At 62.7% G+C, this 57671-nt stretch carries 48 protein-coding genes, 3 pseudogenes and 1 riboswitch (2 of these 52 cut by a window edge); of the genes and pseudogenes, 24 read left to right on the top strand and 27 right to left on the bottom strand.

Annotation, left to right across the window (positions count from 1 at the left end; translation table 11 throughout):
- Both mfd and FJW03_RS07900 read right to left on the bottom strand, forming a co-directional pair.
- Positions 1 to 1995 carry the 5' portion of a transcription-repair coupling factor gene (mfd, locus tag FJW03_RS07905; protein ID WP_140759964.1) on the bottom strand. 1503 nt of this gene lie to the left of the window's left edge, so only the first 1995 of its 3498 coding nucleotides appear in the window; its start codon is at positions 1993 to 1995; its stop codon lies off the left edge, out of view.
- A gap of 71 nt (positions 1996 to 2066) precedes the next feature.
- The gene (locus FJW03_RS07900) at positions 2067 to 2354 is read right to left on the bottom strand and encodes a succinate dehydrogenase assembly factor 2 (protein WP_140759962.1); all 288 of its coding nucleotides are present in this window, start codon (positions 2352 to 2354) and stop codon (positions 2067 to 2069) included.
- 92 nt (positions 2355 to 2446) lie between these two features.
- On the opposite strand from FJW03_RS07900, the gene recG reads away from it, so the two are divergent.
- A complete protein-coding gene (recG, locus tag FJW03_RS07895) occupies positions 2447 to 4555 on the top strand; it encodes an ATP-dependent DNA helicase RecG (protein ID WP_140759960.1) in 2109 nt (702 codons plus the stop codon).
- On the opposite strand, the gene FJW03_RS07890 is transcribed toward recG, so the two are convergent.
- Entirely contained in the window at positions 4507 to 5259 is a 753-nt protein-coding gene (locus FJW03_RS07890; protein ID WP_140759958.1) for a DUF502 domain-containing protein, read from the bottom strand. The two genes, recG and FJW03_RS07890, sit on opposite strands and share 49 nt — an antisense overlap.
- A gap of 280 nt (positions 5260 to 5539) precedes the next feature.
- Between FJW03_RS07890 and FJW03_RS07885 the strand changes: the two are divergent.
- Positions 5540 to 5822 (top strand): annotated as a pseudogene (locus FJW03_RS07885) (GIY-YIG nuclease family protein).
- Positions 5823 to 5934: 112 nt separating this feature from the next.
- Here FJW03_RS07885 and glmS read toward each other — a convergent pair.
- Positions 5935 to 7759: pseudogene (glmS, locus tag FJW03_RS07880) on the bottom strand (glutamine--fructose-6-phosphate transaminase (isomerizing)).
- Positions 7760 to 8012: 253 nt separating this feature from the next.
- Here glmS and FJW03_RS07875 point away from each other — a divergent pair.
- Entirely contained in the window at positions 8013 to 8408 is a 396-nt protein-coding gene (locus tag FJW03_RS07875; RefSeq protein WP_140610094.1) for an MAPEG family protein, read from the top strand.
- Positions 8409 to 8417: 9 nt separating this feature from the next.
- Here the strand turns inward: FJW03_RS07875 and glmU are convergent, their stop codons facing one another.
- Positions 8418 to 9785 carry a bifunctional UDP-N-acetylglucosamine diphosphorylase/glucosamine-1-phosphate N-acetyltransferase GlmU gene (gene glmU / locus FJW03_RS07870; RefSeq protein ID WP_140610095.1) on the bottom strand — a complete coding sequence of 456 codons (1368 nt, stop codon included), beginning with the start codon at positions 9783 to 9785 and terminating at the stop codon, positions 8418 to 8420.
- 133 nt (positions 9786 to 9918) lie between these two features.
- Positions 9919 to 10665 (bottom strand): cytochrome c biogenesis CcdA family protein, encoded by a 747-nt coding sequence (locus tag FJW03_RS07865; RefSeq protein WP_140767022.1) that lies wholly within the window; start codon positions 10663 to 10665, stop codon positions 9919 to 9921.
- Positions 10666 to 10872: 207 nt separating this feature from the next.
- Here FJW03_RS07865 and FJW03_RS07860 point away from each other — a divergent pair, with 207 nt between their 5' ends.
- From FJW03_RS07860 to rpmG, 8 genes are all read left to right on the top strand, one after another.
- Positions 10873 to 11250: a hypothetical protein gene (locus FJW03_RS07860; protein ID WP_140610097.1), complete on the top strand. Its 378-nt coding sequence runs from the start codon at positions 10873 to 10875 to the stop codon at positions 11248 to 11250.
- Between the two features lie 368 nt (positions 11251 to 11618).
- The gene (topA, locus tag FJW03_RS07855) at positions 11619 to 14249 is read left to right on the top strand and encodes a type I DNA topoisomerase (RefSeq protein ID WP_140767023.1); all 2631 of its coding nucleotides are present in this window, start codon (positions 11619 to 11621) and stop codon (positions 14247 to 14249) included.
- Between the two features lie 6 nt (positions 14250 to 14255).
- On the top strand, positions 14256 to 16562 hold the full coding sequence (gene rnr, locus FJW03_RS07850; protein WP_140767024.1) for a ribonuclease R: 2307 nt from the start codon (positions 14256 to 14258) through the stop codon (positions 16560 to 16562).
- Complete coding sequence (locus FJW03_RS07845; protein ID WP_181168935.1) at positions 16562 to 16996, top strand: DUF983 domain-containing protein; 435 nt, start codon at positions 16562 to 16564, stop codon at positions 16994 to 16996. Before rnr ends, FJW03_RS07845 begins: the two co-directional genes overlap by 1 nt.
- 73 nt (positions 16997 to 17069) lie before the next feature.
- Positions 17070 to 17810, top strand: a complete 741-nt coding sequence (locus tag FJW03_RS07840) for an NUDIX hydrolase (RefSeq protein WP_140767025.1) — start codon at positions 17070 to 17072, stop codon at positions 17808 to 17810.
- Between the two features lie 23 nt (positions 17811 to 17833).
- On the top strand, positions 17834 to 19012 hold the full coding sequence (locus tag FJW03_RS07835) for an MFS transporter (protein ID WP_140610102.1): 1179 nt from the start codon (positions 17834 to 17836) through the stop codon (positions 19010 to 19012).
- Between the two features lie 113 nt (positions 19013 to 19125).
- The gene (locus FJW03_RS07830) at positions 19126 to 19584 is read left to right on the top strand and encodes a hypothetical protein (RefSeq protein WP_140610103.1); all 459 of its coding nucleotides are present in this window, start codon (positions 19126 to 19128) and stop codon (positions 19582 to 19584) included.
- Positions 19585 to 19739: 155 nt separating this feature from the next.
- Positions 19740 to 19907 carry a 50S ribosomal protein L33 gene (rpmG, locus tag FJW03_RS07825; RefSeq protein ID WP_006201775.1) on the top strand — a complete coding sequence of 56 codons (168 nt, stop codon included), beginning with the start codon at positions 19740 to 19742 and terminating at the stop codon, positions 19905 to 19907.
- A 72-nt stretch (positions 19908 to 19979) separates the two neighbouring features.
- Here rpmG and FJW03_RS07820 read toward each other — a convergent pair whose 3' ends face one another.
- The 8 genes from FJW03_RS07820 to FJW03_RS07785 all read right to left on the bottom strand — a co-directional run bounded on the left by FJW03_RS07820 (position 19980) and on the right by FJW03_RS07785 (position 28517).
- Positions 19980 to 21047, bottom strand: coding sequence for an ABC transporter ATP-binding protein (locus tag FJW03_RS07820; RefSeq protein WP_140610104.1), 1068 nt, complete (start codon positions 21045 to 21047; stop codon positions 19980 to 19982).
- Between the two features lie 4 nt (positions 21048 to 21051).
- Positions 21052 to 21900, bottom strand: coding sequence for a carbohydrate ABC transporter permease (locus FJW03_RS07815; protein WP_140697033.1), 849 nt, complete (start codon positions 21898 to 21900; stop codon positions 21052 to 21054).
- Entirely contained in the window at positions 21900 to 22823 is a 924-nt protein-coding gene (locus FJW03_RS07810; protein WP_140697030.1) for a carbohydrate ABC transporter permease, read from the bottom strand. The genes FJW03_RS07815 and FJW03_RS07810 overlap by 1 nt, the downstream gene beginning before the upstream one ends.
- 178 nt (positions 22824 to 23001) lie before the next feature.
- Complete coding sequence (locus tag FJW03_RS07805) at positions 23002 to 24279, bottom strand: ABC transporter substrate-binding protein (RefSeq protein WP_140697028.1); 1278 nt, start codon at positions 24277 to 24279, stop codon at positions 23002 to 23004.
- Between the two features lie 29 nt (positions 24280 to 24308).
- Positions 24309 to 25496: a PLP-dependent transferase gene (locus tag FJW03_RS07800; RefSeq protein WP_140767026.1), complete on the bottom strand. Its 1188-nt coding sequence runs from the start codon at positions 25494 to 25496 to the stop codon at positions 24309 to 24311.
- Positions 25493 to 26227, bottom strand: a complete 735-nt coding sequence (locus FJW03_RS07795) for a FadR/GntR family transcriptional regulator (protein ID WP_140767027.1) — start codon at positions 26225 to 26227, stop codon at positions 25493 to 25495. The genes FJW03_RS07800 and FJW03_RS07795 overlap by 4 nt, the downstream gene beginning before the upstream one ends.
- A gap of 511 nt (positions 26228 to 26738) precedes the next feature.
- On the bottom strand, positions 26739 to 28112 hold the full coding sequence (locus FJW03_RS07790) for a PleD family two-component system response regulator (protein WP_140610110.1): 1374 nt from the start codon (positions 28110 to 28112) through the stop codon (positions 26739 to 26741).
- 33 nt (positions 28113 to 28145) lie between these two features.
- Positions 28146 to 28517, bottom strand: coding sequence for a response regulator (locus FJW03_RS07785; protein WP_006334976.1), 372 nt, complete (start codon positions 28515 to 28517; stop codon positions 28146 to 28148).
- A gap of 244 nt (positions 28518 to 28761) precedes the next feature.
- On the opposite strand from FJW03_RS07785, the gene FJW03_RS07780 reads away from it, so the two are divergent.
- Together FJW03_RS07780 and FJW03_RS07775 are read left to right on the top strand one after the other, a co-directional pair.
- Entirely contained in the window at positions 28762 to 29061 is a 300-nt protein-coding gene (locus FJW03_RS07780; RefSeq protein WP_140767028.1) for a DUF3572 domain-containing protein, read from the top strand.
- Positions 29058 to 29711, top strand: coding sequence for a hypothetical protein (locus FJW03_RS07775; protein WP_140767029.1), 654 nt, complete (start codon positions 29058 to 29060; stop codon positions 29709 to 29711). Before FJW03_RS07780 ends, FJW03_RS07775 begins: the two co-directional genes overlap by 4 nt.
- Positions 29712 to 29760: 49 nt before the next feature.
- On the opposite strand, the gene FJW03_RS07770 is transcribed toward FJW03_RS07775, so the two are convergent.
- Positions 29761 to 31320 (bottom strand): hypothetical protein, encoded by a 1560-nt coding sequence (locus tag FJW03_RS07770; RefSeq protein ID WP_140767034.1) that lies wholly within the window; start codon positions 31318 to 31320, stop codon positions 29761 to 29763.
- 93 nt (positions 31321 to 31413) lie between these two features.
- Entirely contained in the window at positions 31414 to 31995 is a 582-nt protein-coding gene (locus FJW03_RS07765; protein ID WP_140610113.1) for a GNAT family N-acetyltransferase, read from the bottom strand.
- A gap of 65 nt (positions 31996 to 32060) precedes the next feature.
- On the opposite strand from FJW03_RS07765, the gene FJW03_RS07760 reads away from it, so the two are divergent.
- The gene (locus tag FJW03_RS07760; protein WP_140767030.1) at positions 32061 to 33389 is read left to right on the top strand and encodes a DNA polymerase IV; all 1329 of its coding nucleotides are present in this window, start codon (positions 32061 to 32063) and stop codon (positions 33387 to 33389) included.
- A gap of 59 nt (positions 33390 to 33448) precedes the next feature.
- On the opposite strand, the gene FJW03_RS07755 is transcribed toward FJW03_RS07760, so the two are convergent.
- A complete protein-coding gene (locus tag FJW03_RS07755; RefSeq protein ID WP_140610115.1) occupies positions 33449 to 33955 on the bottom strand; it encodes a hypothetical protein in 507 nt (168 codons plus the stop codon).
- A gap of 178 nt (positions 33956 to 34133) precedes the next feature.
- On the opposite strand from FJW03_RS07755, the gene FJW03_RS07750 reads away from it, so the two are divergent.
- Entirely contained in the window at positions 34134 to 35015 is an 882-nt protein-coding gene (locus FJW03_RS07750) for a DMT family transporter (RefSeq protein WP_140767031.1), read from the top strand.
- A gap of 96 nt (positions 35016 to 35111) precedes the next feature.
- Here FJW03_RS07750 and dnaE read toward each other — a convergent pair whose 3' ends face one another.
- Positions 35112 to 38582: a DNA polymerase III subunit alpha gene (gene dnaE / locus FJW03_RS07745; RefSeq protein WP_181173361.1), complete on the bottom strand. Its 3471-nt coding sequence runs from the start codon at positions 38580 to 38582 to the stop codon at positions 35112 to 35114.
- A 184-nt stretch (positions 38583 to 38766) separates the two neighbouring features.
- Positions 38767 to 40779: an acetyl/propionyl/methylcrotonyl-CoA carboxylase subunit alpha gene (locus FJW03_RS07740; protein WP_140767033.1), complete on the bottom strand. Its 2013-nt coding sequence runs from the start codon at positions 40777 to 40779 to the stop codon at positions 38767 to 38769.
- Positions 40780 to 40975: 196 nt separating this feature from the next.
- Here FJW03_RS07740 and FJW03_RS07735 point away from each other — a divergent pair, with 196 nt between their 5' ends.
- The 6 genes from FJW03_RS07735 (at position 40976) to FJW03_RS07710 (ending at position 45842) form a co-directional block, all read left to right on the top strand.
- Positions 40976 to 42103 carry an S-(hydroxymethyl)glutathione dehydrogenase/class III alcohol dehydrogenase gene (locus tag FJW03_RS07735; RefSeq protein WP_140693774.1) on the top strand — a complete coding sequence of 376 codons (1128 nt, stop codon included), beginning with the start codon at positions 40976 to 40978 and terminating at the stop codon, positions 42101 to 42103.
- Between the two features lie 65 nt (positions 42104 to 42168).
- The gene (gene gfa, locus FJW03_RS07730) at positions 42169 to 42738 is read left to right on the top strand and encodes an S-(hydroxymethyl)glutathione synthase (RefSeq protein WP_140767499.1); all 570 of its coding nucleotides are present in this window, start codon (positions 42169 to 42171) and stop codon (positions 42736 to 42738) included.
- A gap of 60 nt (positions 42739 to 42798) precedes the next feature.
- Positions 42799 to 43263: a YaiI/YqxD family protein gene (locus FJW03_RS07725; RefSeq protein ID WP_140767500.1), complete on the top strand. Its 465-nt coding sequence runs from the start codon at positions 42799 to 42801 to the stop codon at positions 43261 to 43263.
- Positions 43264 to 43394: 131 nt separating this feature from the next.
- Positions 43395 to 44075 carry a DUF1345 domain-containing protein gene (locus tag FJW03_RS07720; RefSeq protein WP_140767501.1) on the top strand — a complete coding sequence of 227 codons (681 nt, stop codon included), beginning with the start codon at positions 43395 to 43397 and terminating at the stop codon, positions 44073 to 44075.
- Between the two features lie 92 nt (positions 44076 to 44167).
- Complete coding sequence (locus FJW03_RS07715) at positions 44168 to 45049, top strand: cytochrome b/b6 domain-containing protein (RefSeq protein WP_140767502.1); 882 nt, start codon at positions 44168 to 44170, stop codon at positions 45047 to 45049.
- Position 45050: 1 nt separating this feature from the next.
- Positions 45051 to 45842 (top strand): molybdopterin-binding protein, encoded by a 792-nt coding sequence (locus tag FJW03_RS07710; RefSeq protein ID WP_140767503.1) that lies wholly within the window; start codon positions 45051 to 45053, stop codon positions 45840 to 45842.
- A 137-nt stretch (positions 45843 to 45979) separates the two neighbouring features.
- Here FJW03_RS07710 and FJW03_RS07705 read toward each other — a convergent pair whose 3' ends face one another.
- Positions 45980 to 47077: an IS630 family transposase gene (locus FJW03_RS07705; protein WP_140767530.1), complete on the bottom strand. Its 1098-nt coding sequence runs from the start codon at positions 47075 to 47077 to the stop codon at positions 45980 to 45982.
- A 67-nt stretch (positions 47078 to 47144) separates the two neighbouring features.
- Positions 47145 to 48053, bottom strand: a pseudogene (locus FJW03_RS07700) (hypothetical protein); the annotation flags it as partial.
- A 300-nt stretch (positions 48054 to 48353) separates the two neighbouring features.
- Positions 48354 to 48440: riboswitch (glycine riboswitch) on the top strand.
- A 149-nt stretch (positions 48441 to 48589) separates the two neighbouring features.
- Between FJW03_RS07700 and gcvT the strand changes: the two are divergent.
- Genes gcvT through gcvP form a run of 3 tightly spaced genes read left to right on the top strand, consistent with a single transcriptional unit; the run spans position 48590 to position 52890 of the window.
- A complete protein-coding gene (gcvT, locus tag FJW03_RS07695) occupies positions 48590 to 49690 on the top strand; it encodes a glycine cleavage system aminomethyltransferase GcvT (protein WP_140761885.1) in 1101 nt (366 codons plus the stop codon).
- 4 nt (positions 49691 to 49694) lie between these two features.
- Positions 49695 to 50063 (top strand): glycine cleavage system protein GcvH, encoded by a 369-nt coding sequence (gcvH, locus tag FJW03_RS07690; protein ID WP_140761888.1) that lies wholly within the window; start codon positions 49695 to 49697, stop codon positions 50061 to 50063.
- A 16-nt stretch (positions 50064 to 50079) separates the two neighbouring features.
- A complete protein-coding gene (gene gcvP, locus FJW03_RS07685) occupies positions 50080 to 52890 on the top strand; it encodes an aminomethyl-transferring glycine dehydrogenase (RefSeq protein ID WP_140761891.1) in 2811 nt (936 codons plus the stop codon).
- A 56-nt stretch (positions 52891 to 52946) separates the two neighbouring features.
- On the opposite strand, the gene FJW03_RS07680 is transcribed toward gcvP, so the two are convergent.
- From FJW03_RS07680 to FJW03_RS07655, 6 genes are all read right to left on the bottom strand, one after another.
- Positions 52947 to 53420, bottom strand: a complete 474-nt coding sequence (locus tag FJW03_RS07680; RefSeq protein ID WP_140696974.1) for a tetratricopeptide repeat protein — start codon at positions 53418 to 53420, stop codon at positions 52947 to 52949.
- Between the two features lie 85 nt (positions 53421 to 53505).
- Complete coding sequence (locus tag FJW03_RS07675; RefSeq protein WP_226890613.1) at positions 53506 to 53895, bottom strand: hypothetical protein; 390 nt, start codon at positions 53893 to 53895, stop codon at positions 53506 to 53508.
- A 66-nt stretch (positions 53896 to 53961) separates the two neighbouring features.
- The gene (locus tag FJW03_RS07670; protein WP_140761894.1) at positions 53962 to 54930 is read right to left on the bottom strand and encodes a type II secretion system F family protein; all 969 of its coding nucleotides are present in this window, start codon (positions 54928 to 54930) and stop codon (positions 53962 to 53964) included.
- 1 nt (position 54931) lies between these two features.
- A complete protein-coding gene (locus FJW03_RS07665; RefSeq protein ID WP_140610132.1) occupies positions 54932 to 55897 on the bottom strand; it encodes a type II secretion system F family protein in 966 nt (321 codons plus the stop codon).
- 4 nt (positions 55898 to 55901) lie between these two features.
- A complete protein-coding gene (locus FJW03_RS07660) occupies positions 55902 to 57323 on the bottom strand; it encodes a CpaF family protein (RefSeq protein WP_140610133.1) in 1422 nt (473 codons plus the stop codon).
- A protein-coding gene (locus FJW03_RS07655; RefSeq protein WP_140610134.1) for an AAA family ATPase crosses the window boundary here: on the bottom strand, positions 57320 to 57671 show its 3' end. The gene runs 863 nt beyond the window's last position; only the last 352 of its 1215 coding nucleotides appear in the window; the start codon falls outside the window, past its right edge; its stop codon occupies positions 57320 to 57322. Before FJW03_RS07655 ends, FJW03_RS07660 begins: the two co-directional genes overlap by 4 nt.

The raw sequence follows: 57671 nt of genomic DNA, 5'->3' as shown, positions 1-57671 counted from the left end.
CATCGCCGCGATGAAGGCGGCACGAAGCGCCACTTCGGTCTTGCCGAAGCCGACGTCGCCGCAGATCAGCCGGTCCATCGGCTTGCCGGCGCCAAGGTCATCCCGCACCGAATCGATCGCTGTCTGCTGGTCGTCGGTCTCCTCGTAGGGGAACCGGGCGGCGAATTCATCATAGAGGCCTTCGGCCGGCACCAGCGGCGGTGCGGCGCGCATCTGCCGCTCCGCGGCGATGCGGATCAGCTGTCCGGCCATGTCGAGCAGGCGCCGCTTCAGCTTTGCCTTGCGCGACTGCCAGGCGCCGCCGCCAAGCTTGTCCAGCGTCGCTTCGGCCGAATCCGAACCGTAGCGCGAGAGGAGCTCGATATTCTCGACCGGCAGAAACAGCCGGTCGTCGCCGGCATAATGGATCTCGAGACAGTCGTGCGGCGCGCCGACCGCCTCGATGGTGCGCAGGCCGATGAAACGGCCAATGCCATGGTCGGCATGGACGACGATATCGCCGGCCGATAGAGCCGAAGCTTCGGCAATGAAGTCGGACGCGCGCTTCTTGCGCTTCGAGCGCCGGATCAGCCGGTCGCCGAGAATGTCCTGTTCGGCGACGACGACCAGCTTTCCGGTCTCGAAGCCGGATTCCAATGGCAGAACGGCCAATGCCGCCTGCCCCGGCTCAAGCTGTTCGGCCTCCGCCAGCGTGTCGACCTGTTTGAGATTGCCGAGATGATGCTCGGCCAGGATTTGCCCAAGCCGGTCGAGCGAACCTTCGGTCCAGCCGGCGATGACGACACGGCGGCGCGCCGCGCGTTCGTCGGCGATATGCCTGACGACAACATCGAAGACATTGACGTTCGGATCGGCGCGTTCCTCGACGAAGCTGCGGCCATGGCGTGAGCCGGCGTGATAGACTTTCTTGGCGCCGGCATCGGGCGCGTCGAAGGGCGTGAAATCGATCGCTTCGCGCGGTCCTAGCGAGGCGATCAGGTTTTCCGGCGAGAGGTAAAGCAGATCCGGCGCCACCGGCTTGTAAGGCACGGCATCCTTTAGCGCGCTGTCGGCCTGCTTCCTGCGCGCCTCGTAATGGTCGAGGATCAGCGTGTGGCGTTCGGCAAGCGCCTCATGAGCGAGATGGTCGAAAACGACGGGTGTGTCCGGCAGATAATCGAATACCGTCTCCAGCCGCTCATAGAAGAACGGCAGCCAATGCTCCATGCCGGCGAAGCGCCGGCCTTCGCTGACCGCGGCGTAGAGGCCGTCGTCACGCGACGGCGCGCCGAATGCTTCGATGTAGGCGCGGCGGAAGCGGCTGATGGTTTCGGGCGTCAGCGCCACTTCGCTCATCGCCTGCAGCGCCATCGACTTGCGCTGGCCGGTTGTGCGCTGGGTGGCGGCATCGAAGACGCGAATCGATTCCAGCGTATCGCCGAAGAAATCGAGCCTCAGCGCCTCGGTCCAGCCGGGTGCGAACAGGTCGAGAATGCCGCCGCGCACCGCGAATTCGCCAATGCCGCGCACCGTCGGCACGCGTTCGAAGCCTGACGTTTCCAGTCGCGCGATCAGCACGTTCATGTCTATCTGGTTGCCCGGCTTGGCATGGAAGGTCTGCGCCTCGACGAGATCGGCCGGCGGCACACGCTGCAGAAGCGCATTGGCGGTGGTGAGGATGACGGCACGGTGCGGCTTCTTCGCCAACGCGATCATGGCTGTCAGCGCGTCGAGGCGCTTGGCGGCGGCATCCGAACCCGGCGACACCCGGTCATAGGGCAGGCAATCCCACGCCGGCAGCTCCAGTACCGGCAGGCGGGGTGCGGCGAAGGACAGCGCTTCGATGATCGCCGGCAGGCGCTGGCCGTCCCGCGCCACGAACAGCACCGGCTTGTCGGGTGCGATTTCGAGGGCTGTCTGCACCAGGGCAAAGGCTTCATAGCCGTCGGCGACGCCGTCGACGATGAACTGGCCGGCGCGGCCCTTCGGCAGGCCAATGGTGGGAATGAGGCTCATCAAATCACGGTCTTGGTTGTCGCAATTCCGGCCGGAAAACCGCTTCGCACTTTTCCTGGAATTGCTTGTGTTCAGAAAGTCATGGTCCGGCGGGACGCCAGGATTTTTCGCAGGACAGCACAATCGATGTCCGCCGGAACCGGGCGTTCGCCGGTGACCAGCGGCAGGAATTCGGCGTCGGGAATGTCGAGGAGCCTCTCATATTGGTCGATTTCCTCGCCGGTCAAGGAATCGATCTCGGCGTCGGCGAACGTGCCGAGGATCAGGTCCATCTCGCGCAGGCCGCGATGCCAGGAACGGAACAAGAGTTTGCGGCGGTGGGCATCCAGCCCCTCGCTTGATCGTTTTGTTCCGGTCATTGTGCCGCATCCTCGCTTGCTGCGGCGCATATAGCGTGGATAGAAGGTGCTGTCAGCCTTGCGCTGCGGCCGTCGCAACATAAGCTGACATCATGCGCCCATCCATCCTCGATCCGCTGTTTGTCCCGATCACTTCGCTTGCCGGCGTCGGGCCGAAGGTCGGCACGCTGATCGAGAAGGTGGTGCCCGCCGATCTCGGCGATCGCGCCGCGCGCGCCGGCGATCTTCTGTTCGTGCTGCCGCACACCGTCATCGACCGCCGCAACCGGCCCGGCATCGCACTTGCCGCCGAAGGTGCGATCGTCACGCTCGAGGTGCGCATCGATCGCCATCAGCCACCGCCACGCGGCAACAGGTCGGTGCCCTACCGGGTCTACGCCCACGACGACACCGGCGAAATCGGTCTGACCTTTTTCCATGCCCATGCCTCCTATCTCGAAAAAGCAATGCCCGTGGGCGAGCATGTCGTTGTCTCCGGCCGCATGGAATGGTTCAACGGCCGCCCGACCATGGTCCACCCCGACCACATCGCGCTGGCCAGCGAAGCGGAAAACCTGCCGCTCGTCGAACCGGTCTATCCGCTCACCGCCGGCCTCTCGGGCAAGGTGCTGCGCCGCGCGATCGGCCAGGCGCTGGCACGCGTGCCCGATTTGCCAGAGTGGCAGGATGGCGCTTTCATGCGCCGGCACACTTTTCCCGCCTTTGCCGACGCGCTTTCGCGCATCCACAACCCGGCCGATCCGATCGACGTCTCGGTTGAGGGCGCGGCCTGGCGACGCCTCGCCTATGACGAATTTCTGGCAGGCCAGGTCTCGGTGGCGCTGGTCCGGGCAAAGGTCCGCCGGCTGTCCGGCCGTCCTTTGGTGGGTGACGGCAGCATCGTTGAGGAACTGCGCGCCGCTCTTCCCTATTCGCTGACATCAAGCCAGGAATTCGCGCTCGCCGAGATCAATGCCGACCTTGCCGACCCCGAACGCATGCTGCGGCTGCTCCAAGGCGATGTCGGCTCCGGCAAGACGGTTGTCGCACTACTGGCCATGGCGCGCGCCGTCGAGGCCGGCGGCCAGGCGGCACTGATGGCGCCGACCGAAATCCTGGCGCGCCAGCATCTGGCCACGATCGCGCCGCTCGCCGCCAGGGTCGGGCTGCGCATCGCCATCCTGACCGGCCGTGAGAAGGGCCGCGAGCGCACCGACACGCTGGCCGGCCTGGCAAGCGGCGAGATCGACGTCGTCGTCGGCACCCATGCGCTGTTCCAGGAGACCGTCACCTTCCATGATCTTGTGCTGGCCGTCATCGATGAGCAGCATCGCTTCGGCGTCCATCAGCGGCTTGCCATCACTGCCAAGGGCGACGCGCCCGACATGCTGGTGATGACCGCAACGCCCATTCCACGCACGTTGGTGCTGACCGCCTTCGGCGACATGGACGTGTCGAAATTGACGGAGAAACCTGCCGGCCGCCAACCAATCCGCACCGTCACCTTGCCGTTGGAGCGGCTCGACGAACTGGTTGGCCGTATGGTCGACGCTGTCGCCGGTGGCCAGAAAATCTACTGGATCTGCCCATTGGTCGAGGAATCCGAAGAGATCAAGCTGATGTCGGCCGAGGACCGTTTCGCCTCGCTGAAACCGCTGTTCGGCGACCGGATCGGCCTCGTCCACGGCCGCATGAAGGGCAGCGAGAAAGACGAGGCGATGCGTGCCTTCAAGCAGGGCGAGACGCGCATCCTGATCGCCACCACGGTCATCGAGGTCGGCGTCGACGTGCCCGACGCCACCGTGATGGTCATCGAGCATGCCGAACGCTTCGGCCTTGCCCAGTTGCACCAGCTGCGCGGCCGCGTCGGGCGTGGCGACAAACCCTCGTCTTGCGTGCTGCTCTACAAGGATCCGCTTGGCGAGACCGCAAAACGCAGGCTGTCGGTGATGCGTGAGACCGAAGACGGTTTCCTGATTGCCGAGGAAGACCTGAAATTGCGCGGCGAAGGCGAATTGCTGGGCACCCGCCAGTCCGGCACGCCGGGTTTCCAGGTGGCGCGGATCGAGGCGCATGCCGATCTGCTCGAGGCCGCTCGCGACGACGCAAGGCTGATCCTGTCCCGCGACCCGGAGTTGCAATCCGAGCGCGGCGAAGCGCTACGCCTGTTGCTCTATTTGTTCGGCCGCGACGAGGCCGTGCGGCTTCTGCGCGCCGGGTGAGCTCCTAGCGGCGGGTTGGCCACGGTTCCGTTGATTGGCTCGCCATTCAGCGTCACCACTTTGGTTTTCACTTCCGGCGCCACCAGTCCAGCCGACACGATCAATTTTGCGCCGTCCTCGATCGTCATGTCGAGCAGCACAATGTCGGACTTCGGCACATACATGAGAAAGCCGGTCGTCGGATTGGGCGTGCAGGGCATGAACACGGCGATCAGAGGGTCGCCCTCCTGGTCAAGCTTCTCATTGATCTCTGTCTCCTTTTCGCTGGCGACAAACACCAGCGACCAAACGCCCTTGCGCGGATATTCGACCAGCCCAACCTGGCGGAACATGTCGCCCTTGTTCGACAGCACGGTCTCGAATATCTGCTTCAGCGACCCGTAGATGCCGCGCACCAGCGGCATGCGGCCAAGCAGGCGCTCGCCGAAACCGACAATGGCGCGACCGACAATGTTGGCGGCGAAGAAGCCGATCAGCGTGATCAGGATCAGCGCCACGATCAGCCCGAACCCGGGCACCGGGAATGGCAGGTAGGTATCGGGGCTATACCGTGCCGGGATATAGGGTTTTACCCAGGAATCGACCCAGCCGATGAACGACCAGGCGATATAGGCGGTGATCGCCAAGGGCGCGCAGACGATGAAACCCGTGAGGAAATAGTTCCTCAGCCGGGTCATGCCGGAGGTCTTCGGAGCATCGGACATGGTTCACCGGAGGCGCGGGTTGCAACGCAACATTAGTGAACCGGAAGCCGGTTTGGAACTGCGAAGTTTTTAAAGAGGGCTTGTTATGCCGCAGCCCCGAGTGGTTCGGGCGGAAGCCGCTTCCATCCTCGATTAGCCGAAACATCCTTCCCTTCGTCATCCACGGGCGAAGCAGTCGCGGAGCGACTGCGCAGACCCGAGGATCCATTCCGTGACGTCCGCCGAAGAATGCAAAACCTCAAGATTGTCGCCGGGTCGTCTGGCCGCTATCCCTTCGCTCATTACGGGCTATGTCTACATGACTGCAAGCAGGAAGCGCGGCACCATCTACATTGGTGTCACAAACGATCTCGGGCGCCGGATGCCAGAGCACAAATCCGGTGAAGGCTCGCGCTTTACCGGGCGCTACGGCGTGCAGCGGCTGGTCTGGTACGAGGAATACTTCGACATTCGCGATGCAATTCAGCGCGAGAAGTCGCTGAAACGCTGGCCGCCAATGAAAGATCGAACTGATCGAAAAGGCCAATTCAGAGTGGTTCGAGCTTTTCCGTAGAATCGGATAGTAGCGCTCGGTTTTGCACCGTTTAGATCCGCCACAAAGGTCACGGAATGGATCCTCGGGTCTGCGCAGTCGCTTCGCGCCTGCTCCGCCCGAGGATGACGAAAGGATGAAACCTACTCCACCGTCACCGACTTCGCCAGGTTGCGCGGCTGGTCGACATCGGTGCCCATGAACACGGCGGTGAAGTAGGCCAGCATCTGGATCGGCAGCGCGTAGATGATCGGCGAGATGATTTCGGGCACGTCCGGCAGCACGATCGTCTCCATCGTGGTCACGCTCGCCTGCGCCGCTCCCCTGGCGTCGGTGATCAGGATGATCTTGCCGCCGCGCGCCGCCACCTCCTGCATGTTCGACACCGTCTTTTCGAAGATGCGGTCATGCGGGGCAATGACGATGACCGGCATGTTCTCGTCGATCAGCGCGATCGGCCCCGTGCTTCAGTTCGCCGGCCGCATAGCCTTCGGCGTGGATGTAGGAGATTTCCTTGAGCTTCAGCGCCCCTTCCATGGCCAGCGGGAAATTGGTGTCGCGGCCGAGATAGAGCACATCGGAATAGCGTGACAGGTCCCGCGCGATGCGTTCGATCTGCGCCTCGAGCTTGAGCACCTGGTTGGCATAGCGCGGTGCTTCCGAAAGCGCCCGCACCAGGGTCTTTTCCTCATCCGTCGAGATCGCGCCGCGCGCCACGCCGGCGCGCACCGCAAGCGAGGCCAGCACCGACAGCTGGCAGGTGAAGGCCTTGGTCGAGGCGACGCCGATCTCGGGACCGGCAAGTGTGGGCAGCACGACGTCGGATTCGCGCGCCATGGTCGATTCGCGCACATTGACCACGGCGCCGATCTTCATGCCGGCCTTGCGGCAGTAGCGCAGCGAGGCCAGCGTGTCGGCGGTCTCGCCCGACTGCGAGATGAAGAAGGCGGCATCGTTGCCCGACAGCGGCATCTCGCGATAGCGGAACTCCGAGGCGACATCGATGTCGACCGGCAGCCGCGCATAGCGTTCGAACCAGTATTTGCCGATCAGGCCGGCGAGATAGGCGGTGCCGCAGGCCGAGATCGCCAGCCGGCCGATCTTGGCGAAATCGAACGGCAGGTCGAGCGGCTTCGAGACGCCGGAGACGAAATCGACATAGTGGGCCAGCGTATGCGAGATCACCTCGGGCTGTTCATGGATTTCCTTCTCCATGAAATGGCGGCGGTTGCCCTTGTCGACCATGAAGCTGGTCGACAGCGATTGCTGGCGCTTGCGGTCGACCTTTTTGCCGCCGATGTCGAAGATGGCGACGCCGTCGCGGCGCACCACCGCCCAGTCGCCGTCCTCAAGATAGGTGATCGAATTGGTGAACGGGGCGAGCGCGATGGCGTCGGAGCCCAAAAACATCTCGCCATCGCCATGGCCGACGGCGAGCGGCGGCCCGTTGCGGGCGCCGACGATCAGGTTGTCGTCGCCCCTGAACATGATGGCCAGCGCAAAGGCGCCCTCCAGCCGCTTCAGCGCCTGGTGCGCGGCCTCGACCGGCTGCAGCCCCCTGGCCATCTCGCGCGCCACCAGATGGGCGACGACCTCGGTGTCGGTCTGCGAGGCGAAGGAATAGCCGTCGCGCGTCAGCTCGTCGCGCAGTTCGGCGAAATTCTCGATGATGCCGTTGTGGACGATGGCCACGCCTTCGGAGAAATGCGGATGCGCGTTGGTCTCGTTGGGCACGCCATGCGTTGCCCAGCGCGTGTGGCCGATGCCGATGGTGCCGTCGAGCGGCTCGTCCCTGAGTCGGCGCTCGAGATTGACCAGCTTGCCCTCGGCGCGCCGGCGGGCAAGCTTGCCACGCTCGACGGTGGCGATGCCGGCCGAATCATAGCCGCGATATTCCAGACGCTTCAGCGCAGCGACGATGAGCGGCGCAACCTGTGAGTGGCCGACGATCCCAACGATACCGCACATGCAGACAGTCCCCGATTGCCCGTGGAAAACCAGCGCTATTTACGGATGGCCGGCCTGCCGCGAAAATCACATTGCATTTCGCCCCGTGTAACGGAACGCTTCTGCACGCATGCACCATGACAGACCGCTCTTGCAAGCGGTTACCGCTATTGTTCAGGTTTTCGCGATGTTCCTGCGGCCAGCATCGTTTTGCGCGATATTGCTGGCGACCGGCCATGCTCCGTATAGAATTCGTCCGTAAGGAGGATGCACCATGGAACGCTATTACCCGGTGGCAGCGGTCACCCTGCTTTGCGGCCTCATGATATTCGGTATGGCCTTGACGGTCGCCCGCACCCATTCCACGACCGGAATACTCGCCCCGGTCATGACGGGCGACCCGCGGCTCGAACGGGCGATCCGGGCGCACTGCAACACGATCGAATGGCTGCCGATCTTCCTCCCGGCCATGTGGCTGTTCGCCATCTACTGGAGCCCTGCCTGGGCCGCCGGCCTCGGGCTCGTCTGGCTGATCGGACGCATCGCCTATTTCGTCGGATACCTTTCCGCGCCGTTGAAACGGTATCCTGGATTCTTCATCCAGTCACTGACGGCCTTCGTGCTGCTTCTCGGCGCGCTTGGGCGAGTTATCTATTTATGGCTTGCGTAAAAGCATTGCCTATTCCGCAGCCTTCTTCTTCGCGGCCGCTGCCGAAGCAAAGCGCTCGCGCAATTCCTTGCCCTTGCCGGGGATCGTCTTCTGGCGAGCCCGTCCGAAGGCCAGCGCATCGTCCGGCACATTTTCGGTGATGACGCTGCCCGAGGCGATATAGCCGCCCTTGCCGATCGTAACGGGCGCCACCAGCGACGAGTTCGAGCCGATGAAGGTGCCCTCGCCGATGTCTGTGAAGAATTTCGAATAACCATCATAGTTGCAGGTGATGGTGCCGGCGCCGATATTGGCCGCCGCGCCCACCCGCGCATCGCCGATATAGGTCAAATGGTTGACCTTGGCGCCTTCCTCGATGATGGCCTGCTTGACCTCGCAGAAATTGCCGACCTTTGCCTTTTGCCTGAGATCGGCACCCGGCCGCAGCCGTGCGAACGGCCCAACATCGCAATTGGCAGCAATAGTGGCACCTTCGATGTGGCTGAAGGCGTGGATCTTGGCGCCACCGGCGATTTTCACCCCCGGGCCGAACCAGACATTGGGTTCGACGATCGTGTCGGCGCCGATCTCGGTGTCATACGAGAAATATACCGTTTCAGGCGCGATCAATGTCACGCCCGACAGCATGGCTTGCTCCCGCCGGCGCTGCTGCCAGATACCTTCGGCCTGCGCCAGTTCGGCACGGTTGTTGATGCCGAGCGCATTCTCGAAGCTGGCTTCGGTGGCGACCACATCGAGACCTTGGGCGCCGGCGATCTCGACGATGTCGGTGAGGTAATACTCGCCCTTGGCATTTTGATTGCCGACCGCATCGAGCAGTTTCAGCGCATGCTTGCCTGCAATCGCCATCATGCCGGCATTGCAGAAGGTGATCTTCTTCTCCGCCTCGGAGCAGTCCTTTTCCTCACGGATAGCGATCAGCTTGCCGCCTTTTTCGACCAGCCTGCCATAGCCGTTTGGAACGGGCGGACGGAAGCCGATCACCACGACGGCCGCGCCTTCGGCGAGTTTCAGCCGCGCCAGCGTCAGCGCTTCCGCATCGATAAGCGGCGTGTCGCCGAACATGACCAGAATGTCGTCATGACCCCTTGATATCGCTTCACGTGCGGCAAGAACGGCATGCGCCGTACCCAGGCGCTCCTCTTGCACGAAGGTCTCTGCCTTCGGTGAGAATTTCGCCACCACCTTGCGCATCTCTTCCGCGCGATGCCCGATGACGATCGCTTCGCTGCTGGCGCCGGCGGCTTCGGCCGCCTTCACCACGTGAGCCACCATCGGCAGTCCTGCGATCGGGTGCAGCACCTTCGGCAGCGCGCTCTTCATGCGCGTGCCTTCGCCGGCGGCGAGAATGACGGACAGGCAGGATCTCTGGCTCATGGACGGACAACCATATGAAATGCGTTGGGAATCAAGACAGGATAGCAGCGGGGCCATGCTGCACCAATGCGGTTAAATTCAGGTGAGATGGTGGAGCAGCTGACTCTTAATCAGCAGGTCCATCGGCGGTGGGCTATCCAAGCCGCCCCAGCACCGGGAAATTCTCCAGCAGCCAGTAGGATACCGTCTGCACCCCGCCGGTGAGAAAGAACACGCCGGCGACGACCAGCAGCGCGCCGATTGCTTTCTCGACACGGCCGAGATGGACACGGAACTTGCCGAGGAAGCGCATGAAAGCCCCAGAAAATAGCGCCGCGATCAGGAACGGTATGCCGAGCCCGAGCGAATAAGCAGCGAGCAGCAGCGCGCCCTCGCCCACTGTTTCGCGGCCGCCGGCCAGCGTCAGGATCGGCCCCAATACCGGACCGATGCACGGCGTCCAGCCGAAGGCGAAGGCCAGACCCATTACATAGGCGGCGACGGCACTGGCCGGCTTGCCCTGCGACTGGAAGCGCGCCTCGCGCGACAGGAGCGGGATGCGCAGGATGCCCAGGAAATTCAGGCCCATCAGGATAATCAGCACACCGGCGCCCATCGCAAGCGGCTCCTGCCAGACGCGCAGCAGCCGGCCGATGGTCGAGGCGCCCGCGCCGAGCGCCACGAACACGGTCGAGAAACCGAGCACGAAGGCGATCGAGGAGTAGAGCAGCGCGCCGCGCGCGCCTTCCCTTGCCGTCACACCGGCATTGCCGCGGAAATCCTCGACCGAAACGCCGGCCATGTAGCAGAGATAGGGCGGCACCAACGGCAGCACGCAAGGCGACAGGAACGAGATGGCGCCCGCCCCGACCGCGCTGACATAGCCGATGTCCAATGCCATTCCAAAAGCTCCGACTGTTCTGGCGACGATATAGCGGCACACGGGTTTGTTCGCCAATCACCATCCTGTGGCCAATCACCATGCTGTGGCCAACCACCATGCTGTGGCAAGTCATCGCGGGCGGGGAAGAAAGCAGCCGCGCAGGGCGTTGACATAACGAGGCCGCGATTTTCCGCGAGTCTCCAGATATCAGCCAGGGAGATTTCCATGAAAACGATGACCGCAGGGCTGGCCGCGCTACTGCTCAGCACCGTAGCATCCTTCGCCGCCGAGGCGTGGAAGGAAGCGGAGGCCGGTGGCACCAAGATATACACCAACGCGATGGGCATGACGCTCTACACCTATGACAAGGACGGGAAAGGCAAGAGCAACTGCTACGACAAATGCGCCGCCAACTGGCCGCCGCTGAAGGCCGAAGCCGGAGCCAAGGCCAGCGACGGATGGACTGTTATCGACCGCACCGACGGCACAAAGATGTGGGCCTATGACGGCAAGCCGGTCTACACCTTCGTCAAGGACAAGAAGGCCGGTGACATGAGCGGTGACGGTGTCGCCGACGTCTGGCACGTCGTCAAGGCCGACTGAGCCTCAACACCCGTTCCCGCGTGTCGGCGGGACAGAGGTTGGTCGCCGCCCCCTCCATGCAGCGGCGGCCAGCTTCCTTTCGTGCACCGGCACATGTGGTAGAGGGGCGGCACGCCAGGCGATTTTTCTCGACTCGTCGGAAGAGCATCCGGTCATTTTCGCCGGCTTGCGGCCATCACCTCCCCTGACCGAAATTCTGTTATTTTCTCCATACACTCTATGAGTGTATTCGCTGCGGACAGTCCGGCAATTTAGACGCCTCCCCTTGACCGGATGCAAAAGCGCGGCCATGTGAGCGACAAACAGAAACGAGATTTCGTCGCGCGCAGCGGAATTCTTCTGGCGCATCACAGCAGATAAGAGACCTCATGGACGTCGTCGTCGTCGAATCGCCGGCCAAGGCGAAGACAATCAACAAATATCTCGGCAGGAACTACAAAGTCCTCGCCTCGTTCGGCCATGTCCGCGATTTGCCGGCCAAGGACGGCTCGGTGCGTCCGGATGAAGATTTCGCCATGTCCTGGGCGGTCGATACCGCATCTGGCAAGCGGCTCGCCGATATCGCCAAGGCGGTCAAGGATGCCGATGGCCTGATCCTCGCCACCGACCCGGATCGCGAAGGTGAGGCCATTTCCTGGCATGTGCTGGAAGTGCTGAAGCAGAAGCGAGCGCTGAAGGACAAGCCGGTCAGCCGCGTCGTCTTCAACGCCATCACCAAATCGTCGGTGCTGGAGGCGATGGCCAATCCACGCCAGATCGATGCGCCGCTGGTCGACGCCTATCTCGCCCGCCGGGCGCTGGACTATCTCGTCGGCTTCACGTTGTCGCCGGTGCTGTGGCGCAAATTGCCGGGTGCCCGCTCCGCCGGCCGCGTCCAGTCGGTGGCGCTGCGCCTGGTCTGCGACCGCGAATCCGAGATCGAGCGCTTCATCCGCGAGGAATACTGGCAGATCGCAGCCATTCTCGGCACGCCGCGCAACGACACTTTCGAAGCACGCCTGACCGCCTTCGAGCGCAAGAAACTCCAAAAACTCGACATTTCCAACAAGGCGCAGGCCGACGACATCAAGGCAATGCTCGAAGGCGCCGCCTTCAAGGCGCTGTCCGTCGAAGCCAAGCCGACCAAGCGCAACCCCGGCCCGCCATTCACAACCTCGACGCTGCAGCAGGCCGCCTCGTCGGGCCTCGGTTTCTCGGCCACCCGCACAATGCAGGTGGCGCAGCGGCTTTATGAGGGCATGGACATCGGCGGCGAGACCGCCGGCCTGATCACCTATATGCGAACCGACGGCGTGCAGATGGCGCCGGAGGCGATCTCCGCCGCGCGCGATGCGATCGCCAAGGAGTTCGGCCCAAAATACCTGCCGGAAAAGCCACGTTTTTACACCGCTAAGGCCAAGAATGCCCAGGAGGCGCACGAGGCGATCCGACCGACCGATTTCATGCGCACCCCCGCATCGGTCAGGCAGTATCTCGATGCCGACCAGGCGCGGCTCTATGAACTGATCTGGAAGCGCGCCATCGCCAGCCAGATGCAGCCGGCCGAGATCGAGCGCACGACTGTCGAGATCGAAGCCGTAAACGGCGCCCGCACCGCCGAGCTTCGCGCCGTGGGTTCGGTCGTCCGTTTCGACGGTTTCATCGCCGCCTACACCGACCAAAAGGACGACGACGCGGAAGACGAGGAAAACCGCCGCTTGCCCGAGATCCGTGCCGGCGAGCAGCTCACCCGCCAGGCAATCAACGCCACCCAGCACACGACAGAGCCACCGCCGCGCTACTCCGAGGCCTCGCTGATCAAGAAGCTGGAGGAACTCGGCATCGGCCGGCCGTCGACCTATACGGCGATTCTGAAGACGCTCGAGGACCGCGACTATGTCGCCATCGACAAGCGCCGGCTGGTGCCGCAGGCCAAGGGCCGCCTGCTCTCGGCGTTCCTCGAAAGCTTCTTCGAGCGCTACGTCGAGTACGACTTCACCGCATCACTGGAGGAAAAGCTCGACGAGATTTCGGACGGCAAGCTCGCCTGGAAGGACGTGCTGCGCGATTTCTGGAAGGATTTTTCCGGCGCCGTCGCCGACATCAAGGAACTGCGCGTCACCGACGTGCTGGATGCGCTGAACGAGGAACTGGCACCGCTGGTTTTTCCCGCCCGCGAGGACGGTTCGAACCCGCGCATCTGCCCGAAATGCGGCACCGGCAATCTGTCGCTGAAGCTTGGCAAGTTCGGCGCCTTCGTCGGCTGCTCGAACTATCCCGAATGCTCCTTCACCCGCCAGCTCGGCGACGCCGCCAACCCGAATGGCGAGAATGGCGGTGGCGAGGACGGCACCAGGCTGCTCGGCAAGGACCCCTACACTGCGGAGGAAATCACGCTGCGCTCTGGCCGCTTCGGCCCCTATATCCAGCGCGGCGAGGGCAAGGACGCCAAGCGCTCGAGCCTGCCCAAGGGCTGGACGCCGGACTCCATCGATCATGAGAAGGCGCTGGCATTGTTGTCGCTGCCACGCGACGTCGGAAAGCATCCCGAGAGCGGCAGGATGATCTCGGCCGGGCTCGGCCGTTACGGCCCCTTCGTGCTGCATGATGGCACTTACGCCAATCTCGATAGCATCGAGGATGTGTTCTCGATCGGCCTCAACCGGGCCGTCACCGTGATTGCCGAGAAGCAGTCGAAGGCCAAGGGCGGCCGCAACGGTGGTACTCCGGCATCGCTGAAGGAGCTCGGTGACCATCCGGACGGAGGCGGCAAGATCGTCGTGCGAGACGGCAAGTACGGACCTTACGTGAATTTTGGCAAGGTCAATGCCACGCTGCCCAAGGGCAAGGATCCGCAATCGGTGACCATGGAAGATGCGCTGGCTCTGATTGCCGAGAAGGAAGCCAAGGGCGGCGGCGGCGGCAGGAAACCGGCCCGCAAGACAGCGGCGGCAGCGGCCAAGGCCCCGGCGGCCAAGAAAACAGCGGCCAAGAAGCCGGCCGCGAAAAAAAAAGGGTAGGACGGCGTGGCGCGCAGGATCACCGGAAGAAGCCACGGCGACCCGCGCACCGCCGACACCAGGGCCAAGGTCAAGGACGATTACCGGCCTTCGCGCGACGAAATCCTGCGTTACATCGCCGAAAACCCAGACCGGGCGGGAAAACGCGACATCGCCAAGGCGTTCGCGCTGCGCGGTGACGACCGCATCTGGCTGAAGGACCTGCTGCGCGACCTTCAGGATGAGGGTATCCTCAGCAAGGAGCGCAAGCGGCTGGCCCGCGTCGGCGCCCTGCCCCATGTCGCCGTGCTCGACATATTTGGCCGTGATGGCGACGGCGTCTTGCTGGCGCACCCGGCCGAGTCCGTCGGCCCGGGCGAGCCGCCCGTGGTCTCGATTCGGGTGTCGCGCGGCGGCAGCGGGCCGGCGCCGGGCATCGGTGACCGCGTGCTGGCCAAGACGTTCCCGACCGATGATCCGTCGGGTCCCGCCTATACCGGCCGGGTGATGAAGATCTTCGAGAAGCGCAACGATGCCGTTCTCGGTGTCTTCCGGGTGCTTCAGGACGGCACCTTTCGCATCGAGCCGGTGGAACGGCGCCAGCCGGAGCTGGTCGTCGACAAGGAATTCCAGAACGGGGCCAGGAACGGCGACCTGGTCGAGGTCGAACCCGCCCGAGCCTCTCGCTATGGGCTGCCGAGGGCCAAGGTACTCAACGTGCTGGGCTCGCTGACCAGTGAAAAGGCGGTCTCGATGATTGCCATCCACGCCCACGACATTCCGCACATTTTCCCGGCCGACGTCATTGCTGAAGCCGAAACCGTCAAACCGGCGACGATGGCCAACCGCGAGGACTGGCGCGACCTGCCGCTCGTCACCATCGATCCGGCCGACGCCAAGGACCATGACGACGCGGTATTCGCCACACCTGATAGTGATGAGAAGAACCCTGGCGGCGTGGTCATTACGGTCGCCATCGCCGACGTCGCCGCCTATATCCGGTACGGCACGGCGCTCGACCGCGAGGCGCTGAAGCGCGGCAATTCGGTTTATTTTCCGGACCGCGTCGTGCCGATGCTGCCCGAGCGCATCTCCAACGACCTCTGCTCGCTGCGCGAGGGGCAGGACCGGCCGGCGCTGGCGGTGCGCATGACCTTCTCCGCCGATGGTCACAAGATCAGGCACTCGTTCCACCGCATCATGATGAAGTCGGCGGCGAAGCTCGCCTACCCGCAGGCGCAGGCGGCAATCGACGGTGTGCCGGACGACAAGACCGGGCCGATCCTCGACACGGTGCTGAAGCCGCTGTGGGATGCCTACGCGATCCTCAAGCGCGGGCGCGAAGGCCGCCAGCCGCTCGAACTCGACCTGCCGGAACGCAAAATCCTGCTGAAAGACGATGGCACGGTCGACCGCGTCATCGTGCCGGAACGGCTCGATGCCCACAAGCTGATCGAAGAATTCATGATCCAGGCCAATGTCGCCGCCGCCGAAACGCTGGAGGCGAAGAAACAGGCGCTGGTCTATCGCATCCATGACGCGCCCTCGCTCGCCAAGCAGGAATCGCTGCGCGAGTTCCTGCAGACGCTTGGCCTGTCGCTGGCGCGCGGCGCGCAGATGCGGCCCAGCCAATTCAACGGCATTCTGGAACGCGTACGCGGCGCCGACAATGAAGGCCTGGTCAACGAGGTGGTGCTGCGCTCGCAGAGCCAGGCCGAGTATTCGCCGAAGAACATCGGCCATTTCGGCCTCAATTTGAGGCGCTACGCGCATTTCACCTCGCCGATCCGCCGCTACGCCGATCTGATCGTGCATCGCGGACTTATCACCGCACTCGGCCTCGGTCCGGGAGGGTTGACCCAGGACGAAGCGGCGCGGCTCGAAGATGTCGCGGTGCTGATCTCCGGGACCGAACGCCGCGCGATGGCTGCCGAGCGCGACACGGTCGACCGGCTGATCGCCGCTTATCTTGCCGAACGCATTGACGACCGGTTCGATGCCCGCATCTCCGGCGTCACCAAATCAGGACTATTTGTCCAATTGCCGCAGTATGGCGCCGATGGTTTCATCCCCGTGTCAACTCTGAGCGGCGATTACTATATATTCGACGAAACTGCCCGCTCCCTGTTTGGAGAACGCTCCGGCAAAGGCTACCAACTGGCGGATCGCGTCGAGGTTCGGCTCGTCCAGGTGGCTCCGATGGCCGGCGCGATGCGTTTCGAAATGTTGACCGACCCGAAGCCCCTGCCAGGCTCGAAACGGTCATTTCACAAGGCTAAAGGCCGCGCCCGTGCGTCGCAATCGCGACCGGGTTCACGCGGCAGGAGACGATGATGGAACAACAGGTTTTCGGCGGCGAACATCACTCGGGCCGCGTGGCCCGCCCGTTGTGGACGGCGATGAAGCGCGGTCTGCTGGGCCGCTGCCCGAACTGCGGCGAAGGCAAGCTGTTTCGCGGCTTCACCAAGACCGTGGAGACCTGCAGCGTGTGCGGCGAGGAGATCCACCACCATCGCGCCGATGACCTGCCGGCCTATCTGGTCATCGTCATCGTCGGCCACATCGTTCTCGGCGCCTTCATGGGCGTCGAAGCGACCTCGACCTTGTCTACCTGGCAGCACATCGCGATTTGGGTGCCCTTGACCATCTTGCTGTCGGTTGCACTGCTGCAGCCTGTCAAAGGTGCCGTCATCGGACTGCAATGGGCGTTCTATATGCATGGATTTGGTGGCGAAAAGGATGTGATCGAGCCGCATCCGGGAGCCTGAGGTACTGGCTGGCGCAACATGCCGATCATCAAGGCCACTTTCGCATGCAAGAAGTTTCCGCTAGGTCCTGCGCATGGATGGTATGACCAAGGCGGAAGTCGACAGGATCGAGCGGAGCATGATCGCTCATAGCGATCGGCCGATACGCCCGCGCGATGCGGCGACCCTGATCCTGCTCGACCGCAAGGGCGATGAAGTTCTGGTGCTGATGGGTCGCCGGCATGCCGGCCACGCCTTCATGCCTGGAAAATTCGTCTTCCCAGGGGGCCGCACCGACCCTGCCGACAGTCGCATCGCTGTCGCCGCGGCATTACACCCGGAACAGGAAACAAAGCTTACCGCCGGCCCAGGTCGCACCAGCGCCGCACGAGCCCGCGCCATCGCCCTGTCGGCGATCCGTGAGACCTACGAGGAAGCCGGGCTTCTGATCGGCCGCAAAGGTGCCTTTGCCACCGCCAGGCGCGATTGGCAGGGTTTTGCCGAACATGGCGTGCAGCCGTCCCTGGACATGCTGCGCTTCATCGCCCGGGCCATCACTCCGCCCAACCGGGTGCGCCGCTTCGATACACGCTTCTTCAGCGCCTGGCGCGGCGATGTCGCCGTCGAACTGCCCGGTGGCGGCCCGACGAACGAACTCGAGGAACTGGTCTGGCTACCGCTTGCCAAGGCTCGCGAAGCCGACATACCCGACATCACCCGAACGATCCTGGACGAGTTGGACAGGCGTCTGGCCCATGATCCGCAGCTGCGTCCGGGCAGCCCCGTCCCTTTCTACCGGCTGATCCGCAATCGCTTCACCCGCGAAATTCTGTAAAACATCGAGTACTCAGATATCCCATGACGGTCGATACCCAACCAAAGGGCGACGAACGCGTACACTGGCTGCCGATGATCGCGGCGATCTCGTCGATCAGCGTCGTCGGCATCGCCATCGGCCTGGGCATGCCCCTGCTCAGCGTCATCCTGGAAACACGCGGCCATTCGGCCTCCATGATCGGCCTCAACACGGCCGTCGCCGGCCTGGCCTCGATCGCCGGAGCGCCATTGGCCACACCGCTCGCCATGCGCTTCGGTGTCGCCTGGACCATGATTGGCATGATTGCCGCCGGCGCGCTTGCCTTCATCGGCTTTCATTTCGCACCCGATTTCTGGATGTGGTTCCCGCTGCGCGTCGTGCTGCACATCGCACTGACCGTGCTGTTCATCCTGTCGGAATTCTGGATCAGCACGTCGGCGCCTCCCTATCGGCGCGGCCTTGTCCTTGGCATTTACGCCACTGTCCTGTCGCTCGGTTTTGCAGCCGGTCCGTGGCTGTTCGCCCATCTCGGCAGCTCCGGCTTCAAGCCATTCGGCGTCATCATCGCCTTGGTGACGCTGGCCGCGATACCGGTGCTGGCGGCGCGCAACGAAAGCCCCACCATTGTCGCCGACGGCGAAACCAGCAACTTCCTGCGCTACATCTGGCTGGTTCCGACCGCGACCTTCGCCGTGCTGGTGTTCGGCGCGGTGGAGACCGGCGGCTTCGCGCTGTTTCCAGTCTACGGCAACCGCATCGGCTACTCCGAGGCCGACGCGGCACTTCTCCTGACCATGATCGGTCTCGGCAACGTTCTGTTGCAGATACCGATCGGCATGATCAGCGACAGGGTGAGCGATCGCCGCTATCTGCTGCTCGCCTGCGCCATTGTAGGGTTGGCCGGCACGGTGTTCATGCCCTTCTTCGCCGCGAACTGGCACTTCATGGCAGCGCTGCTTTTCGTCTGGGGCGGTGTCGTCGCGGCCATGTACACGATCGGCCTCGCCCATCTCGGTTCGCAGCTTTCTGGCCACGAACTGGCGTCGGCCAATGCCGCTTTCGTGCTGTGCTACGGCGTCGGCATGGTGCTTGGCCCGCAGGCGATCGGGATCGGCATGGACAGTTTCGGACCTTCCGGCTTCGGCTGGTCGCTCGGCCTGTTCTTCGCCGCCTACATCGTCCTGGTCTGCTTCAGGCTTGTGCGCAAGATTCTCCTCTAGCGCGACAAAAGCCCTTTGTCTCCGCCGTGCGGCGGCAGGCTGCTGACAGAACCATGTCAGCAGCCAGGCGTTAAAAGAAGTGTTCCCAAACATCGGAAGTTGAGGACACTCCCATGATCGACAGCGGCTTTGAAACCACATCCCTTCGAATGACGCTTCTGCTGCTTGTGACCTTCCAGGCCCCAGCCGCGGATGTCGACCGTATCATGGACGCGGTGGTCGCGATCGCCCCGCTGGCCATGGGCAAGTATGACCGCAACGCCTATCAATCGGCGTACGGCGTCGAGCGCTACAGGCCATTGGAAGGTGCGGCCGCCGGCGCCGAAGCCGAATTGCGCCGCCGCCCGGGCACGGTCGAGGTTTCATTCGAACTGCCTGATGACCAGGCGTTGGCCAGCCGCGTCGTCGAGGCGATTTTCCAGGCGCATTCCTACCAGGAGCCGGTGATCCGCCTGCAGCCGATCCTTGCCAGCCGCTCCAAGGGGTTGGACGACCGCGCCAATCCGAATCGCTGGTGGAACACGACCGGGGACTGGAAGAAGGTTGCCACGCCCGAGGCGGTAACCGTGTAATTTGTGCATACCGGGCAGATCGAACGGGCCACATCGGGGTCGGCCGGGCTTGACTTTCCGGGTACGTTCTTTATGTGTCGCGCCAAGTTTCCCGCGTCCGGGTGTTTTCCCCGTGCTCCAGCGGCCAAAACTCCACGAACAAACGGACTGATACCATGGCCAAAGCCGCAAACATCAAGATCAAGCTTCTGTCGACCGCCGACACCGGTTTCTTCTACGTGACCAGCAAGAACAGCCGTACCAAGACCGACAAGCTGTCGTTCCGCAAGTACGACCCGGTCGCCAAGAAGCACGTCGAATTCAAGGAAACCAAGATCAAGTAATCTGGGTTTCTGTGGAATGCAAAACGCCGCCCATTGGGCGGCGTTTTTTGTTTGGTCGGCGGACTGAGTCCCCTACCCGATGCGATCGCCGCTTTTCGGGTCGAACAGATGCAGCGACGCCGGATCGGCCGCGAGCCGCACAGTATCGCCGGGCTTTACCCCGGCACGGCCCATGGCGAAGACGCAAAGCTGCTGGCCGGCCAGTTTGACGTAGAACTGCGTCGACAGACCGAGCGGCTCCACCACCCCCACCTCGCCTTGCAGAGCACCGTCAGCGGCCAGCCGGATATGCTCGGGCCGCAGGCCGACGGTGATTGTATCACCCTCCTTGAGCGGCAGGCCGTCCAGCAGTTTCAGCGACTGGCCATCGGCCAGCTCCGCTTCCAATCCATCGCCCTTGCGAATCGTCGCCGGCAGGAAATTCATGCCGGGCGAGCCGATGAAGCCGGCAACGAACATGTTGGCTGGACGGTCATAGAGATCGAGCGGCGCGCCGACCTGCTGGATCAGCCCGTCATGCATGACGACGATGCGGTCGGCCATGGTCATCGCCTCGATCTGGTCGTGCGTGACGTAGACCGAGGTGGTTTTCAGCTGCTGGTGCAGCGCCTTGATCTCGGCGCGCATGTGAACGCGCAGCTTGGCATCGAGGTTCGACAGCGGCTCGTCGAACAGAAAAACCTTGGGATCGCGCACGATGGCCCGGCCCATGGCGACACGCTGGCGCTGGCCGCCCGACAACTGCCTGGGCAGGCGTTGCAGGAAACTGTCCAGGCCGAGCCGCTTGGCCGCGCCATCGACACGGGCATCGATCGCCGGCTTCTCGGCTTTCCTCAGCATGAGGCTGAAGCCCATGTTCTTCGACACATCCATATGCGGGTAGAGCGCATAGGACTGGAACACCATGGCGATGTCGCGATCCTTGGGCGCCACGTCGTTGACCAGCCGCTCGCCGATGCGGATCTCGCCGCCCGAGGCTTCCTCAAGCCCGGCTATCATGCGCAAAAGCGTGGACTTTCCGCAGCCCGACGGACCGACCAGGACGACGAATTCGCCATCGGCGATTTCAAGATCGACCGCGTGCAGGACACGAACGGCACCATAGTCCTTGCGGACCTTTTCGAGCGTAACAGAAGCCATCGATCTATCCTTTGACGGCGCCGGCGGTCAGGCCGGTGACGAGATAGCGTTGCAGGAAGGCGAAGAAGATGCAGACCGGGATCAGCGCCAGGATGGACGCCGCCATCATCTGCCCCCAGTCGACGGCGAACTTGCCGATGAACGTAAGCAGGCCAACGGCGAAGGTCTTCTGGTCGTCGCTGGAAATCAGCATCAGCGCGAACAGAAGCTCGCTCCAGGCGGCGGTGAAGACAAAGCCCAGCGTGGCGCCCATGCCGGGCAGCGTCAGCGGCACGATCACGCGGCGCATGGCTTGAGCCCGCGTGCAGCCGTCGATCATCGCGGCCTCCTCCAGATCCTTCGGGATGCCGTCGAAGAAGGACTGCATCAGGAAGGTGGCGAAGGCGGTGTTGAAGGCCGTGTAGATGATGATCAGCCCGGTCAGGCTGTTGATCAGGCCGATCTGGCCCATGACGCGGTAGATCGGTGGAATGACCATCACCAGCGGAAAGGTCTGGGTTAAAAGCAACATGAGAGCCAGTGCCGCCTTGCCGCGAAAGGTGAAGCGCGACATGGCGTAGCCGGCGAGCGTTGCGATTACTGTCACCAATGCCGCCGTCGAGACCGAGACGATGACGCTGTTGAGGAAGTAGCGTGGGAAATCGGTGGCTTCGAGCACGGTTGCAAAATTCTGCAGCGTCGTTTGCGACGGCCAGAAGGTAATGCCTTCGGAATAGAGAAGTCTTTCCGGCGTCACCGAGATCTTCAGCGTCCAGTAGATGGGGAACAGCGCGAAGATCACGTAGGCCGCGATTGCCGCGTAGAGGCCGATGCCGCCGAAGAAGCGTTGCGAGGGTGAGCGTCCTGCGATCATCAGACGTGCCTCACCAGGGAGCGGCGGATGGCGATCAGCGCGATCGCATAGGCGATGAGCAGGACGAGCAGCAGAACGGCGACCGCCGAGGCATAACCCTTGTCCAGCGACTTGAAGGCGCTGACATAGATGTAGACCGGCACCGTATTGGTCGATCCGGCCGGTCCGCCCTCCGTCATGACAAAGATCAGGTCGGCGAATGTGGCGATCCAGATGGTGCGCAGCATCACTGTGATGGCGATGGTCGGCGCCAAGAACGGCAGCGTCACCTTGGTGAAGCGCTGCCACGGCGAAGCGCCGTCGATGGCCGCAGCCTCATGCAGTTCGGATGGAATGGACTTCAGCGCGGCCAGAAGCGTGATGGCGAAGAAGGGAATGCCGAACCAGACATTGGCGACGATCGGCCCCCACATGGCTGTCGAGGGATCGGATAAAACGTTGGTCGGCTCGGCCTTCAGCCCCAACGCGAACAGCCAATGCGGCAGCGGACCGATGATCGGGTTGAACAGCCACGCCCAGGTCAGGCCCGAAAGGAAGGACGGCACGGCCCAAGGGAGAAACACCAGCGCCTGCACCACCTTGCGGCCCCAGAACGGTTTGTCGAGCAGCAGCGCCAGGCCAAGGCCGAGGAAGAACTGAAAGAACAGGCTGGCGACCGTCCACCACAGCGTGTTGACCAAAGCCTGTCCAAGCACCTGGTCCGACAGCATCGCCTGATACTGCCCGAGCCCGACATATTCCGACTTGAAGGCCGAGAACTTGCGGAAGGAATAGCTGATGCCGATGACCAGCGGCACAAGCAGCACCACGACCAGCAGGATGATCGCCGGGCTGAGATAGAGCCAGGGCTCGATCGTCGCGTAGGAGAGCCGCTTCTTTCGCGGCCGGCCGGCGGATCGTATTTCGGACACGGCATAGGTCATTGGCGCTCGCAGTGGAAGATTGGTGCCGACGTGCAACAGCTTCCTTCTCCCCGTTCACGGGGAGAAGATGCCGGCAGGCAGATGGGGGCTGCGCGAACTTTGCAGGCTCTGGCGCTGCCCCTCATCCGTCACTTCGTGACACCTTCTCCCCGTGTCACGGGGAGAAGGAAGAAGGGCGTCACTTCTTGTTCTTCGCCAGCCAGTCCTGCTGTTCCTTGGTCAGGAAGGCTGCCCACTGGTCGGCGACTTCCTTAGCCGTCTTCTGGCCAAGCAAGACTTCCTGGAAGTTCTTGATCGCCACCTGGTCGACGAAATTGCCGAGGTTTTCCAGATGCGTCGGCGGCGTCACCATCTCATATTTGGAGCTGTCGCTCAGTTCCGTGAACCAGCCCTTGAACTGCTCGGTCTTGAAATGAGCGTCCTGGTCGGCGCCATTGTGGATCGGGATGACGCCGACTTCCTTGGCCCATTCCAGATTGTCCTTTGGCGACAGCAGGGTCGCCATCAGCTTCCAGGCATCGTCCTTGTGCTGCGAGTTGGCGAACATCGCCCAGCCGGCGTAGCCGAGCGTCGGATAGGATTTGCCGCTTGGTCCGACCGGCAGCGGCGCCACGGCGAAGTCGTCGGCGCTCATCTTGTCGGCGATGCCGAGCAGCGCGTCCGGATCCTGGTTGAGCATGGCGCAGGTGCCGGAATAGAAGCCGGTGACGGTTTCGTTGAAACCCCAGCTTACCGCATCCTTCGGCGCCAGGCCCTGCTTGTACATGTCGGCCAGCATCTGCAGGCCCTTGACCGACCCTTCTTCGTTGATGGTCGAGGTGCCGTCCTCGTTGAAATAGCCGCCCTTCCCGGCCGCAATGTTCATGAACATGTGCATGCCGTTGAAGGCACCCGGCCCGCCGCGAAGGCAGTAGCCGTACTTGCCCGGGATGGCGGAGATTTTCTTGGAGTCGGCGACGAACTCGTCGAGCGTGGCCGGCGGGCCGTCAAGGCCGGCTTCCTTGAACAGCTTCTTGTTCCAGAACAGCGCGTTCACATAGTAGCCGTAAGGGATCATGAATTGGGTGTTGTTGACGGTCGAGCCGAACTGTTTGGCGCGGTCGCCGAGCGTCTTGGCGTCATCCCACTTGGCCATGTAGGGCCCAAGATCCTCGAGCTGGGCATTGTTGGCATAGAGGCCCATCCAGCGTTCCGGCATCTCGACCACGTCGGGCGTGTCACCGGCCTGCACCATGGTCAGAAACTTTTCGAATGCCTGTCCCCAGGGCAGCGAGATCAGCTCGACCTTGACGCCGGGATTGGCAGCCTCGAATTCGGCGATCTGCTTCTTCAGGAATTCGGTGCGCGGCGGGCTGGTGATGACTTCGACCATCTTGAGGGTCGAATCGGCCAACGCGCCTCCGGCGGAAATCGCCAGCCCCGCAACGGTGGCAAGCATGACGGTCAGTTTTTTCATGTTCAAGACTCCCATTTTGAACCCGCTTGTTATTTTCTGGCTTTTTCGAAGGCTTGGGCGATATCGGCCCAGAGGTCCTCGACACTTTCCAATCCGACATTGAAGCGGATGGTTCGGGGGCTGACGCCGAAGCGCGCCATCGAATTCAGTCCTGGCGTCTGCTCCAGCGACGCCTTGGCCGGCACGACCAGGCTCTCATGACCGCCCCAACTGACGCCGATGCGGAAAAAGTTCAGCGCATCGACGAAGACGGGGATGTCGATATCGTCCGTCACCTCGAAAGAGAACAGGCCGGCATAGCCGGCCAGCGTCGCCTTGCCTGGATGGTTCGAATAGGCGGGATGGTTGACCCGCTCGACATTGCCATGCGCCTTCAGCCGCTCGGCGATTGTGAGGCCGCTCTTCATATGATGCGGCAAACGCAGCGGCAGCGTCCGCAATCCGCGCAGCAATAGCCACGCCTCGAACGGCGACAGCTTGCCGCCGAGATACGAGTACGTCTGCTCGTTGATATGCTTGATGTGAGCGGCGGAACCCGCCACGACGCCGGCGACGGTGTCGCTATGGCCGCCGAGATATTTCGAGGCCGAATGCAGCACGAGATCGACGCCATGCGAGATCGGCTTCTGGAACACCGGCGTCGCCCAGGAATTGTCGATCGTGGTGACGATGCCCTGCTCCCTGGCCAGCCGGGTCAGGTGCGGCAGGTCCTGCAGCTCGAACATCATCGAGGTCGGGCTTTCCAGATAGAGCAGCTTGGCGCCGGGAAGAGCCGCCGCGACCGCATCCGGATCGGAGCCGTCGACATAGTCGACCTTGATGTTGAGCCTCGGCAGGAGCCGCTCGAACAGGCGGTAGGCATCGCCATAGCAATTGCGCACCGCAACGATGCGCTCGCCCGCTCCGACGAAGGCAAGCACGGTGGCGCTGATCGCAGCCATGCCGCTGGAAAAGCCGCGCGCGGCCTCGGCGCCCTCGAGCGCGGCCACGCGCGTCTCGAACTCCATCACCGTCGGATTGTCGCCGCGCGAATAGATCGGCTGCTTTCGTTTGCCGGCAAAAGTGTCGGCCATTTCGGCATAATTGGCGAAGGTGAACAACGACGTCTGATAGATCGGCGGCACCACCGCGCCGCCCGGAAACGGTTCGTCATGCGCCAGAAGCGTCGCCGCCTCGGTAAGATAATCGTGATCGAAACCGGTCGGATGCTCATTCATGTCTGGCTCGGAAATTTGAGTTTGGCCGCACCGCGTTTGAGATCGTCCTCAACGGTGGCGATCAGCTTGAGCGCCTCGGCGCGGGCGCCTTGCGGATCGCGCGCGGCGATGCACTCGTAGATGGTGCGGTGGTAGGGAAAGCTGGCATGACCAAAATCGCGCACGCCGAGCGGATGCTCCCAGAAACTGTGGAACAGTTCGTGCATGGCGGCGATGATCTGTTCGAACAGCGGATTGCCCGAAACCCGGTAGATCGCCTGATGGAATTCCCAGTCCTCTTCCGACGACATGCCGTCACGGCTGCGAAACGCCTGCTCCATGATGTCGAGCCTGCGTTCGATCTCGGCTATGTCGGCCGGGCTCGCCCGCTCGGCGCAGAGTGCCGCCGCTTCCGCTTCCAGCGCGCGCCGGATTTCCAGCGTCCTCATCAGGCTGGTGAAGTCGTTGCCGCCCGCCAGCGTCAACGGCAAATGCAGCATGTCGGGTGATACGGCCGCCTTGAGATAGGTGCCGCTGCCTTGCCGGCGCTCGACCAGGCCAAGCCCCTCCCACCGCGTCAGCGCCTCGCGCACCGTGTTGCGGCTGACCTTCAGCCGCTCGGCCAGAATACGCTCTGTCGGCAGCCGCTCGCCGGGCTGCAGGGCTTCTGCGCGAACAAACCCCACCAAAGCCTTCAGCACGGCGTCGTCGCGCGCCGTCGTCTGGATAGGTGGCAGGCTGTTCTGGTCCACACATCCTCCAAGTGGTCCAATGGTCCAACCAATTTCTGCACAGAAAAAACCCCCTGTCAATCGCCTGTCAGGAGGCTGTCGAACGTCTGCGAGAGGCACGGTCGGCGAGTGGCAAACAGCCTCATCGGATGAAGCGTCATAGTTCAGGAAGGGTTGGTCAGATTTTCCGCGCATGAAAAAAGCCCCTGATATTGGGGCTTGGTACAGAGTCTTGAGTCCGTTTTGAAACAAAGGGGGCCGGTCGGCGTTTGGCAGCGGTACGAGGAGGCCACTATGTGCCAGCGCCGGCCGGCCGACCCCACGGACCCAGGAGATGCGGCGGACCTGAGCATCATGGGGTATTCGAGAGATCGAGCTGGCTATCTACCCTCGTGCCGGCTTCGTCTTGACCAGCACACTTGCGCAAGAGCTTATGAAAATCAACACTTTCTTAACCAAGGCTCGCGAATCGCTTGGATTAAGGTAAACGGGTAACCCTGTCGGGAGCGCATGGATAATCGAGCATGGGCCGTTACGCCGCCTTGGCGACAACACGGTTGCGGCCGCCACTCTTGGCTTCATAGAGCGCGAGATCGGCGCGCTTCATCAGAGCCGCCACCGTATCTACGCCCTTCAGTACCGACGACACGCCAACACTGACGGTGACCTCGATGGTTTTGCCGTCGGCGCCGATGGCGAATGGTTTTTGAGCGATTTCGGCGCGGATGCGTTCGGCCACCTTCTCGGCCACCGCGCCGTCGGTGTCCGGCATGACCACCACGAACTCCTCGCCGCCAAACCGGCAGGCGAGGTCGATGCCGCGGACGTTCTTGCGCAGCCGCCGCGCGAATTCCCGCAGCACCTCGTCGCCGCCATCGTGGCCGTGCGCGTCATTGATCGACTTGAAGCGGTCGAGATCGGTGATCATCACCGACAGCGGCCGGCGCCGCGCCACGGCGCGGTCGAACAGCGTCTGCAGATGGCTGTCGAGATAGCGGCGGTTATGCAGCCCGGTCAGGCCGTCCGTCACCGCCATCTCGATGGTCTGGGTGACGCTGGCGCGCAATTGATCGTTGTAGCGCTTGCGGCGCACCTGGGTGCGCAGCCGTGCCGTCAGTTCCTGCTGGTCGATCGGCCGCATCAGATAGTCGTTGATGCCGAGTTCTAGGCCGCGGATGATGCGCTCCTCCTCGCCCTCCTCCGCCAGCAGAATGATCGGCACGAAACGGGTTCGGTCGAGCGAGCGCAACTGCGAGCAGAGCCTGAGCGGATCGAAATCGGCGAAGGCCGTCGAGATCATCACGCATTCGTAGGGTGTCTCGGCGGCCTGGAAGAAACCGGCGTGCGGATCGGCGGTGACGTCAAGGTCCGCACGGTCGCGCAGCATCTTCTCGATGCGCTCGACCGACGATTTGCGCTCGTCGATCAAAAGCACTTTTGGCGTCGCGTCCTCGGATGCGAAATTGCGGCTGAGCAACTCTTCGATGCCGATGTTGCGGGTCGTCGAAGCGCGCAGCCTGAGCTCGTCGGTCAGAGACTTCAACCTGACCAGGCTCTTGACCCGCGTCATCAGCTGCAGGTCGTTGACGGGCTTGGTCAGGAAGTCGTCAGCGCCGGCTTCCAGCCCGCGCACGCGGTCGGACACCTGGTCGAGCGCGGTGATCATCACCACCGGGATGTGCGACGTCGCCGGATCGCTTTTCAGTCTTCGGCAGACCTCGAACCCATCCATGTCGGGCATCATGACGTCCAGCAACACCACGTCGACCTTGCCGTTCTCGCAGGTCTCGATCGCATCGGGCCCGTTGGTGGCGGTCAGCACCTCGAAATATTCGGCCAGCAGCCGGACCTCCAGCAGCCTCACATTGGCAGGGATGTCGTCGACGACGAGGATCCGCGCGGTCATTTCACAAGGCTCCGGCTCGGCTGGAAAGGCATGTCAGGCATCGCCCAGATAGGATTTGATGGTTTCGATGAAACGCGGCACGGAGATCGGCTTCGAGATGTAAGCCTCGCAGCCACCCTGGCGGATGCGCTCCTCATCGCCTTTCATCGCGAAGGCAGTCACCGCGATGACCGGGATGACGTGCAGATCGTCGTCTTCCTTCAGCCATTTGGTCACCTCCAGACCCGACACTTCGGGCAACTGGATGTCCATCAGGATGAGATCCGGCCGATGCTGGCGGGCAAGGTCGAGCGCCTCCAGACCATTGCGAGTACGCACCGTCTCGTAGCCGCTTGCTTCGATGAGGTCCCGAAAGAGCTTCATATTGAGCTCATTGTCCTCGACGATCATGACCTTCTTCGGCATCGACATCCCGTCCCGGTCGCCCTCCGCTCGAAGGCAGCCGTCATGCGTTCTTCCTTGAGCGCACCAAACCCTGCTTCACCATACGGCAATTTGATTGACGAAACGGAAACCTATGGCTGCAAAGCAGCGCGATTTCCACCCGTCTTCCCGCGCGTCGAAAAGGCGCGCCGCGTTCTAAAAGCTTGCCGCAAACAATTCTTGCCATTACTGCGGAAGAGACTCATTCCGCATACCGAAGGTAGTGATGGCAAACGCGACGTCAATGCGCGAAGAGGCGGAAACGCTTGCCGTGAAGGCGCTGGGCTTCGTTGCCTCCGATCCGGAGCTGTTGCCGCGTTTTCTGGCGATCACCGGAATAGAGGCGCATTCAATCCGAAAGGCCGCCGGCGAGCCGGGATTCCTGGCTGGCGTCCTGCAGTTCATTCTCGCCCACGAGCCGACCCTGATGCGCTTTGCCGAGGAAACCGGCACGCCGCCGGCAGCCGTGGGCAAGGCGTTGCGCGCCTTGCCGCTCGGCGACGACAACCATGAGCGTTCCATATGAGCGATGATCCAGAGACCGCGCGCCAGATCGAGGAACTGGCGGCCGACGACCGGCCGCTGCTGGTGCTCGACGTCGACGACGTCGTGCTCGAATTCATCCGCCCCTTTCCGCATTTCCTCAAGGCGCGCGGCTATGGCCTGACACTGGCGTCCTTCCGGCTGACCGGCAATATCGCCGAAACGGCCAGCGGCCGCCTGATCGAACAGCCGGAAGTCACGGCCCTTCTGGGCGATTTCTTCGATGCGCAAGCCGATTGGCAGAGCATCACCGACGGTGCCGTGGAAGCTTTGGCAAGACTTGGCGACAACGCCGAGATCGTCATGCTGACGGCCATGCCGCACAAGCATCGTGCCGTGCGCCGGGCCCATCTCGATGCCCTGGGGCTAAACTACCCGCTGCTGACCACTGAAATGGCCAAGGGACCAGCGGTGGCGAGGCTGCGCGGCAGCAGCCGCAGGCCGGTGGTTTTCGTCGACGATCAGCCGCACAATCTGGCGTCGGTGCGGGAATCGGTCGCCGACGCAAATCTCTTCCACCTGATGGCCGACAATTCGCTGCGTGCGTTCCTGCCGCCAGTCCTGGGCGATGTCATTGTCGTCCAGGACTGGCGCGAAGCCGGGCCGAAGATCGCGGGCGCGCTGGGGTTCTAAGGCAAATCGCCCAAAAGTGACTTTGGTTTCGGGATCGAGGGTTGAACCCTCAAGGGTTCAGTTTCGCCCCTGATCCGCCATTGTCGTTACCGCCATTATCGCTACCGCCATTATCGTCGCCGTTGCCATCATCCGCGCCGTTACCGTCATTGACGCTATCGTCCACTGCGGGATCGGCAGGCTTCAGCACAACACCGTTGACAGCGACCGAGCCGTCAGCCTTGGTGTTGATAACCCACTCCAACTTGCCATCCGGCAGCGTTTTGGCAAAACCCTTCGCCATGAGAGCGACAGGCACGTACTGCCCGATCTCCGGCTGCGCCTTTGCGGCCTCCTGCAGATGCGCCATGATCTTGTCGAAGCCGGCGACATCGACAGTGAGACTCGCGTCGGGTTTCTGGCCGAAGCTTGTCATCTCGCCTTCCAGCGCGATCTCCATGTCTTTGTTCTTGACGGTGCTGTGATCGATAACGACCTTCGGCGTCTTGGCCAGGAAGTCGGCCTTGAGCTGGTCGCCGAATTCCGTCGACAACGGCGGTTTGTGATTGAGATCAAAGGCTTCGATAGCCTTCTTTGCCATGCTGTCGAGATCGATATTCGCGCCGCCGAAATTCAGGTCGATATCGGTGGGCAGCAGCGCCACGCTCCAGCTTGGCAAAAGCTGCTGCGGCACGGTCAGCCCTGAAGCCTTGATGCCATAGCTGATCTTGCCGTTCTGGGAGACGCCGTCGGTACCGAAAGCGGCGCTGAGTTGGGTCGCCCCGAAAGTGCCGATCGGGCTGTCGACCGCGAAATCCTTGAAGCTATACGTGCCATCGATGCGCTCCCATACCGGAAGCGCGGCGAGCAGAAGCGACTTGAGTTGCGCCTGGTTTGCCTTCAGCGTCTTCTCGTCTTCATTGGCCACGGCAAATGCCAGGAGATCGAGCAGCGGCTTGGTCTGCACGCCCTTGCCGCTGGCTTCCACCGACAATTCCGGCGACTTTATCGTGACCGGAAAATTCAGCCCGCTCTTGGGATCATTGTATTTTATCGCTTCGACGAAGCTCGAAATTTTTTGCGACGTCGTGAAATCGACGCCGCCATTGGCCGCCTTGGTCGCGGACAGGGTCGCGGTGCCCGCGCCGGCGCTCATATCGATCTGCTGCTTGGCGTCCTTCGATGCCATCGTCATGCTCGCGATCGAGCTGGCGCCGCTGGTAAAGGCGGCCAGTTTCGGATCATAGACGCCGCTGCCCTTGCCGTCCTTGATCGAAAACTGTGTGCTTTGCAGCCCCTCGGGCCCGTTGAACTCGAAAGATGCGCTTTGCGAAAAATCCATCGAGACATCCCAGGACCCGTCACTGCGCGGCTTGACCAGCAGGGCGTAAGGCGCAAAGTCGAATTTCATCAGCTTCTGGTCGGGAAATGTCCCGGCCAGAGCCTTGAAATCAAAAACGATCTTGTAGGCGTTGCCTTCGACCGAAACCTTCAGGATGCCTTTGTCGAGCGCCTGTTTACCAACATAGCGGGACAGGTCATCGGACAATTGCTTCGCGCCTTGGCTGTCGACGGTCTGGCCGAAAGCGGGCGCGCTGAGCAGGAGCGCGGTAAGGGCAACTGGCAACATACGGGTCACGGCAACTCTCCGTTTGGTCGAAAGGCAAAAATCTGTTCGTACTTCTGGTAGGGAAATACAATCACAACTGCAAGACAGCGATATTCAGGCGCCCAACACCAGTCGCATCAATGGCCGGCCAGCTTTGCGCTCGACGAGCCTCTCGAATCCGGCCTTTTCGAACACGCGCGACGAGCCGACGAACAGCCCGATCGAGCGCGAATCGCGGGACAGGTCGATCGGGCAGGCCTCGACAAGGCGTGCCCCGCTTCTGCGGGCGAAATCGACACCGCCTTCGACGAGCTGGTGGGTGATGCCCCGTCCTCGCGCCTTGGCGCGAATGAAAAAGCAGGAGATCGCCCAAACGGCTGGATCGGAAGCATCGGCGGGATCGATCGGTGCCGAGCCCCTGCCCTTGTTGTTCCATTCGGGCACGTCGGCGCGCGGTCCGATCTGCATCCAGCCCACCGCCTTACCATCCTCGAAGGCCAGCAGGCCGGGCGGCGGGCCGGCCTCGATGCGCGCCTTTATGTGGTCCTTGTTGCGTTCGCGGCTGCTCTCGCGCCGCGCCGCCGGCGCCAGCCGGAAATGCGTGCACCAGCAGCCGTAACAGGCGCCCTGCTTGCCGAAAAGGTCCTCGAATTCAGGCCAGAGCTCTGGCGTCAGCGGTACTATGATCGTGCTCATACGTTCTCCCCAGGCCAAGCTTGTCGCTGGCCCTGCACTGTCGTACCATTGCTTCTGTTCTCTTTATGTTCGCAGCAATGGCGGCCCCTGTCAACAATCCTGATCACGGTTTTTGTCGTGACTGCCTGACGTTTCAGCGCAGCGAAACGCGCCGCTGCGAGGGCTGCGGCAGCCCCCGTCTTGCCCGCCATCCGGAGCTCTATCGGCTGCATCTGGCCCATATCGACTGCGATGCCTTCTACGCGGCGATCGAAAAGCGGGACAACCCGGCGCTCAAGGATAAGCCGCTGATCATAGGCGGCGGCAAGCGCGGGGTGGTCTCCACCGCATGCTACATTGCCCGCATCCGGGGCGTGCGCTCCGCCATGCCGATGTTCAAGGCGCTCGAGGCCTGCCCCGAGGCCGTCGTGATCCCGCCCAACATGGAAAAATATGTGCGTGTCGGCCGCGAAGTGCGCGCCATGATGCAGGCGCTGACGCCATTGGTCGAGCCGCTGTCGATCGACGAGGCATTTCTCGACCTCGCCGGCACCGAGCGGTTGCACGGTCTGCCGCCGGCGGTGGTGCTGGCGCGCTTTGCGCAGGCCGTCGAGAAGGAGATCGGCATCACGGTTTCGGCCGGTCTCTCCTACTGCAAGTTCCTCGCCAAGATCGCGTCGGATTTCCGCAAGCCGCGCGGCTTCTCCGTCATCGGAGAGGCCGAGGCGGTTGGCTTCCTGGCGCCGCAGCCGGTGAGCATGATCTGGGGAGTCGGCAAGGCGTTCAACGCTACGCTGGAGCGCGACGGCATCCGCACCATTGGCCAGCTTCAAAGGATGGAGCGCGGCGACTTGATGCGCCGCTATGGTTCAATGGGTGACCGGCTCTACCGGCTTTCGCGCGGAGAGGACGTCCGCCGCGTCGACCCTGACCAGGACGCCAAGAGCGTATCGGCCGAAACCACCTTCGACACCGACATCGCATCGCTGGAAGAACTGGTCTCGGTGCTGAGGGGCCTTTCGGAAAAGGTCTCGGCGCGGCTGAAAAAGTCAGGCATCGCCGGCCGCACCGTGGTGCTGAAACTGAAGACCCAGGATTTCAAACTGCGCACCCGCAACCGCCAGCTCGGCGACCCGACAAGGCTCGCGGACCGCATCTTTTCGACCGGCGTGGACCTTTTGCGCAGGGAAGCGGACGGCACGAAATACCGGCTGCTCGGCATCGGCGTCAGCGACCTTTCCGACGACGACAAGGCCGACCCGCCTGACCTCGTCGACCTCCAGTCGCGCAAGCGCGCCATGGCTGAAGGCGCCATCGACGCGCTACGCGACAAGTTTGGCCGCAAGGCGGTGGAAACCGGCTATACATTCGGCAGGGGCCGCGATGCCCACCCGCCGGAGCCGCTCGAGGACTGACGCTGCATATGATGTATAGAGATTCAGGTCAGACACCACCTGAATATCCAACGCACCCGTCAGGTGCGCTTCAGATCGATGCGACTGGTCACCACGTTCTTGCCGGTTTTGGGATCGTGGTCGGTGACGGTCAACAGAATGCCGTCGGTGCCTTTTTTCTCCACGGTCAATTGCGAAACGCTGTTGCCATTGACCGGCTTGGCCCAGCGGATAGCGAGGTTGATCGCATTGCCGGAGCGGCTGCCGTTGAGCTGCGCCGGACCAGTGCGCGATCCCACATAGACGCCGCTGTATCTGGTGCCACTGGTTTTCAGATGCGCGCTGATGGCGCGGCTCATCAGGATAAGCCCGCGGCAGTTGCCGTCGAGCGACAACGAGGATGATGTCGAATCCGATTTGAATGTGCAGGAAACGCTGACGGTCGGTGCCTCTGTCGTCACCTGGACAGCCCCCTTGCCGGCGAAATTCCCCTTAAAGGACTGGAGAAATTTGCCTTCGTCCGCATATGCCGCATTGGTAGCGACCAGCAGGCACCCACAAAGCACAAATCGCGCTGGTGACATCATCGAAGCTCTCCTCCTCAGGTGTGGTCATCCATCAGGTGAACCCCACGTCTCAACGCCCCTTCCGGCATCAAGTTCCGTCTGCGACGCGACCGTTTCGGACCGGCACCACCGCAACTGGACCAGAAGAATGGGGCGGCTAGCGATTGCTCCGTCAGCCACCGCCTGCGAGATAGCTGACATGGCACCCACCCCTTCGATCCCCAAGGCTGCGTTCTGGATGGCGCTGTCGATTGCCTCGTTCCTGGCGATGTCGGTCGCCGGCCGCGCCACGACAGCCGAGCTCAACGTCTTCCAGGTGCTGGAACTGCGTTCGGTGATCGGCTTTTTCATCCTGTTGCCGCTGGTGATGACGACAGGCGGATTTGCGGCAATGCGCACGCAGCGTCCCCTCGCCCATATCGCCCGCAATGTCGTCCACTACAGCGGTCAGGCGGCGTGGCTCTACGCGCTGACGCTGATCCCGCTGGCGGTGCTGATCTCGATCGAATTCACGACGCCGATCTGGACGGCAATCCTGGCCGTGACCTTCCTTGGCGAAAGGCTGAACCGCCCCAAGCTTGCGGCGGTCGTGCTGGGGCTGATCGGCGTGGTGATCATCGTCCGTCCCGGTGTCGACGCCATCGATCCGGGGCATCTGGTCGTGCTGGGAGCCGCGGTCTGTTTCGGCGTCTCGCTGGTTCTCGTCAAATCCCTGACGCGCACGGACAGTGTCGTGCGCATCATTTTCTGGATGCTGATCATCCAGTCGGTGCTCGGCTTCCTCCCGGCGCTTTACGTGTGGCGCACTCCACAGCTCGAACTCTGGCCATGGATCCTGCTGATCGCTTTCACCGGCATGTCGTCGCATTTCTGCATGGCCCGCGCGCTCACTTACGCCGACGCCACCGTCATTTCGCCCATGGATTTCCTGCGCGTCCCCTTGTCGGCACTGGTTGGCTGGCTGCTCTATAGCGAGCAGATCGACGCCTTCACCGCGGGCGGTGCGCTGCTCATCCTGATGGGAAACCTGCTCAATCTGCAGCGCAAACCGATACAGCCGGCTGAAGTGGCGGCATCGTAGGCCGATCAGTGGAACTTGTCCGCGGCCTTCTTACCGATCACTGTGATATAAGCGGCGGATGCCGCCCGATGGGTGGCCGCCTGGCAAAGGCGGCGATCACACCAGTTCCACTTCGACCACGCCCGGCACCGCGCGCATCGCCGAAGCGATCTGTGGCGAGACGCGGTAGCCGCCCTGCAAGGCTATCTCGACCTCGCCCTGCGCCTCTTCCTTGATCACGATAATGCTGACCTGGCTTTCGCCGCGCTGGGTGAGTTGGGACTGGATCATCGAGGCCGGTCCTTCGTTCCTGACGAAAATGCGCAGCGCCTTCTGGATGCGGCTTGCCTCGTCCTCCAGCGATTGTACGGAATTGATGCGCAAATTGACGCCCTCGGGCCTGTCCTCGGCGGCGACCTGGATGACGACGGAGCGGCCGGGCTCCAGGAAGTCGCGAAACTGGGCCAATCCTTCCGAAAACAGCACGGCCTCGTACTGCCCCGACGTGTCGGAGAACTGCACCACGCCCATCTTGTTGCCGGTGCGCGTCTTGCGCTCCTGCTTGGTCGTCACCGTGCCGGCAAGCCGGCCGGCGGTGGCGCCCCGCTTGACGGCGGCCGAGAACTCGCCCCAGGTCTGCACCCGCATCTTCTGCAGCGCCGCCTTGTACTCGTCGAGCGGATGAGCCGAGAGATAGAAGCCGACGACCTGGAATTCGCGGTGCAGCCGGTCGGCGGCAAGCCACGGATCCGTTGCCGGCAGGTGGAGCGCCTGCGACTGCGCGCCCAGCGAGGCGCCGAAAATATCGGCCTGGCCGGAAACGGCGTTCTGCTGGGCAAGTGATGCCAGGCCCATCATCCGTTCGACGCCAGCCATCATTTGGGCGCGGTCGTGGCCGAAGCAGTCGAGCGCGCCGGCCATGATCAGGCTTTCGAAGACGCGCTTGCCGACGATCTTCGGGTCGACCCGTTCGCAGAAATCGGCAAGGTTCTTGAACGGCTTTTCACCTCGCACGGCAACGATATGTTCGACTGCCGCGTCGCCGACGCCCTTGAGCGCCGCCATCGAATAATAGATGCGGTTCTCGCCGACCTCGAAGGGACGAAAACTCGTCATCACCGACGGCGCCAGCACCTCGATGCCGAGACGCAGCGCATCCTGGCGGAAGTCGGCCAGCTTGTCGGTATTGCCCATGTCGAGCGTCATCGACGCCGCCAGGAACTCGACCGGATAGTGCGCCTTGAGATAGGCCGTCTGATAGGAGACCACGGCATAGGCGGCGGCGTGCGACTTGTTGAAACCATAGTCGGCGAACTTGGCCAGCAGATCGAAAATGAAGTCGGCCTGCGGCTTGCTGACGCCGCGCTCGACAGCACCCGAGACGAAGCGCTCGCGCTGCTTGTCCATCTCGGCACGGATCTTCTTGCCCATGGCGCGGCGCAGAAGGTCGGCCTCGCCAAGCGAATAGCCCGACAACTCCTGCGCGATCTGCATCACCTGTTCCTGATAGACGATGACGCCTTGTGTCTCCTTCACCAGATGGTCGATCTTGGGATGGATAGACGCCATCTCCTCCTCGCCATGCTTTCTGGCGTTGTAGGTCGGGATGTTCTCCATCGGGCCCGGCCGGTAGAGCGCGACCAGCGCGATGATGTCCTCGATGCAGTCGGGCCGCATGCCGATCAGCGCCTTGCGCATGCCGGCACTTTCAACCTGGAAAACGCCGACCACCTCGCCGCGCGACAGCATGGCGTAGGTCTCTGGATCGTCGAGCGGGATCGTCGCCAGATCGATGTCGATGCCGCGGCGGCGGATCAGCTTCACCGCCGTCTCCAGCACCGTCAGCGTTTTCAGGCCGAGGAAGTCGAACTTCACCAGCCCGGCCTGCTCGACATATTTCATGTTGAACTGGGTGACGGGCATGTCCGAGCGCGGATCGCGGTACATCGGCACCAGTTCCGACAGCGGACGGTCGCCGATGACGATGCCGGCGGCGTGCGTCGAGGCGTGGCGATAGAGCCCTTCCAGCTTCTGCGCCATGTCGAGCAGCGTCTGGACGATCGGCTCCTTTTCGGCTTCCTCGGCAAAGCGCGGCTCGTTGGCGATGGCGTCGGCGAGCTTGACCGGATTGGCCGGGTTCTGCGGCACCATCTTGGATAGCTTGTCGACCTGGCCGTAGGGCATCTGCAACACGCGGCCGACATCGCGCAACACGGCCCGGGCCTGCAGCGTACCGAAGGTGATGATCTGGCCGACCTGGTCGCGGCCATATTTCTGCTGGACATAGCGGATCACCTCTTCGCGGCGGTCCTGGCAGAAATCAATGTCGAAGTCGGGCATCGAGACGCGGTCCGGATTGAGGAAGCGCTCGAACAGCAAGGAGAAACGCAGCGGATCGATGTCGGTGATGGTGGTGGAATAGGCAACCAGCGAGCCGGCGCCCGAGCCGCGCCCCGGCCCGACCGGAATGCCTTGCGCCTTGGCCCATTTGATGAAGTCGGCAACGATGAGGAAGTAGCCGGGGAACTTCATCTTCTCGATGATGCCGAGCTCGAATTCCAGCCGCTCCCGATACTGCTCGACCGTATAGCCCGGGGTCGGGCCATGCAGCGCGAGCCTGGCGTCTAGTCCTTCGCGTGCCTGGCGGGCCAGTTCCGCGGCCTCGGCCTTTTCGGCCGCGTCCTTGTCGGCGCTGTCGCCGCCCGTGAAGCGCGGCAGGATCGGGCTGCGGTTTTTTGGGTAGTAAGAGCAGCGCAGCGCGATTTCGACCGTGTTGTCGATCGCTTCCGGCAGATCGGCGAACAATTGCGCCATATCCGCCTGGCTGCGCAGGAAATTGTCCGGCGACAGCCGGCGGCGGGTGTCGACGGCGACGACGGAGCCCTCGGCAATGGCAATCAGCGCGTCATGTGCCTCATAATCGTCGCGCGATGAGAAAAACGCCTCGTTGGTGGCGACAAGGGGAAGCTCGTGCGCATAGGCGAGATCGATCGTCGAATGTTCGATCATCCGGTCGTAGCCGGCAACCCGTTCCAGTTCGACATAGAGGCGGTCGCCGAACATCGCCTTGAGCGTCAAAAGCCGCGTCTCGGCAAGATCGGGGCGATCTTCCTTCAAGGCGCTGCCGATCGGGCCGCGTGGTCCGCCACTGAGGCAGATCAGCCCATCAGCCTGCCCCTCCAGCATCCCGGTGGTCAGGTGCACGGCTTCGCCGGGTGGCGTTTCCAGGTAGACGCGGCTGACAAGCCTGACCAGATTGGAATATCCGGCTTCGGTCGCCGCGATCAGGACGACCGGCCGCATCTCCGGGCCCTGCCGCCGGCGGTCGCGCTGGCCGTCGCTGTTTTCGCCGGAAAAGGCGAGCGCGATCTGGCAGCCGATGATCGGCTGGATGCCGTCCTTGACCGCCTTCTGCGCGAACTCCAGCGCGCCGAAAAGATTGTTGGTGTCGGTGACGGCAATTGCCGGGGCTTCGTCTTTCAGAGCATGGCCGACGATCTTACCAAGCTGAAGCGCGCCCTCGAGCAGCGAATAGGCCGAATGCACGCGCAAATGAACGAATGGCCGCACGGGCGCCTTCGGCGGCATGGCCGCGATCACGGCTTCACGCTTCAGGGGATCGCGTGGAAGTCTTTCATCCGCCATGGTTTCTCGCGCTGCCCGTAAACTTGAGTCGATGGAGATGTATTGTCCGGGACCCGGCGATACCAGTCCAGCACAAACGACCGTCAACCACAGGCTTCGCCATCCCTGCCCGGCTCGCCTCAGTCTCTCAGGCGAATTCCATGATCACCGCATCGACAGCCAGGCTGTCGCCCGGCTTGGCGTTCAGTCTCGACACGACAAGGTCGCGTTCGGCGCGCAACACGTTTTCCATCTTCATCGCCTCGACCACGGCCAAGGTCTCGCCGGCCTTGACCTCCTGGCCCTCGGCGACGGCGATCGACACGACGAGGCCAGGCATCGGGCAGAGCAGCAGCTTCGACGTGTCCGGCGCCACCTTCTCCGGCATTAGTTTTTCCAGTTCCGCGGTGCGGGGCAGCATCGCCCGCGCGGCCACCGACATGCCTTTCCAGGCGATGCGAAGACCGTTTGCAACCGGCCGGATCTGGGCGATGACCTCGCGCGTGCCGACCGTGCCGCGCCAGATCAGGTCGCCCGGCCGCCAGTCGGACGACACGGTCAGCGCCTTGCCGCCGTCGACCGACAGATCGATTTCCATCGGAATGGAAATCATGCCCTCGAGAATGGACGCCGACAGATAATCTTCGCCGATCTTCACCACCCAGTCGCGCTTGAGCGCTCCCGAATGCGGTGCTAGGCGGCCACCCAATCGGTCCAGCCGGGCGCGGCGCAGCAGTTCCACGGCGGTGGCGATCGCGGCCAGGACGGCCTTTTCCTCGCTGTCCGGAACGATGGGGGCGAACCCATCGGGATATTCCTCGGCGATGAACCCGGTCGATATTGCCCCCTCCCGCCAGCGCGGATGCTGCATCAGTGCCGCCAGGAACGGAATGTTGTGCTCGATGCCGTCGACGACAAAGCTGTCGAGCGCTTCCGACATGGCATCGATCGCCTCGATGCGGGTCGGCGCCCAGGTGCACAGCTTGGCGAGCATCGGATCGTAGAACATCGAGATCTCCGAGCCCTCGGTGACGCCGGTGTCGTTGCGGATGACGACATCGCCGAACTGTCCTTCCTCCGGCGGCCGGTAGCGTGTCAGCCGGCCGATCGAGGGCAGGAAATTGCGATAGGGATCCTCGGCGTAGAGCCGGCTCTCCACCGCCCAGCCGTTCAGTTTGATATCGCTCTGCTTCAAAGCAAGCTTCTCGCCGGCGGCGACGCGGATCATCTGCTCGACCAGATCGATGCCGGTGACGAGCTCCGTCACCGGATGCTCGACCTGCAATCGTGTATTCATTTCGAGGAAATAGAAGTTCTTGTCCTTGTCGACGATGAACTCGACCGTGCCGGCGCTCTGATAATCGACGGCCCTGGCCAGCGCCACCGACTGTTCTCCCATCGCCTTGCGCGTCTTGGCATCGAGGAATGGCGACGGCGCCTCCTCCGCCACTTTCTGGTTTCGACGCTGGATCGAACATTCGCGTTCGCCGAGATAGAGCGCGTTGCCATGCGCGTCGGCCAGCACCTGGATCTCGATGTGGCGCGGGTCGACGACAAACTTCTCGATGAAAACACGATCGTCGCCGAACGAGCTCTTGGCCTCGGAGCGGGCCCGGTCGAACCCGTCGCGCACTTCCGACTGGTTCCAGGCGATGCGCATGCCCTTGCCGCCGCCGCCGGCCGAGGCCTTGATCATCACGGGATAGCCGATTTCGCCTGCAATCGTCTCCGCATGCTCGGCATTCTCGATCACGCCGAGCCAGCCCGGCACCGTCGAAACCTTGGCGGCGTTGGCGAACTTCTTCGATTCGATCTTGTCGCCCATCGCCCTGATCGCCTTCGGCTTGGGACCGATGAAGACGATGCCTTCTTTCTCCAGGGCTTCGCAGAAGGCCGCTCGCTCGGACAGGAAGCCATAGCCCGGATGCACGGCCTGGGCGCCGGTCTGCTTGCAGGCGGCGATGATCTTTTCAGGGACGAGATAGCTCTGCGCGGCGGGTGCCGGACCGATGTGCACCGCCTCGTCGGCCATCTCGACGTGCACGGCATCGCGATCGGCATCGGAATAGACGGCGACCGTGGCAATGCCCATCTTGCGTGCCGTCTTGATGACGCGGCAGGCGATCTCGCCACGGTTGGCGATCAGGATCTTGGTGAACATGCTGGCATCCCTCGGGTAGGCCGTTCCTTTTATGACCTGTGCTGGCGCGGTCAAGCCGGGTGGGTCAATCGCTGCTTTTCAATCGGTTAGGGAATAAAATTCCGCGTGCTGGCCCAAGTGTGCAACCAGCTAGCAGTTGATCGTCGAGGCAAAACCTGAAAGCGTGCGCAAAAATCGCCTTTGGAGGAATTGCCTGATGAAAACGCGCGCCGCTGTCGCCGTCGCCGCCGGAAAGCCGCTGGAGATCATGGAGGTCGACCTCGACGGTCCTCAGCCCGGCGAGGTGCTGGTCGAGATCAAGGCGACCGGCATCTGCCACACCGACGAGTTCACCCTGTCGGGCGCCGATCCCGAAGGCATCTTCCCGGCCATTCTCGGCCATGAGGGCGCCGGTGTCGTGGTCGATGTCGGCAAGGGTGTCACCTCGGTCAGGAAGGGCGACCACGTCATCCCGCTCTATACGCCCGAATGCCGGCAGTGCCCGTCCTGCCTGTCCAGGAAAACCAACCTCTGCACCGCCATCCGCGCCACCCAGGGGCAAGGCCTGATGCCGGACGGCTCGTCGCGCTTTTCCATCGGCAAGGACAAGATCTTCCACTATATGGGCTGCTCGACCTTTTCCAACTTCACCGTGCTGCCCGAGATCGCGGTGGCCAAGGTCAACCCCGACGCCCCCTTCGACAAGATCTGCTATATCGGCTGCGGGGTGACCACCGGTATCGGCGCGGTCATCAACACGGCCAAGGTCGAGCAAGGCGCCACCGCCGTCGTCTTCGGCCTCGGCGGCATCGGCCTCAACGTCATCCAGGGCCTGAAACTTGCCGGCGCCGACATGATCATCGGCGTCGACCTGAACAACGACAAGAAGGAATGGGGCGAGCGCTTCGGCATGACGCATTTCGTCAATCCGAAGGAGATCGACGGCGACATCGTGCCTTACCTCGTCAACATGACCAAGCGCGGCGCCGACCAGATCGGCGGCGCCGACTACACGTTCGACTGCACCGGCAACACCAAGGTGATGCGCCAGGCGCTGGAAGCCTCGCATCGCGGCTGGGGCAAGTCGGTCGTCATCGGTGTCGCCGGCGCCGGCCAGGAGATTTCGACGCGGCCGTTCCAGCTGGTCACCGGCCGCAGCTGGATGGGCACCGCCTTTGGCGGCGCGCGCGGCCGCACCGACGTGCCCAAAATCGTCGACTGGTACATGGACGGCAAGATCCAGATCGACCCGATGATCACCCACACGCTGAAGCTCGAGGATATCAACAAGGGGTTCGACCTCATGCATGAGGGCAAGTCGATCCGAAGCGTCGTCGTTTACTGAAGACAGTCACACGCCGCCAGCCAACCGGCCAGCGACCTCTGTGGCGAAACCTGGGAGGAGAAGAAATGGCGGAGAAACTGCATCCGAAAATCGACAATGGGCTGCCCAAGGAAAGTGCGAGCTTTGCCGGCGGCACGCTGGTCTGCCTTTGCACCAGCAATCCGGTGAAGGTGAAGGTCAAGGGCCAGATCGCGCACAATCATGCTTGCGGCTGCACCAAATGCTGGAAGCCCGAAGGCGCCGTATTCTCGGTGGTCGCGGTTGCCGGCACTGGCGATGTCACCGTCACCGAGAACGGCGACAAGCTCAAGGTGGTCGACCCGGCAGCGCTCATCCAGCGCCATGCCTGCACCGGCTGCGGTGTCCACATGCACGGGCCGGTCGAGCGCGATCATCCGTTCAAGGGCCTGACCTTCATCCACCCCGAGCGCTTCGAGGAGGATGGCTGGTCGCCGCCGGGCTTCACCGCCTTTGTCTCCTCGATCATCGAATCCGGTGTCGATCCGGGTCGTATGGACGGCATTCGCGGCCAACTGAAGTCGATCGGGCTCGAACCCTATGATTGCCTCAATCCCGGGCTGATGGACTACATGGCCACCTGGACGGCCAAGAGGTCTGGCGCCCTGCCGGCATGATTCTGTGAAATTCCGTGCGGGGCCGGATATGTTTCCGGCCCCGCACGTCCTGGAGAGACAATGTCCGCACCCGCCATCTACGTCGATGCCGACGCATGCCCGGTCAAGGCCGAGATCGAGAAAGTCGCCGACCGCCATGGCATCGTCGTCACCCATGTCTCCAATGGCGGTCTGCGTCCATCGCGCGACCCGATGATCCGCAACGTCGTCGTCTCCAAAGGCGCCGACGCCGCCGATGACTGGATCGTCGAGAACGCCAAGCCCAATGATATCGTGACAGCGGATATTCCGCTCGCCGCCCGCTCGGTAGCGCTTGGTGCGCATGTGCTTGGGCCCACCGGACGTCCCTTCACGCCGGAAACGATCGGCATGGCGGTGGCCATGCGCGACCTCAAGCAGCATTTGCGCGAGACAGGCGAAAGCAAGGGCTACAATGCAAGCTTTGCGCCCCAGGATCGGTCCCGGTTCCTTGGCGAGCTCGACCGTATCTTGCGGCGCGCGCTGAAATCCGCCACACCCAGCTAAAGCAATTCCAGGAAAAGTGCATAGCGGTTTTCCGTCCGGAATTGCGTCAAACCAAGAATTAGCGGTTTGCCATTTCCTTGAAAACGGTGAACTGGCCTAGAAGCAGAGCGCCATTCAAGGTGGAGACCGCCATGGCCGCCGAAACCCCTCCAATCAAGAAGCCGGTGCAGCGGCACATGTTGTTTGTGCTGTCGGCGTGCATCGGTGTCTTTGCGCTCCTCGTGGCCTTGCTCCTTCATGCCCCGCTTGCCTATTCGATCGGTGCCAACGCCTTCTTTGCCGCCTACGTCATACTGGTCGTCGCCCAGATGCCCAAGCTCACCGGCACCTATCTTAGCAAGAATGCGCGCGCCACCGATCAGCCGGTGCTGGTCATCTTCGCGGTCACGCTCGTCGTCGTCGGCCTCGCCATCATCTCATTGTTCCTGTTGATCAACCAGAAGGACAAAGGCCATCCCATCGAGCTTGGCTTCGCGCTGCTGTCGATCCCGCTCGGCTGGTTCACCATCCATGCCATGGCCGCGCTCCACTATGCCCATGTCTACTGGATGGACGGCGAAGAGGTCGATGCCGGTACCAAGAAGAAAATCCCCGTCGGGGGCCTGCTGTTTCCCGGCGAAAAAAGGCCGGAAGGCTGGGATTTCCTCTATTTCTCCACCGTCATTGGCATGACCGCGCAGACCGCCGACACCAACATCTCGACGACGCATATGCGCCGGGTCGTGCTTGTCCACTCGATCCTGTCGTTCTTTTTCAACACCGTCATCGTCGCTGCCGCCGTCAACCTCGCCGTCAGCCTGGGCGGTTCGTAATAAATCCGTGATCGGATGAAACATCGGTTTGGATCGCAACGTATCAGGAGGACAATGGACGCGCAGGTCGCGTCCAAGGGAGATGAGACAAGATGGAACCCCTTGCCAGAAGCCAATCCGAAATTGGAACGCGCGTTCCCGCTTCGGGTGACAAGACGCTGATCTACCGTCAGTCGCGCTGGACGCGACTGACGCACTGGATCTGGGCCATCTCGCTGTTCTTCATGCTGCTTTCCGGCCTGCAGATCTTCAATGCCCGGCCGCAGCTCTATATCGGCAAGCAATCCGGCTTCGGCTACAACAACACTATCTTCGAGATCGGCGCCGAGAACACCAATGCTGGCCCACGCGGCTACACCGCGATCTTCGGGCATCGCTTCGACACGACTGGCGTTCTCGGCTGGTCAGGTCCGGCCGGTGGCGAGACGGCGCGCGGTTTCCCATCCTGGGCGACCATCCCTTCCTACTATGATCTCGGCACGGCCCGCGTGGTGCATTTCTTCTTCGCCTGGATCCTGACGACGACCTTGATCGTCTGGCTGGTCGCCAGCCTGATCAACGGCCATATCCGGCGCGACCTCGCCCCGCGCCTCGACGACCTCAAGCGCTTGCCCCAGGACATCATCGATCATGCCAGGCTGAAGTTCCACCACACGCGCGAATACAACACGCTGCAGAAGATGGCCTATGGCGGCGTCCTCTTTGTTCTGCTGCCGCTGATGGTCATCACCGGCCTTGCCATGTCGCCGAGCATGAATTCGGTGCTGCCGTACCTCAACGACCTGCTCGGCGGCCGGCAGACGGCGCGCACCATCCATTTCACCGTCATGGCGCTGCTGGTTGCCTTCTTCGTTATCCACATCCTGATGATCCTCGCCGCCGGACCGATCAACGAGCTGCGTTCCATCATCACAGGCTGGTACCGCACTGATCCCCCAGCGCATGACGACAAGCCCGCCGAGAGGAGTGCGTGACATGACAAAATTCGAAATCAGCCGCCGCAAGTTTCTGACCGCGGCCAGCCTTGGCGCCTCCGGCATCATGCTGTCGGGTTGCGACGCCTTCGACAGTCAGCTCGGCCTCGGCGGAGGCCTGCGCGGTTTCCTCGAGAACGCAAATGGCCTGACGTACCGCGCGCAACGCCTGCTCGCCGGGCGCGATAGGCTGGCGCCGGAATTCACGGAAGCCGACATCCGCCAGCCGCAGCGGCCGAACGGTGTCACCGCGCCGGATGACGATATCTACAAGGGCCTTCTCGCCAACAATTTCGCCGACTGGCGATTGGAGGTTTCAGGCCTTGTCGAGAAGCCGCTGTCGCTGAGCCGCGAGCAGCTCCAGAACATGCCGAGCCGCACCCAGATCACGCGTCACGACTGCGTCGAGGGCTGGAGTTGCATCGCCAAATGGACCGGCACGCCATTGTCGCTGGTGCTGGACCAGGCCGTCGTCAAGCCGCAGGCGCGCTACGTGATGTTCCACTGCCTTGACACGATCGACCGCGGCCTGTCCGGCGACGTGAAATATTACGGCACGATTGATCTGATCGACGCTCGCCATCCGCAGACGATCCTTGCCTACGGCCTGAATGGCAAACTCTTGACGGTCGAGAATGGCGCGCCGCTGCGCGTCCGCGTCGAGCGCCAGCTTGGCTACAAGATGCCGAAATATCTCTCCAGGATCGAACTGGTCGACGGTTTCGCCGGCGTCGGGGGCGGCCGCGGCGGCTATTGGGAAGACAATGGCTACGACTGGTATGGTGGTATTTGATAGTCAGAGAGAGAATAGTGGCCTGACATCGACGGCTTAACAGCCAATACTCAAGCAACCTTTTCGAGCAGCGGCTTTAGAGCTGGATGAATCTCCGGCGAGGCATGCTTGATCAGGGTCAGCAATGCGCGCTCGTTCTAGTCACCTGAATCTGAAGTTCGGTTCATTGTCTTCTGGCAGAAGCGCTTGACCGACGCGAGGATTTGGTCGGCGGATTTGACCCATTTGTATGGGGTCGGGTTCTCGTTGTGGGTTTCGATGAAGGCGTCGATATCAGCTTCCAGTTCTGCGGTGGAACGGTGTACGCCGCGCTGCAACTGCTTTCGCGTCAGCTCTGCGAACCACCGCTCGACCTGATTGATCCAGGATGCCGACGTTGGCGTGAAGTGAACATGCCAGTGTGGACGGCGCGCGAGCCAAGCCTTGATCCTCGGCGTCTTGTGGGTCGCATAGTTGTCCATCACCAGATGCACGTCCGGGCCATTGGGCATTTCGGTGTCGATCCGCTTCAGGAAGTCGAGGAATTCGGTGGCCCGGTGACGCTTGTAGCAATGACCTATCACCGCCCCAGTGGCAACATCGAGCGCGGCGAACAGAGAAGTCGTGCCGTTGCGAACATAAGTATGAGTACGCCGTTCGGCGACGCCCGGTGCCATAGGCAGAACCGGCTGCTCGCGATCCAATGCCTGGATTTGCGATTTCTCATCCACGCATAGCACGATCGCCCGGTCCGGTGGTGACATATAGAGGCCGACGATGTCCTGCACCTTATCAACGAAGAGCGGATCGGAGGAAAGCTTGAATGTCTCGGTACGATGCGGCTGCAGGCCAAACGCGGTCCAGATCCGACGGATGGTGGTATGAGAAAGGCCGCGGTCGGCTGCCATCGAACGGATGGACCAGTGCGTGGCATCCTTGGGAGTGGTGTTCAACGTACGCTCGACGACCTGAGCAACCTGGGCATCGGAGACAGTTCGCGGTCGACCGGTACGATATTCATCTGTCAGCCCTTCAATACCATCCTGTACGAACCGACGGCGCCACTTGCCAACCGTGTGCTCGTGAACACCCAGGCGTTCGGCAACGTCTTTGCTTTGCAAACCCTGCGCGCACAGCAAGACCATCCGGCATCGATCCGACAAGGAGCGCGGCGCCTTATGCCGGCGCACCTGAGATTCGAGGAAACCTCTATCCGCGTCGCTTAGAACGACAAGGTCCGCCTGCCTGCCAGCCATGAATCAAACTCCTGCTCTTGTGACAGAAGCCAAACAAAATGAAGCTTACTTTTGTTCCAGGGGACTAGAGGGGCCGATTCAGCCCGATATGCTCTGCCAGCCATTTGGCTTCGCCGGCATCGATCGTTTCGGCGCGCCGGGCCAAGGCCTCCGCTGCCCTGTTCTTCGCCTCTCATTCGGCTTCGATGTCATCCGGGGACCGGTAGGCCTCGATCATTCCGGCAAGGCCACCGGAGACCATGTGGCTGAAGAAGCCGCCGATTTCCACATCCGCATGCTCAACGAAAGTTTCCTGGCGCAAAGCCACGTCACGAGTCGGCGCTTCATAACCGGCCGAGCACATGACGAAGTTGGCGATTGCCTTGACGAACAATTCGTTCCAGGAAGGATCGTTGTTGGCTTGGGCGGTCTGTTCATTGATCCTGAACAGCACCTCGGCCTCGCCGCGGGTAATGGCGATGTTGCCGTCACCGCCATGGGCATAGAGGATACGGCGCAGGAGCTCGACCTCCGCCTTGGCGATCAATCCCGGGACCAGCGCACCGCCCAGCATCAGCGGCCCCTTGCCGTCGACGACGGCGTGGGCGACCTGCTCCAGTGCATAAACGCAAAGACGGCCCGGCGATGATTTCGCCTCTTCCAGCACATGGACCAGCAATTCGAGTTCGGTCCGGCTGTCGACCATGCCGTCTCGGGAGATCGTGCGGATCAGCCAGTCGGCGTTGTCCTGCGAGATGTAGCCCTCTGGCCTTTCCTGATGGACGATGTAATCGGTCACCGCCTCGACAAAGAATGGCGCCCACTCCGCGCATTTGTCCCGCGCCGTCTGGTCGAGCGCGAACAAGGCCTCGGCCTCGCCACGCGTGACGATACCATCGGCGAACACGTCGCGGCGCAGCATCACAACATCCTGCGGAGTAATGCTGATCTTTGATGTCAGCCCCGCCACCGGCGCGCTCATGATCAATTCGCCCATTTGTCGCCCCCGTCCACGCAACGCGTCACATCAGCCTGCTATATCAGGAGTGTCTTGAAAAACCGGCAAATGGCGTGGTTAGCAAAGACTTGTCGGCCCATGCATGTCGCCCAAAAGCATGCGCTCGGGCGCGACCCGAGGTGTGCAGCGGTTTTGGGAGAGCGACATGCATCAGAACAAATATCCAAAGCGCATCGGCCAAACCCGCTTCAGCACGACGCGCTTTAGATGTCGCTGGGAGGTGACAAGGTGTCGCCGACGGGCTATGGATGGCGCGTCGAGGGCTCAGGCTTTGAGTCCTACCTGTTTGCGGGAGAGAGCAGCGAGAGCTGCCGCCGAAGGGGAAATCGCCCGAAATCTCTCAGGCAAAAGAACCGTGGACGGGAAAGACACTCTGGAAAGTCGGGGCTTGCCCCCGCGCCGAAGGTGTAAGCGCCGCTGACGGAGTTCCGGCTGCGCGAGTCTCTCAGGCTTCAGACAGAGGGGCACGGACTGGTCGCCATTCGCGGCCGATTGCGTGCGACTCTGGAGACGACATGACGGGCGACGACGATAAACACCTCCCCCTTGAGGATATCCACACGGCCGCAGGCGCGCGCTTCGGCGCCTTTGCAGGCTGGTCGATGCCGCTGACCTACCCGGCCGGCGTCATGAAGGAACATCTGCATACCCGCGAGCACGCGGGTCTCTTCGACATCTCGCACATGAAACTGTTCGAGGTCAGTGGGCCGCAAGCCGTTGCGCTGCTCGACCGCGCCTGCCCGCTGGATGCCGGCGCGCTCGAAATTTCGCAATCCAAACTGACGTTCTTCCTCAACGAAGCCGGCGGCATTCTCGACGACCTGATCGTTACCCGGCTCGGCGCCGATCGCTTCATGGTGGTCGCCAATGCCGGCAACGCCGTCGCTGACGAAAAGCACCTGCGCGAACTTGCAGCCGGTTTCGACGCCATGGTCGAGCCGCTCGACCGCGTCTTCCTGGCCATCCAGGGGCCCGAGGCCTGGGCAGCGCTGTCCCGTGCCGGGATCGAAACCGGCTCGTTGCTGTTCATGCACGGTGTCGAACCCAGGAAGAACTGGTTCATGAGCCGGTCCGGCTATACCGGCGAGGATGGTTTCGAGATCGGCCTGCCGGAGCCCGACGCGCGCGACCTCGTCGCGAAGCTGTTGGAAGATGAGCGCGTGCTCTGGATCGGTCTTGCCGCGCGCGACAGCCTGCGGCTGGAAGCCGGACTTTGCCTGCATGGCCAGGACATCACACCGGAGACAGACCCCGCCGCGGCGGCGCTGATGTGGGCTATTCCGAAGGAGATCAGGGCTTCCGGCGCCTTTATCGGCGCCGATGCCTTGCGCGCCGCCGTGGAACGCGGCCCGGCGCAAAAGCGCGTCGGGCTGAAGCCGGAAGGCCGCCAGCCGGTGCGCGCCGGCGCGGCGCTGTTTGACGCCGACGGCCACCCTGCCGGCCATGTCACCTCGGGCGGCTTCGGCCCCTCGGCCGGTCATCCGGTCGCCATGGGCTATGTCGCGGCGCCGCGGGCAAAGCCCGGAACACGGATTTTCGCCGACGTGCGCGGCACGAAAATCCCTGTCGACGTCAGTTCCCTGCCCTTCACACCGCATCGCTACCGCAAAGGATAATCTCATGGCAAAGACCTATTTCACCGCCGATCACGAATGGCTCAGCGTCGAGGGTGGCGTCGCCACCGTCGGCATCACCGATTACGCGCAGGAGCAGCTCGGCGACCTCGTCTTCGTCGAACTGCCCGAGACCGGCCGGAAGCTTGCCAAGGGCGATACCGCGGTCGTGGTCGAATCCGTCAAGGCCGCCTCCGACGTGTACGCGCCGGTCGACGGCGAAATCACCGAGGCCAACGGCACGCTGTCGTCCGACCCGTCGCTGGTCAATTCGGCGGCCACCGGCGCCGGCTGGCTGTGGAAGATGAAGCTCGCCGATGAAGGCCAACTCGCCGGCCTCATGGACGAGACCGCCTACAAAGCCCATATCGGCTGATAGCAGGACGATAAAAATGACCGTAGCACCTACCTCCTTTTCCGCCCGCCATATCGGCCCCGGTATCAATGACGTCAGAGCCATGCTCGCCGTCATCGGCGTTCCTTCCGTGGAAACGCTGATCAGCCAGGCCGTGCCAAGATCGATCCGCCTCGACCAGCCGCTGGCCCTACCCGCGCCGGCCAGCGAAGCCGAAGCGCTGGCCGAATTGTCGGCGACCATGGCCAGAAACACGGTGCTGAAGAGCTTCATTGGCGCAGGCTATCACGGCGTCCACGTACCGCCGGTCATTCAGCGCAATCTGTTCGAGAACCCGGCCTGGTACACTGCCTATACCCCGTACCAGGCGGAGATCAGCCAGGGGCGGCTGGAAATGCTGTTCAATTTCCAGACGCTGGTCACCGAACTGACCGGCCTGCCGGTCGCGTCAGCCTCGCTGCTCGACGAGGCAACGGCGGTGGCCGAAGCCGTCGGCATCGCCTTGCGCCACCATCGCGACAAGCGCGCCAAGGTGGCGCTTGCCGGCACACCGCATCCGCAGACGCTGGATGTTGTGCGCACGCGCGCCGAGCCGCTCGGCATCGAGGTCGACGGCGAGACGATCGACGACAACACCGCCGCCCTGCTCGTCTCCTGGCCGGATACGTTCGGCGTCTATGGCGACCATAAGGCGGCGATCGAAAAGGCCCGCGCGACCGGCGCACTTGTCGTGTTCATCGCCGATCCGCTTGGCCTGACGCTCACCGACGCGCCGGCGAAACTCGGCGCCGACATTGCGGTCGGCCCGATGCAGCGCTTTGGTGTGCCGATGGGCTTTGGCGGCCCCCATGCCGCCTACTGCGCGGTTTCCGACAGACTGACGCGGCTGATGCCCGGCCGCCTCGTCGGCCAGTCGACCGACAGCAAGGGCCGGCCCGGCTATCGGCTTGCCTTGCAGACTCGCGAGCAGCACATCCGCCGCGACAAGGCGACGTCCAACATCTGCACCGCACAGGCACTGCTCGCCAACATGGCGACCGCCTACGCGATCTGGCACGGCCCCGCCGGGCTGCAGGCGATTGCCGGCCGCATCCATGGGCTCGCCAACCGCCTTGCAGCGGGCCTGAAGGCCGCTGGCCTGCCCGTGCTCGGCACAAGCCGCTTCGACACGGTGACGGTTGAGATGAAGGGCAAGGCGAAAGCGATCGCCACGGCCGCCGAAGAAACCGGCCGGCTGCTGCGCGTCATCGACGCCGACCATGTCGGCATCAACTTCGACGAAACCTCGACCGAAGCCGATCTGGAGGCGATCGCCGCGCTGTTCGGCGCCAAGGCAGCCGGCGCTGCCGACGGCAGCATGCCTGGAAAAGGACGCGGCAAGGAGTTTCTCACCCAGCCGGTGTTCCACGAAAATCATTCGGAAACCGAAATGATGCGCTTTCTGCGCCGGTTGGCCGACAAGGATCTTGCGCTCGATCGCGCCATGATCCCGCTCGGCTCCTGCACCATGAAGCTCAATGCCGCGGCCGAGATGATGCCGGTGAGCTGGCCAAGCGTCGCCAATCTGCATCCCTTCGCGCCGGCCAGCCATTCGGCGGGCTATCGCGCCATGGTCGGCGATCTTGAGAACTGGCTGTCGGAGATCACCGGCTTCGACGCGGTAAGCCTGCAGCCCAATGCCGGCAGCCAAGGCGAATATGCCGGGCTGCTGGCCATCCGCGCCTATCACCGCTCGCGTGGCGAAGGCCATCGCACGGTCTGCCTGATCCCGTCCTCCGCGCATGGCACCAATCCTGCCAGCGCGGCGATGGCGGGCATGAGCGTTGTCGTGGTGCGCTGCACCGAGGACGGCAATATCGACATGGACGATCTCAGGGCCAAGGCCAACGAGCATTCCAGGAATCTCGCGGCGCTGATGTTCACCTATCCCTCGACGCATGGCGTCTACGAGGAAGGCGCGCGCCACCTCTGCGCCCTTATCCACGAGCATGGTGCCCAGGTCTATTTCGATGGAGCCAACCTCAACGCCCTGGTCGGCCTCGCCCGCCCCGGCGACATCGGCGCCGACGTCTGCCACATGAACCTGCACAAGACGTTCTGCATCCCGCATGGCGGCGGCGGTCCCGGCGTCGGCCCGATCGGCGTCAAGGCGCATCTGAAACCCTATCTGCCGGGCCATGTTACCGAAGGCTCAGGCCATGCCGTGTCGGCCGCACCGTTCGGCAGCGCTTCCATCCTGCCGATCACCTGGATGTACATCCGCATGATGGGCGCTTCCGGTCTCAAGCAGGCGACGGAGACCGCCATAATCTCGGCCAATTATGTGGCGACGCGGCTCGCGTCGTACTTCCCGCTTCTTTACAAGGGCAGGAGCGATCGTATCGCTCATGAATGCATCCTCGACACCCGCGTGCTCAAGGAGAGCGCGGGCATCAGCGTCGATGACATCGCCAAGCGGCTGATCGACTACGGCTTCCATGCACCGACCATGTCGTTCCCGGTCGCCGGCACGCTGATGGTCGAGCCGACGGAATCCGAGCCGAAAGGTGAACTCGACCGCTTCTGCGAGGCCATGATCGCGATCGCCGGCGAAGCGTCGAAGATAGCAAAGGGCGAATGGCCTTTGGCCGACAACCCGCTGGTCAATGCGCCGCACACTGCCGCCGAGGCGCTGGCCGGCACGTGGACCCATCCCTATTCGCGGCTGGAAGCGGCCTATCCCGCGGGCAACGTGGATACCGCCGCAAAATACTGGCCGCCGGTGTCGCGCATCGACAATGTCGCGGGCGACCGCAATCTCGTCTGCTCCTGCCCGCCGCTGTCGGACTATCTGGGTGCGGCCGAATAGTAGTCTCTCGGCCTAAGCCGAGCGCAAGGCCGGCCTGACCGGCTCGGCCTTGCCCATCAGCCCTTGTTCAGCAAGGCGAGATTTGCGTTGACAACTGTCGGATCGGCCATGCCGGCCTTGGCCTCGAGCAGCAGCGCCCTGGCTTTCTTCTTGTTGCCGCGCAACAGTTGCGAATAGCCCATATTGTTGACGATCTGCGGCCTGCGGCCGGCGACTTTCAGGAGCTGGTCGTAGGCGCGGTCGGCGAAGTCGAAGCGGCCGAGCTCGTCATAGGATGCGGCAAGCCCCATCCAGGCCTCCGCACTGTCGGCCTTCAATTCGACGGCCTTGCGGAAATGCTGTTCGGCCAGACCATAATTGGCGTCGCGAAACTGCGCTTTGCCCTGTGCCAGATCGGAGGTGTCGATGTTTTTTGCCGCGGGCTGAATGGCCGTAGTCTTGGTCGTATCGACGTTGTTGTTCGTCGTACACCCGGTGATCATAAGGACGACCGCCATGGTGGCCGCCGCCGCAAAATTTCCCTGACGCATGCCCTGCCCCGTCGCCCGATTTGTCGGGTCGTTCTTCAGCAAGGACGTTACCGCACAGCGGTTAAGCTTCGGTGCCGAAATGCAGCTAAGATTCGGTCTCCGAAAAACCGGCCATTAACCACCACCCAGGTGCCGGCCAAACAACGGGACGGTGGCAACCCGGCTGACCGTCATTCCAGTTGGTGAGACGTTTGAGTTCGGCTCGGCCCAGCGGTCGCTTCGCCTGCGCGATTCGTTCGATGGCCAGGCTTACGCGCGGCGTCTGCCGGGCAATGCCGAGCTTTCGCGCGACCGCTTCGACGGATGTGACGATGCCGCGCGCGACAAGGCCCAGGCCGCCTTCATTCTCGCTGGCGAATAGGAAAATCGCATCGCCCTTGGCGACATGCTTGCCGCCATACATCGTCTTTTGCGCGGTGAAGGCGAATGTCATCGCGCCGGCGTTGGCAATTTTGGCCTTGATCGCGAACGCCATGCTTGTGGATTGCTCTGCGGACACGTTGGATTGAGTTCAGGCCGACCTGAACTCAATCCGACACATCTAATAGTGCCCACCCGTCAATTTGACGATGATCGGAATGATCGCGATCATCAGCACCACCGGCAGGATGCACACCGTGACCGGCACCGACATCTTGGCCGGCAAGGCATGTGCCTTCTCCTCAGCCAGCGACATGCGCTTATGACGCATTTCGTCGGAGAAGACCCGAAGCGCTCCCGACAGGCTGGTGCCGAGTTCCTTCGACTGCTGCAGCAGCGTCGCGAAAGAACGCACCTCGTCCAGGCTGAGGCGATCGGCGAGCGCCTTCAGCGCGTCGTCGAGGCTGCGCCCGGCCCTCAGTTCCAGCGACACCAACTGCAGATTCTGGCTGAGCGCGGGATAGGTCTTGGCGAGTTCCTTCGAGACGCGCTCGACGCCCGCCTCCATGCTCATGCCCGCATCCGAGCAGACGATCAACAGGTCCATGAAGTCAGGAAAGCCGTTGCGGTATTCGCGCATCTTCTCCCGCACTTTCTGGCTCAGCACCAGGCCGGGCAGGAAGTAGCCGGCCACGCCCGTCAGGATGACGAACGCCCAGCGGCTGGCCATCGTCGCGTCGGCGCTGGCCATCCAGCGGTTGATCACAAAGGCTCCCGTCGCGGCACCCACCAGTGCCGCGAAGCGAATGAGGAAGAACATGCCGACAGCGCGCGGCTCCATGTAGCCCGCCTGGATCAGCTTCATGCGCAGCCGGGCAACATTTTCCGGATCGCTCTTGGCGTAGAATTCCTGTGCCCGTTTCACCGCCTTCTCGCGCACGACGCCGGCGTTCTTCTTCTGCACCGGCTCGGGTTTCGCGGCCACGCGACTGTCGTCAACCTTGAGGCGGCGCTTCACGTCATTGCGATCACCCTTGGCAACCACCATCGGCCAGGCGACCGCGACAACACCCACGGCCAGAAGCACTACGGCCACCGGGATCAAGGAGGTCGGCGCAAGCGAGGCGAGGAATTCGATGAAACCGCGCATGTCAGAACCTGAAATTCGACATCTTGAACATGATTAGATTGCCCAGCATCAGCCAGGTAACCGACCCGCCAAGCATGTACCAGGTTTTCGGCACCCCCCAGACGTCCCTGTAGAACCCCGGCATCAACGCCATGATGGCGGCAAACAAAAGCGCCGGTATTGCCGTCAGGATGTAGGCGGACAGGCGGCCTTCGGTCGAAATGGCGCGCACCTTGCGTCGCAGCTTGCCGCGCTCGCGTATTGTCAACGACAGGCCGTCGAGGATTTCACGCAGATTGCCGCCCGAACTGGACTGGATCGAGACGGCGGTGACGAACAGCGGCAGGTCTTCGTGCCCCACGCGATCGAACAGGTTGTTCAACGCCGAAACCAGATCGGAGCCGTAGGTCACCTCATCGGCAACGACACCGAACTCGGTGCCGATCGGATCGGGCATCTCGCGCGACACCATGGCGATGGCCACCGGCACCGGATGGCCGGCCTTGAGGCCACGCGTGATCAGCTCCAGCGCCTCTGGCAGCTGCATGCCGAAACGTTTGTGCCGCCGTTTGCGCATGAAGCGCATCGCGACCACCGGCAGCAGAGGCGCCAGCACGAAGAACAGGATGAGCCCCATGAGCGGCGGCAACCCATACCAGATGGCGACCAGGGCCGCGGCCATCGCCACGCCGCAGGTGATCGTCAGGAATTTCGACAGCGGCATAATCATGCCCGACTGTGTGCGCAGGGCACGGAATCGGTCCGGCGAGAACAGCGACGTGCCGGCATCGAGGCCGCGCTCCTTGCGCAGCTGGATCAGCACCTGTTCCTGGCTGATCTTGTTTTCCTGCAGCTTCATGCGCCGGTTGATGGCGGCGCGCTTGTCGCTGCGGCCAGCGTAAAGAAGATAACAGGCCTCTGCGATCAAGATGCCGGTCAGCGCGGCTCCGGCATAGACGACGTAGATCGCGCTGAATCCGTCGAACACCTGGCTACTCCTGCGGCCGGCCGGGTTCGAAATAGCGCCCGGGAAATTCGATTCCCATGGCGCGCAGGTCCTCGAGGAAGCGCGGCCGGATGCCGGTCGCTTCGAAATAGCCGAGAATTCCGCCGTCGGCATCCATGCCGGTGCGCACGAAGCGGAAGATCTCCTGCATCTGGATGACGTCGCCTTCCATGCCGGTCACTTCCGCAACGCTTGTCACCTTGCGCTTACCGTCGGAAAGCCGGGTCAACTGCACGATGATATCGATGGCGCTGGCGATCTGACTGCGGATCGACTGGACCGTCATCGGCATGCCGGTCATGCCCAGCATCTGTTCGAGGCGCGAAATGGCATCGCGCGGCGTGTTGGCATGGATGGTCGCCATCGATCCTTCATGGCCGGTGTTCATCGCCTGCAACATGTCGAACGCCTCCTCGCCGCGGCACTCGCCGAGGATGACGCGGTCAGGACGCATGCGCAGCGCGTTTTTGACGAGATCGCGTTGCTTCAGTTCGCCATGGCCCTCGATGTTGGCAGGTCGCGTCTCCATGCGAGCGACATGCGGCTGCTGCAGTTGAAGCTCGGCGGCATCCTCGATCGTGATCAGCCGCTCGTCTTCCGGGATGAAGGCCGACAGTGCATTGAGCATCGTTGTCTTGCCGGTGCCGGTGCCGCCGGAAATGATCGTCGTCTTGCGGGCGTGAACCGCCGCCGCCAGCACCTCGGCCATGTTCTGGGTGATGGCGCCGAATTCGACCAGCTTGTGCAGGCCAAGCTTGTTCTTGGAGAATTTGCGGATCGACACCAGCGGCCCGTCGACGCCAACCGGGCGGATGGCAGCGTTGAAACGCGACCCATCCAGCATGCGAGCATCGACCATCGGCTGCGATTCATCGACGCGCCGGCCGACGGCCGCGACGATCTTGTTAATGATTCTAAGCAGATGCGCCTCATCCTTGAACGGAATGTGCACCTGCTGCAGCTTGCCCTTCTTCTCGACGAAACAGTTCTGGTGGCCGTTGATCAGGATGTCGTTGATGTCGGGATCCTTGAGCAGCGGCTCCAGCGGGCCCAGGCCAACCATCTCGTCGACGATGTCGTCCACCAGCGCGTCAAGTTCGGCGGTGTTGATCGCCATCCGCTCCTGGCGGGTTTTTTCCGACACGAAATCATGCACCTGCCGCCGCATTTCCTCCTTCGGCAAGCGCTCCAGGGCGACAAGGTTGATTTCCTCGAGCAGCATCCGATGAATGCGTATGCGGGCATCGAGCACCCTGTTGGCGTTCTTTGCCGGGGCGACCTCGGGTTTTACCGGTAAAGCTTTTCGGCTTGTCGGGATCACCACCGCGTGATGCGCGACCGGCGTTGTTTCGGACGAACGCTGCGGCCGCGCATCGCGGTTCTGCAGGGTGGAAAAACGGCTGGTCATCCGGCCCTCCTCTTCAAAAGGCCCCTGCCGAGACCGAAGAGCGACTTCGACTTGCTGGCGGTCGCGACTGCCTCCTCCGGCAGGATGATCTTCTTCAAATCATTGACCACGTTGGCATTGGCGTCGATCTCGTGCAACGGCACGCCACGGTCGACCGCCTCGCGCACCAGCCGGTAGTTGTTGGCGATGCCGCCGACGAAATGCTCGCCGAGGATTTCCTGGACATCCGCCTGCTTGATGCCATTGTCGAACATCTTCTGCTCGAAGCGATTGACGATGACGTTGGGCTTCACCTCCTTGCCGGCGGTCTCGTAGACGGCCTGGATCAGCCTTTGCGTGTGGCGCAGG

The organism is Mesorhizobium sp. B4-1-4, from assembly GCF_006439395.2.
GTDB lineage: Bacteria > Pseudomonadota > Alphaproteobacteria > Rhizobiales > Rhizobiaceae > Mesorhizobium.
The sequence above is the reverse complement of the archived record's forward strand: the minus strand, read 5'-3'. Positions and strand labels throughout refer to the sequence as shown.

Excerpts from the sequence above, each read along its gene's own strand:
- FJW03_RS07900 (WP_140759962.1), bottom strand. The coding sequence starts at position 2,354 with ATGACCGGAACAAAACGATCAAGCGAGGGGCTGGATGCCCACCGCCGC.
- recG (WP_140759960.1), top strand. The coding sequence starts at position 2,447 with ATGCGCCCATCCATCCTCGATCCGCTGTTTGTCCCGATCACTTCGCTT.
- FJW03_RS07890 (WP_140759958.1), bottom strand. The coding sequence starts at position 5,259 with ATGTCCGATGCTCCGAAGACCTCCGGCATGACCCGGCTGAGGAACTAT.
- FJW03_RS07875 (WP_140610094.1), top strand. The coding sequence starts at position 8,013 with ATGGAACGCTATTACCCGGTGGCAGCGGTCACCCTGCTTTGCGGCCTC.
- glmU (WP_140610095.1), bottom strand. The coding sequence starts at position 9,785 with ATGAGCCAGAGATCCTGCCTGTCCGTCATTCTCGCCGCCGGCGAAGGC.
- FJW03_RS07865 (WP_140767022.1), bottom strand. The coding sequence starts at position 10,665 with ATGGCATTGGACATCGGCTATGTCAGCGCGGTCGGGGCGGGCGCCATC.
- FJW03_RS07860 (WP_140610097.1), top strand. The coding sequence starts at position 10,873 with ATGAAAACGATGACCGCAGGGCTGGCCGCGCTACTGCTCAGCACCGTA.
- topA (WP_140767023.1), top strand. The coding sequence starts at position 11,619 with ATGGACGTCGTCGTCGTCGAATCGCCGGCCAAGGCGAAGACAATCAAC.
- FJW03_RS07845 (WP_181168935.1), top strand. The coding sequence starts at position 16,562 with ATGGAACAACAGGTTTTCGGCGGCGAACATCACTCGGGCCGCGTGGCC.
- FJW03_RS07840 (WP_140767025.1), top strand. The coding sequence starts at position 17,070 with ATGGATGGTATGACCAAGGCGGAAGTCGACAGGATCGAGCGGAGCATG.
- FJW03_RS07835 (WP_140610102.1), top strand. The coding sequence starts at position 17,834 with ATGACGGTCGATACCCAACCAAAGGGCGACGAACGCGTACACTGGCTG.
- FJW03_RS07830 (WP_140610103.1), top strand. The coding sequence starts at position 19,126 with ATGATCGACAGCGGCTTTGAAACCACATCCCTTCGAATGACGCTTCTG.
- rpmG (WP_006201775.1), top strand. The coding sequence starts at position 19,740 with ATGGCCAAAGCCGCAAACATCAAGATCAAGCTTCTGTCGACCGCCGAC.
- FJW03_RS07820 (WP_140610104.1), bottom strand. The coding sequence starts at position 21,047 with ATGGCTTCTGTTACGCTCGAAAAGGTCCGCAAGGACTATGGTGCCGTT.
- FJW03_RS07815 (WP_140697033.1), bottom strand. The coding sequence starts at position 21,900 with ATGATCGCAGGACGCTCACCCTCGCAACGCTTCTTCGGCGGCATCGGC.
- FJW03_RS07810 (WP_140697030.1), bottom strand. The coding sequence starts at position 22,823 with ATGACCTATGCCGTGTCCGAAATACGATCCGCCGGCCGGCCGCGAAAG.
- FJW03_RS07805 (WP_140697028.1), bottom strand. The coding sequence starts at position 24,279 with ATGAAAAAACTGACCGTCATGCTTGCCACCGTTGCGGGGCTGGCGATT.
- FJW03_RS07800 (WP_140767026.1), bottom strand. The coding sequence starts at position 25,496 with ATGAATGAGCATCCGACCGGTTTCGATCACGATTATCTTACCGAGGCG.
- FJW03_RS07790 (WP_140610110.1), bottom strand. The coding sequence starts at position 28,112 with ATGACCGCGCGGATCCTCGTCGTCGACGACATCCCTGCCAATGTGAGG.
- FJW03_RS07785 (WP_006334976.1), bottom strand. The coding sequence starts at position 28,517 with ATGCCGAAGAAGGTCATGATCGTCGAGGACAATGAGCTCAATATGAAG.
- FJW03_RS07780 (WP_140767028.1), top strand. The coding sequence starts at position 28,762 with ATGGCAAACGCGACGTCAATGCGCGAAGAGGCGGAAACGCTTGCCGTG.
- FJW03_RS07775 (WP_140767029.1), top strand. The coding sequence starts at position 29,058 with ATGAGCGATGATCCAGAGACCGCGCGCCAGATCGAGGAACTGGCGGCC.
- FJW03_RS07770 (WP_140767034.1), bottom strand. The coding sequence starts at position 31,320 with ATGTTGCCAGTTGCCCTTACCGCGCTCCTGCTCAGCGCGCCCGCTTTC.
- FJW03_RS07765 (WP_140610113.1), bottom strand. The coding sequence starts at position 31,995 with ATGAGCACGATCATAGTACCGCTGACGCCAGAGCTCTGGCCTGAATTC.
- FJW03_RS07760 (WP_140767030.1), top strand. The coding sequence starts at position 32,061 with ATGTTCGCAGCAATGGCGGCCCCTGTCAACAATCCTGATCACGGTTTT.
- FJW03_RS07755 (WP_140610115.1), bottom strand. The coding sequence starts at position 33,955 with ATGATGTCACCAGCGCGATTTGTGCTTTGTGGGTGCCTGCTGGTCGCT.
- FJW03_RS07750 (WP_140767031.1), top strand. The coding sequence starts at position 34,134 with ATGGCACCCACCCCTTCGATCCCCAAGGCTGCGTTCTGGATGGCGCTG.
- dnaE (WP_181173361.1), bottom strand. The coding sequence starts at position 38,582 with ATGCCGCCGAAGGCGCCCGTGCGGCCATTCGTTCATTTGCGCGTGCAT.
- FJW03_RS07740 (WP_140767033.1), bottom strand. The coding sequence starts at position 40,779 with ATGTTCACCAAGATCCTGATCGCCAACCGTGGCGAGATCGCCTGCCGC.
- FJW03_RS07735 (WP_140693774.1), top strand. The coding sequence starts at position 40,976 with ATGAAAACGCGCGCCGCTGTCGCCGTCGCCGCCGGAAAGCCGCTGGAG.
- gfa (WP_140767499.1), top strand. The coding sequence starts at position 42,169 with ATGGCGGAGAAACTGCATCCGAAAATCGACAATGGGCTGCCCAAGGAA.
- FJW03_RS07725 (WP_140767500.1), top strand. The coding sequence starts at position 42,799 with ATGTCCGCACCCGCCATCTACGTCGATGCCGACGCATGCCCGGTCAAG.
- FJW03_RS07720 (WP_140767501.1), top strand. The coding sequence starts at position 43,395 with ATGGCCGCCGAAACCCCTCCAATCAAGAAGCCGGTGCAGCGGCACATG.
- FJW03_RS07715 (WP_140767502.1), top strand. The coding sequence starts at position 44,168 with ATGGAACCCCTTGCCAGAAGCCAATCCGAAATTGGAACGCGCGTTCCC.
- FJW03_RS07710 (WP_140767503.1), top strand. The coding sequence starts at position 45,051 with ATGACAAAATTCGAAATCAGCCGCCGCAAGTTTCTGACCGCGGCCAGC.
- FJW03_RS07705 (WP_140767530.1), bottom strand. The coding sequence starts at position 47,077 with ATGGCTGGCAGGCAGGCGGACCTTGTCGTTCTAAGCGACGCGGATAGA.
- gcvT (WP_140761885.1), top strand. The coding sequence starts at position 48,590 with ATGACGGGCGACGACGATAAACACCTCCCCCTTGAGGATATCCACACG.
- gcvH (WP_140761888.1), top strand. The coding sequence starts at position 49,695 with ATGGCAAAGACCTATTTCACCGCCGATCACGAATGGCTCAGCGTCGAG.
- gcvP (WP_140761891.1), top strand. The coding sequence starts at position 50,080 with ATGACCGTAGCACCTACCTCCTTTTCCGCCCGCCATATCGGCCCCGGT.
- FJW03_RS07680 (WP_140696974.1), bottom strand. The coding sequence starts at position 53,420 with ATGCGTCAGGGAAATTTTGCGGCGGCGGCCACCATGGCGGTCGTCCTT.
- FJW03_RS07675 (WP_226890613.1), bottom strand. The coding sequence starts at position 53,895 with ATGGCGTTCGCGATCAAGGCCAAAATTGCCAACGCCGGCGCGATGACA.
- FJW03_RS07670 (WP_140761894.1), bottom strand. The coding sequence starts at position 54,930 with ATGCGCGGTTTCATCGAATTCCTCGCCTCGCTTGCGCCGACCTCCTTG.
- FJW03_RS07660 (WP_140610133.1), bottom strand. The coding sequence starts at position 57,323 with ATGACCAGCCGTTTTTCCACCCTGCAGAACCGCGATGCGCGGCCGCAG.